Below are 48397 nucleotides of genomic sequence, written 5' to 3'. Positions count from 1 at the left end.
GTCTTGGCACCCCAACCGTTGCGTTGATTGGTAACGCTGTTTGTCTTGGGTGCACCGGGTGGATAGCCAAGATGGTGGTTCATCTCGGCAGCCAGTGCCCGTTGGATCAAGGCTTTCTTCAGGGCTGCCGTAGCGGTATTGATGGTCTGAGCCGTCATGGGCTCGTTGCCGAATTGTTCCAGCAGTTCGGCGGAAATCGAGGGCAAGGCTATGGGCTGGGTTTTCTGTTTGCGAGGCATACATTCTCCTTGGGAGCATGATATGCCCTGAACACGAAATTACTGACAGGCCCACGATTTCGCAGGTAAACACATGCTTCAGGCTATCTCATACCACTCAAGACGAGATCGATAGCAATGTTCGTTTCTAAAAGCTGAAAAAACAGGAAAATAAAAATAACTTTTTCTAATCAAATAGATATGGATAAATAAGTTGGTAATTTCATTACGGGATTTTGTACTACGTAACCTACAAAAAGTTACTACACAGCCTTCTGTATAAATTCGCTAGCTGTGTGGACAACTCTGGTTTCAAAGTAAAGGGGAAAAAACAGCCACAAACCATGCACAACCCCTGTTTAGCTCTGTCCACAAGGCTGAAAATCTGTAATCTGCTGTTTTTATTACGGAATTCGAGTTTTCCACAGAAATGTGTAACCCTTATCTATCTACTACCAAACATTACTTACTAAATTCATTGATATAAGTGTCACTTCAAAATCCGCTTCCGTACCATTTCTCAAAACAGCTCCGCACCAAAATCGCTATTCCCTCTACAAATGGGAATCTACACACCAAATTTACGGTACTTAAGCAGCTCTCACAGACACCAATCACCGACCCATTCTGGTAGCTAAAGTAAAAATGCTTTCTCTATTGGCCAAACCGTACAAACACCAACCTTTAAACTGAAAGTGAAGTTCTATATCACTCAAAAAGGTGCCAAAGTAGCTCACACAAATGAGATAACCGCCTCTACAACGTAAAGTTGAAATGCGCTGATAAGCCCAAAGTACAAGGAAAATCAGTGTAATGAAGCTGAAAAACCGTGCCTCACGGCTAGCCGTTGAGCACTAAAGACCGCGCTAAGAGGCAACTACATGGATAATGCTGGCTTTTGCAACACACAAATTGGCCGTTTTGGTAGCTAAATACGTGTGTTTTGCTATGTTGCAAACCAAAAATCAGTAAAGAAATTTTCAATTTTGTGTAGTGCAATATTTAGATGAAAGCTTATGACAGAGAGCAGCACCGCCACTGTAGACAACAAGACTGAAGCAGCCCTGCTGACTGATTACCTGGAAGCACAACGCGCAAGCTTGGTCACCACAGATGGCAGTTATGCGGTATCGGTACACGGTGAAATTATCGTCGGTCAACGTGTAGTGCCTTATCACCTGGTGCCAGATGAAGGTTTCCTTGGGAAAACCAGTAAATGGCGCAAACTGGATATTGGTGAACGTTTTGCGCTGTTACAGGAACGTTGGAACGATGTAGCCAGAGCTAAGCTGGAAGCCCAGCTGCAGAAATGTGCTGAAACCGTTGTTGCTACCGCACATGAATACGAACTGGACCCAAATAGCGCGCTGCACGCTCTGATAGCCAAATATGAATTGGCACGTGTTCGTTGTACGCTGGCTCTTGACCGAATCAATGCGGCCAAAGGCAATCGAGCCGAAACACAGCGCGCGGAAAAGACTCGTGATGCGGTAAATCTGTCGCTTTATCCAGAATCATTTACTGTGGCCCAAGGTATGAAACGGCATTTCATTGCTGTTTTAGGGCCTACAAATTCCGGTAAAACACATGCGGCAATGGAGCACTTAACCGTAGCAAAATCAGGGACTTACCTTGCACCATTACGCTTATTGGCGTTAGAAAACTATACGCGCCTGCAAAATTCAGGCGTAGCAGTAAGCCTGATTACCGGCGAACAACGTAAGTTGCACCCTGAAGCGACACACGTGGCCAGTACAGTGGAAATGCTTAATCCAAACCGCGTGATAGACGTCGCGGTAATCGATGAAATCCAATTGTTGGATGATCCAGACCGTGGTGCTGCATGGACAGCTGCGGTATGCGGTGTTCCTGCGAATACCGTGTATTTGCTGGGTGCATTAGAAGCAAAAGAAGCCATCCAGTCATTGGTAAAACGGGTTGGTGGAACGTTGGAAATTCGCGAATTGCAGCGAAAATCACCGTTGGAAATGGATAAACAACCCCTTGGCTCATTGAAAAACCTGAAACCAGGTGATGTACTGATCGCGTTTTCACGCAGGGAAGTGCTGAACTGGCGTGATCAGGTAATTGCAGCAGGCTTCAGTGTGTCTGCAATCTATGGCAGCCTTTCACCAGAGGTTCGCCAAGCCCAGGCTGAGCGGTTTATCAACGGTGAAACACAAATCGTGGTGGGAACCGATGCAATTGGCATGGGTCTGAATACACCTGCCCGTCGAGTGATCTTCACAACGTCGAATAAATGGGATGGTTATGCCGAAGGTATGATCGCTGCACCACTGGCCAAACAGATTGCAGGCCGTGCTGGGCGTTTTGGTGAACATGCAGCTGGCTTTGTCGCTGGGCTGGATAGCTACACACATAAGACCATCTCGGCTTTATTACGGCAGAAGCCAGAGCCATTGCCTGATAGCGGTTTTTTTGTAGCGCCTAATTTGGATTATTTGCAGCAAATTGCCAAAGCAACCGGTGAAAGCCGCTTGCATGCGCTATTGGAGCTGTTTACCAAACACATCAACGTGCATGATGAATTTTTCCTGCCGTCTAATTTGTCGGACCAAATGGAAAAAGCACGTTGGCTTGATACGTTGCCATTAACTCTGGCTGATCGTTTTACGTTGAGCCTTTGCCCTGTTTCGACCAAAATTCCATTGCTGGAACAAGCACTGCAGGGTTGGGCGAAATGTCGTGCCAACAAACGGGTAGCCAATGTGTTGCAATTGGATGGTTACGCTGGCCGTAATGAGCTGCAGTTTTACGAAGACAGCTGCAAACGCTACGCTGCATACGCATGGTTGGCCTATCGCATGCCTGATACTTTCCCCGATGGCGATATGGCGCAGATGATGATGCAATCGACATCGGAAAAGATCGACAAACTATTGCAGGTACAGAATACCCGTCAACGCCTGGGTAAACGCCCGGAACAGGCAAGACGTGGTGGAGGTGGAAAATTTGGCCACCGCAGTTAGTATCTGTTTTGAAATGGTTTTTATGATTTTTCCTCTTTCCCCATTAGCCAGACCCGCATGAAGACACCGAAGAGATTAGAACCCCTTATTGAAGATGGCTTGGTGGACGAAGTGCTGCGTCAGTTAATGAGCGGTAAGGAAGCCAAGGTATATGTGGTGCGTTGTGGCGACGAAGTACGCTGCGCCAAGGTATACAAGGAAGCTAATCAACGTAGCTTCAAGCAAGCAGCTGCCTACACAGAAGGCCGTAAGGTGAAAAACAGCCGTCAGGCGCGTGCTATGGCCAAGGGCAGCAAATATGGCCGTGAAGTGCAGGAAGAAGCTTGGCAAACTGCTGAAGTTGATGCGCTTTACCGGTTGGCCCATGCTGGTGTACGTGTTCCAGAGCCCTATATTTGCTTTGAAGGTGTATTGCTGATGGAGCTGTTGACGGATGCCAACGGTAATGCTGCACCTCGTTTGAATGATGTGGAAATGAGCGAAGCATTGGCGCTTGATTACCACCAGCGGTTGCTACAGCAAGTGATACTGATGCTGTGTGCGGGTGTTGTGCATGGTGATTTGTCCGAATACAACATCCTTGTAGATGCAGATGGCCCGGTAATTATCGATTTGCCACAAGCAGTAGATGCAGCAGGAAACAACAACGCAGGTCAGATGTTGCAACGCGATGTGGATAACTTGCGTACTTATTTCAGCCAATTTGCACCTTCACTGGCAAAAACCGAGTTCGGTAAGGAAATCTGGGCGCTTTATCAGGCGGGTACATTGACGCCGGATTCAGTGCTAACTGGACGGGTGAAGCGTGATACGCGCCCAGCCGATGTACCTGCAGTGCTGCGAGAGGTGGAAACCGTGCGTAAAGAGGAAGAAGATCGCCGTCGCTACCTTGCCGAGTCCCGCGACAACTAAAGCCTTTGCGGGGCAACTGTGAGGCAAAGAGCACTATGTTTACTGACGCCACAGGTATGCAGATTTCTGTAACCGAGGTTGTATTCAGTATGATTCGTGCGCAAGGTCCCGGTGGACAGAATGTGAATAAAGTATCCAACGCGGTACCTCTGCGTTTTGATATTCGTGCTTCTTCCCTGCCGGACTTTGCTAAAACTGCGCTGTTAACGCTAAACGAACGACGCGTTTCAAAAGCAGGGATCATTGTTATCAAGGCCCAGGGGCATCGAAGCTTGGAACTTAACAAAGCCGCAGCGTTAGCAAGATTGAACGTATTGCTGCATGACGTTACACAGCTTGATAAACCGCGTAAGGCGAGTAAGCCTAGTTATGGTTCGAAGCAACGCAGGCTTGCCGGGAAAGCCTTACGTGGGCAGACCAAAGCCTTACGGAGCAAAGTGCAAGATTAGCGTACGCCTCTAGGCAGGTATTATCGTCCTGGCGTGATCAACGATAGTCCCCAGATATTTTTCGAATGGCTGGTGTGTAGGTAACCAGGCTTCAAAATCCGTTACCGACATCGGTGCTGCAAGCAGATAACCCTGAATTTCATCGCAACCTGCTTCACACAGCATTTCCCATTCAGCGGCAGTTTCTACGCCTTCTGCGACAGTGTGCAGACTCAACGTTTGCGCCAAAGTAATAATCGACTGCAATAGCATTTTCCCTCGTTTGCTATGGCCGGCATTTGCGACAAAAGAACGATCGATCTTGAGCTCGCTGACCGGCATATCCTGTAGATAAGCCAGGGTGCAATTACCCGTGCCAAAATCATCCAGCGAAAGCTTAAAGCCCAATATATTCAACGCCCGCATACTGCTGACAGCCAATTTCGGGTTTTGCATGACCTCGCTTTCGGTAATTTCCAATGTCAGCAGTTTTGGGTCGGCGCGGCTGTTGATCAGAAATTCGGCCATATAGACAGGCAGGTTTGGATCGGCTAGGTCGGCGGCGGATAAATTCAACGAAAGGTAGAGGTCTAATCCCTGTTCCTGCCATTGTTTAGCCAGTTGCAGTGCCTCCGCCAACATCCAGCGGGTTAATTCCACAATCAAGCCGGTTTTTTCAGCAAAAGGCAGGAATTGGTTAGGGGAGATCAACCCATGTTCTGGGTGTTGCCAACGCAGCAGTACTTCTGCACCACTAATCTTGCCGGTTTGGCTAAAAGCCTTGGGCTGCAGAAAGATCGTTAGCTGTCGTTCCGCAATGGCGGTACGGATAGCTGAAAACAAGCTAAGTTGGAAAAGCTGATCACGCTCAAGTCCGGGATGATAAATTCGTGCACATTGCTTCCCCTGTTTCGCCGCTTCCAGCGCTATTTCTGCTTGCCGCATCAAGACTTCCAGATCGGTGTTCTCCCGCGAATTATGAGCCCCGGCGCACCGTAAACGTATGTCTAATGGTTGGCCTGCAACGCTGAAGGATTTACGGCTTAGGCTGCTGGCTAGTATTGCGAGATTATTCTCGCTAGGTTGCTCGTTCAGCAAAGCGGCAAATTGCCGGTTGCCTACACGTGCGAGCAACACCGCCTTACCCAATTGTTGTTTCAGGCGTTGCCCTGCTTCATACAGTACCTGGTCTCCACTCTCATAGCCCAGCGTACCGTTGATGGTGGAAAAATCAGCGATTTCAAACATCATCAAAGCATGCTGCTGCTGAGGGTGCCGAGCCAAGATCTGATTGCCACGCAGCAAGAAGCAGGCGCGATTGGGTAAGTGAGTTGCTTTGTCGATCAGGGCTTGTTGTTCGCGTTTTTTTCTCAGTTTAGCGGTGCGACTGGCCACTGCCAGCGCAAAAATACAGGCTTGCGCCAGCAGAGCTGTTTGCCGGCTAAGAGGGGAGCGTAACCAGTCGGGGAAAAATCCAGCCGCTTGCAAATGGCTTATCAATTGATCCAGCCAAATTGGACTGCCGGTCATGCGAGGCACCGACAACAGTAACAGGCTGACCCAGGTCAGAATGACAGGTGACCAGCCGGCAAGATAAAGCCATCCGGTACGCCCATCTCGCCGAGCCAGACAAACCAAACCGGGTAGGAAAGTTACCAACAGAGTTAGTAGCGCCACGAGGTTGAAGTAATTGATAACCAGCGGAAACAGCGCTGGTACAAAACCAAGTAGGGTCAAGCCCAGTATCAGGAGACTTAATGATAATTGGCAGCGATACAGCCGGGGGCTGATCTGAGCCAGATTGCAAAACTGGATTGAAAAGCGAAGCCCAAAAAAGAGGGTAAATCCGTAGCTGGCCAATAACAGATTTTGGCTGAACAGGGGATAGCGCAATGCCAATTCAGTGGGGCTGATGGCATGGCCGGTGAGCATGGCCCAGAAAACGGCAACTGCGAGTGTGAAGCCGCTGTACCAGCCAATCATGTTATCTCGCATGGCGCGGGCGAATAAGGCGCTCACAATCCCCATGGAAAGCAGCAAGAAAAGCAAGCTGGTGCGGAATTGGGTTTCGACAGTCTCTTCGGCAAGAAAGGTGGTTGGGTCGGCTAGCTGTACCTGGATTTCACTGCGGACGGGAAGGTGCGCATAAAGTTGCACCAATGCTTCGCCCTGAGCATTCAGAGCTAGCCCTGCACTGCGAGAACTGCGCCAAACCACTGAAGCTGCCGCTTGGCCGGCATGTGGGGAGAGGCTGGTAATGGTGGACTGCACTATGCCTTTTAACGTGAGCCACCGCGGGCTGTAATGCTCGTTAAGCTTAACGTGTATCTCACAGTGCTGTTTTTTGGTGAGATCCCCTTCTAGCATGTAGAATCGACCGCCATCTTCCAGGCTTTTCCAAGCCGGTTGATCAGGCAGACAGCGATAGCGCATAGCGCTATCGGCTGAATTAGCAAACAGTGCCAACACAGTAAGCAGCAGTAGGCCTAGGCTGCGAAGCGAAAAAACAGGGCGCATGACGTGAATCCACTCAGAGATAGCTTTGTGTTGCACCGCTAACCCCGGGTTTACTAGGAACCTGTTGAGAATCTGAAGCGGAAACGCCATATATGTCTTCCAGGTATCCCAGAAAGACTTCAGGTGTTGTGCGCTAAGCAATGTGTATCACGAGGTTTGTGAAATGGATAAAACCTCGTTTGGTCCGATTTGTTTATTGTTGTGGGGCCAAACTATGAATATGAACGGTTCAATAGTTTTACTACGCGTTCTTCATTAGGGCACCTGTACCACAGTGCATCCCGATTTCTGTACTGTGCTTTAATTTTTAAGTCCTTTGCTTTGAGCAGGCGTTTGGATCACATTGAACCTTGCTCCGCCATGGCGGCCAATAGCTCGGCCTGATGCTCGGCTACCAGTGCATTGGTCAACTCGAACAAATCACCATCCATGGCGTAATCGAGTTTGTATAGAGTGAGATTGATACGATGGTCGGTGATACGGCCCTGTGGAAAGTTGTAGGTACGAATCCGTTCGCTACGATCACCAGAGCCTACTAGTGATTTGCGTATAGCAGCTTCTTTGGCGTGGGCTTCGCGTTCTTGTTTGTCTTTGATGCGGGCAGCCAGAACTTGCATGGCACGGGCTTTGTTCTGGTGCTGGGAACGGCCATCCTGGCATTCCACGACCAATCCGGTGGGGAAGTGAGTAATACGGATTGCTGAATCGGTCTTGTTGATATGTTGGCCGCCGGCACCGCTGGCGCGGAAGGTATCAATACGGATATCGCTGGCATTGATATTGACTTCCTCCAGTTCATCCGCTTCTGGCATGACGGCAACAGTACACGCCGAGGTATGGATACGTCCCTGTGTTTCTGTTGTGGGTACGCGTTGAACGCGATGGCCACCGCTCTCAAATTTGAGTTTCGAATACGCCCCTTGGCCTTGAATACGCGCAATGACTTCCTTGAAGCCGCCCAAATCGCTCTCGGAGGCGGAAACAATCTCCACCTGCCAGCGGTTGCGCTCGGCGAAGCGGCTATACATGCGAAATAAATCGGCTGCGAACAGCGCTGATTCGTCACCGCCGGTGCCCGCGCGGATTTCCAGGTAGATGTTGCGCTCGTCGTTGGGATCGCGAGGCAGTAATGCCATCTGTAGTTCGATTCCCAGAGCTTCGATACGGGCAGCACCATCTACCAATTCGGCTTCGGCGAGCTCTTTCATATCGGGGTCCGCAAGCATTTCGCGTGCAGTAGCCAAGTCAGCTTCGGTTTGGCAGTAGCGCTGGTAAAGTTCGACTACCGGGGTTAACTCGGCATGCTCGCGACTCAACTTACGAAAGCTGTCCATATCGCGGGTGGCTTCCTCGCTGGCGAGCAGGTGGCCGACTTCTTCGAGCCGGTCGGCTAGTTGGGCGAGTTTGTTTGCGATGCTGGGTTTCATGGTGTTTGCTGCTGGTAGATGTTCGGATTGTGCCGCGATGTTGTTTGTATGTTAGCGGCTAGGGGCGTAATGCCGTGTGGGGTGGACAATATCGAGGTCTAGCTAGGTGGGTATTGGCCTCGAACTTACCCTAAATCAAGCCATGGTATGGTTGGTATCGCTATTCCTCGTCGTGCAGATGGTATAGCTGACGGACAGCATTTATCAGGTCGCCATGTTGCCCTGCATCAGCTTGGTTCAGCGCAGCCAGCGGGGCATGCAAAAATTTTTTACTCAGACTCAGGGAAAGCGATTCGAGTACGGCAGCGGGGTTTTCACCCTTGGCAAGCAACTTGCTGGCGCGTACCAACTCATGGCGACGTAGTCGCTCTGCCTGGTCTTTTAGTGCTCGTATGGTTGGCACCAAGGCGCGGTTATCCAACCACTGCATGAATTCTTCGGTATGCCGTTCGATAATTACATCTGCTTCAACCACGGCTTGTTGCCGTTCCTCGCGGCCCTGGCGTATTACTTCAGCTAAGTCATCGACGGTATAAAGGTAGACATCGGGTAATGCGCCAACCTCGTTTTCCACATCGCGCGGTACCGCCAAGTCAACCATGAATATAGGCCGATGTTTGCGTACCTTGATCGCGCGCTCAATAGCACCCAGACCCAGTATGGGCAATTGGCTGGCAGTGCTGGTGATAACGATATCGTATTGAGGCAGCCTATTTGGTAACTCAATCAGGGTGAAGGCGTCGCCGCCTATTCTGCTGGCTAATGTTTGACCTCGTTCGAGTGTACGGTTCGCTACCGTCATACGCCTTGGTTTGCGTGCCGCGAAGTGTGTCGCGCAAAGTTCGATCATTTCACCCGCACCAATAAACAGGACATGCAAGTCGGCGATATCGGGAAATAGCCGTTCGGCCAATTTTACTGCTGCTGCAGCCATGGAGATTGAATTGGCACCAATGGCTGTGTCGGTACGGACTTCCTTTGCAACTGAGAAAGCTTTTTGGAATAAGCCATTCAACGAAGAGCCAAGTCCACCCGCTTCCTGTGCCTCACGTACGGCATCTTTGAGTTGCCCAAGGATTTGGGTTTCTCCCAGCACCATTGAATCTAATCCCGCTGCAACACGGAATACATGCCGGACGGCATCACGATCGGGCAGGCGATATAAGTACGGCGTTATTTCCTCGGACTTAAGCTGGCGGGATTTCGCTAACCAACTTAACAAGGATGTTTCATCTTTTACGGTGGCATACAGTTCGGTGCGATTACAGGTGGAAATGATCGCTGCTTCACCGATACCGTGAATCGCCACTAATTCGGCTACTGCTGGTCCAAGCTCATGCTGTGCAAAAGCGAGCTTTTCCCGCACAGAAATCGGTGCAGTCTCATAGTTGAGGCCGAGGGTAAACAGCGACATGCGGGGAAACGAGCCGAAGAAGGGACCTGAATTTTACCTCAGTGCATGCCTTCTCAGCCAGAAAGGCTTGTTCGACAAACACTTGGTTTTAAAAGCAAAAGCCCAACCTAGTTGGGCTTTTGCTTGTGGGGATACCACTTACTTTGCATTTATCTTGAACAAGCGTGTCAAAGGAATAGTGCTATTTGGGCCAAACCAGCGCTCAAATATCTTACTTGCTTCGCCCGTTTGCTCCATGCCTACGATGATTTTGTTAACTTCGTCGACAAGGCGCTTTTCGCCTTTACGCATGCCAATGCCGTATACCTCAAGTGACACAGATGCATTGGGAATTTCGAAATCGTTCTTATTGGGCATCTTGTTATAGAGGCCAGCCAGGATAGGTTCATCGGTGCTGAAAGCATCGATTTCGCCTTTTCCAAGCGCTACAAAGCCTTGATCGGGCCCAGGGAACAGTACCACTTTCGCGTGTGGCATTTCACGGCGTAACTGTTTTTCTGAAGTGGAACCACTAATCGTACCGATTGTTGCATTGGTTAGATCTTCAATGGCCTTGATTTTCCCTTTATGGACGATAAATTTCTGGCCTGTGACAAAGTAGCCATAGCTGAAATCGATCAGCTTTTCGCGTTCGGCGTTTTTGGTCAGCGTGGCGATAACCACATCGACATCTTTTGCCTGCAGTTTGGGGATGCGGTCTGCAGTACTAATGTCTTTAATCAGCACCTTTACACCCATCTGCTTAGCAATGGCGACGGCGAAGTCCACGTCGTAGCCAGTGTAGGTCTGCTTTTTTGTATCCAACTGAGCGAAAGGTGGATCAGAGGTCACACCGACCACAAGGGTACCCCGTTTCTTGATTTCATCAAGATCATCAGCCAGGGCTGTTCCGAGCAAAGATATTCCTAGAATAGCGGACAGCAGAAACTTTAGTTTCACGGTGATTCTCCAGAGGTAGAGATGGGCTGAAAACGCAAGAAGCATTATAGCCCTATGCTATCGGCATCGTTCGTAGGGCCATGATGCTAAAAAAAGCCCCTGACTTGCAAGGGCTTTGAAATTTCTCTAATTACCGTTTGGTTTGCGAGCTAAAGCTCGAAAGCCAATATCACGGCGAAATTGCATGCCGTTGAATTGAATCTGGCTGATGACATCATAGGCAAGCTTCTGAGCCTGTTTGACACTGTCACCCAGCGCAGTGACGCACAGTACCCTACCGCCACTGGTAGTGATGGCTCCGCCCTGTTGGGCGGTGCCCGCATGGAAAACAAAGACATCCTCGGCCTGCTGTGCTGGCAGCCCATGAATCACATCTCCTACCTGCGGAGACTCGGGGTAACCGCCCGCAGCAAGTACAACGCCTAGCGCCACGCGGCGGTCCCACTCTGCCTCGGCTACATCCAGCGTGCCATTCACTGCATGCTCTAAAAGACCAACCAAATCCGACTTTAGCCGCGCCATGATGGGTTGGGTTTCCGGGTCGCCCATGCGGCAATTAAACTCGACCACATTGACCGCACCATCGTCCGAGACCATAAGGCCCGCATAGAGAAAGCCGGTGTACGGGAGACCATCTTTGGCCATCGCGGAGATAGTGGGGGCGATAACTTCGCGCATAGCGCGAGCATGCACTGCCGGGGTTACCACCGGTGCTGGTGAATAAGCGCCCATCCCGCCTGTGTTTGGACCGTCGTCATTGTCCAAGAGTCGTTTGTGATCCTGACTGCTGGCCAATGCCAGTATATTCTTGCCATCGACCATGACGATAAAACTGGCTTCTTCGCCTTTGAGAAAATCCTCAATAACGACGCGTGCACCAGCATCCCCCATTTTGTTATCAAGCAGCATGCTGTCGATTGCGGCATGAGCTTCCTCTAGAGACATGGCTACGATCACCCCCTTGCCTGCCGCCAAGCCATCCGCTTTGATTACGATCGGTGCGCCACGGTTTTCCACATAGGCGTGGGCTTGGGCAGCATTAGAAAAGGTTTGGTACTGCGCGGTTGGAATACCATGCCGCGCCATGAACGCCTTGGCGAAATACTTCGATGACTCAAGTTGTGCGGCACCTTTGGTCGGGCCAAATATTTTCAAGCCAGCATTGCGGAAGGCGTCGACAATACCGGCCGCAAGTGGGCCTTCTGGGCCGACGACGGTTAGAGCGACGTTTTCTCGTTTCGCGAATTCAACCAACTTAGCAATATCAGTGATGGGTACATTCGTTAGACCTACTTCGCGGGCCGTACCGGGATTACCGGGTGCCACAAAGACTTTGCCAACACGCGGCGATTGGGCAATTTTCCAGGCCAGTGCGTGTTCGCGGCCACCGGAGCCGATAAGGAGAATGTTCATTGCTTTACCTCGATTGGGGCAGAAGATGCGGGGTAAAGCATGTGTACGCCTCGCATTTTATACCTCCATGTTTCATGTGAAACCAAGTGTGCCGTTAAGAGACGTTGTGCTTACAACCAATGTGAAACCAAAAGGTGTGCTAGTGATAACCGTATGAGAACAAAAGCATAGCGCTAGCTTACCGAGTATGTTGGAAACGGTATGGGAATTTCGCATTCCGTTGTACCGTTACCAAGCATCGATTGGTTTTAGTGCCGGAAATGGCGCACGCCGGTAACTACCATGGCAATGCCATGTTCGTCTGCTGCGGCAATGACTTCTTCGTCACGCATAGAGCCGCCCGGCTGGACGATAGCTGAAACACCGTTTTCGGCGATCACATCTACCCCATCGCGGAACGGGAAAAAAGCGTCGGAAGCGCAAACGGACCCCTTCAGCTCCAGTCCACCATGCTTGGCTTTGATGGCGGCGATTTTAGTTGAATCGACCCGGCTCATCTGGCCAGCACCTACGCCGAGTGTTTGACCATTAGCACAAAAGACGATGGCGTTCGACTTAACGAACTGGGCTACACGCCATGCGAACAGCAGGTCTTTCAGTTGTTGCACCGTGGGCGCTTTCTTGGTCACAACCTTGAAATCGGCTTTGGTGATGCGATGGATATCGGGTGTCTGTACCAAAAGACCGCCCCCTACGCGTTTGAGGTCGAAGTGGTTACCGCCAGCTTGTAGCGGCACTTCCAGTACCCGCACATTTTTCTTGGCGGCAATGATGCTCTTGGCTTCTGAACTAAAGCTTGGTGCAATCAGTACCTCCAGAAACTGGCCGGTAACGGCTTCAACAGTAGCGGCATCGACTTCACGGTTGAAGGCGATGATGCCGCCAAAGGCTGAGGTGGTATCCGTGGCGAATGCCAGTTTGTAGGCAATCAGGGTATCGGTCGCAATTGCTACGCCACAGGGGTTGGCGTGTTTGACGATGACGCAGGCTGGCTCATCGAATGCTTTGACGGCTTCCCAGGCAGCATCTGAATCCGCAATGTTGTTGTAACTGAGCTCTTTACCTTGCAGTTGGCGATAGTTGGCCAAGCTGCCGGAGGCCGGGTCGAGGTCACGATAGAAGGTGGCGCTCTGATGTGGATTTTCGCCGTAACGCATATCCTGCACTTTTTCGAACTGCAGGTTCAGGCGTTGCGGGTAGGCCAGTTTTTCACCGTCATCGGTAAGGCCGGTCAGAAAATTACTGATGGCACCATCGTAGGCTGAGGTATGGCTGAAGGCTTTCTTTGCCAGATTTCGGCGGGTGATGGGGCCAAGACTGCCGCTATTGGCTTGCATCTCATTGATGAGCGCACTGTAGTCGGCGGCATCGGTAACGATAGCGACAAAGGCGTGGTTCTTGGCGCTGGAGCGCACCATGGCTGGGCCTCCGATATCGATATTTTCAATAGCATCGGCAAAGCTGCAGTTAGGTTTGGCAATGGTGGCTTCAAACGGATATAGATTCACGCAGACCAAGTCGATATTGCCAATACCATGTTCTTGCATGGTGGCTACGTGTTCGGGCAGGTCGCGCCGACCCAGAATACCGGCATGAATCTTAGGGTGTAGTGTTTTTACCCGGCCATCCAACATTTCAGGGAAGCCGGTGTAGTCAGCGACTTCGATGACCTTCAAACCGGCATCGGCCAGTAGCTTGGCTGTACCGCCGGTGGAAAGTATCTCCACGCCAAAGCCAGCCAGAGCCTGGGCGAATTCAAGTACGCCGGTTTTGTCGGAAACGCTGATAAGGGCGCGCTGGATTTTGACCATGGTGGTTGCTCATATTGCTAAGTAGTTGATAAACAAAATTTGCTACCAGTAGCCTAGGCTGCTGGTTTGAATAAAACGGCGCTTTTACCATCCTGAGAGTAGCGTGCGGCTGGCTGGGGCAAGGCTGGTGGTGTGGCAGGGGCATTCAAGCATCTTAAATCCCTGTTTAGATCAGATCGTGGTCCTGCATCTTCTTGCGCAGGGTATTGCGGTTTATGCCAAGTAGTTCGGCCGCACGGGTCTGGTTGCCTTGTGCTTTGTTCAGCACCACTTCCAGCATCGGTTTTTCTACTTTGGCTAAGACCATGTCGTAGATCGCTTGCGGTGCTTCACCATCGAGATCGCGGAAGTACTGCTCCAGCGCATCACGCACGGCAAAGCAAATCTGATCGTTACTCGACATATTCTTGTTTTCCTCTTGGTACATGAACTCAGGCGGTCGTCAGTTCAGGTGTATCTTGATACACCAGTCGCTCGCTTACTTGCGCCAATTGCTTGAAGTAGTTATCCACAGCGGCGAGCTGTGCAGCGGTGCTATCGAGTTGGTACATGGCTTGGCGGAACATATTCGAACCAACAAGGCCGTTGGTGTACCAGGCGATATGCTTGCGGGCTATGCGGCAGCCCGAGTACTCGCCATGAAAAGTGTAGTGATCCTGCAAGTGTTCCATCAGGATCGAATGGATTTCCGCTACCCGCGGCTCAGGGAGTTTTTCACCGGTTTGCAGGAAGTGATCAATCTCGCGGAAGATCCACGGCCTACCTTGGGCTGCGCGGCCGACCATGATTGCATCGGCCCCTGTTGCATCCAGAACCTGCTTGGCTTTCTCGGGGGTGGTGATGTCGCCATTGGCCACCACCGGGATCTTCACGTTCCGTTTTACCTCGGCGATCAGCTCGTAACGTGCTGCGCCTTTATACATGTCTTCGCGCGTACGCCCATGCAGGGCCAGGGCGACAATACCACTGCGTTCCGCAAGCTTGGCAATGCGAAGGATATTTTCCTCACCATTTCTAAAGCCCAAGCGGGTTTTGAGAGTTACCGGGACCTCAACAGCTTGGACAACTGCGTCCAGAATGCGTGCCACCCGATCTTCGTCTTGCAGCAGTGCAGAACCCGCCAATACGTTACATACCTTCTTCGCGGGGCAGCCCATATTGATATCGATGATCTGAGCTCCGGCCGCCACATTATGGCGAGCGGCTTCGGCCATTTGCTGGGGGGCACTGCCGGCAATTTGGACAGCAACGGGGGCCAGCTCACCCTCAAAATTGGCGCGCCGCCGGGTTTTATCACTGCCATAGAGCATGGCATTGGATGTGATCATCTCGCTAACCGCGTGCCCCGCGCCCAGCCGCTTGCAAAGCATGCGAAAAGGCCTGTCGGTGACACCCGCCATGGGTGCTGCGATGAGGCGATTTTTGAGTTGATAGGGGCCGATATGCATAGGGTTTCAGTTCGCGTAGCGACCAAGTCTTAGAATCTGTTAAAAGTCTGCAGCGAACGCCTAATGCTGAGGCGCAGTAAAACATTGAAACGGTTCTTCAGAACTGGCAGTGTCATGCGACGTGTCTCCAGAGCGGGCTGATTGCCCTGATAGAGAGGGCGTACGAGCCGAAGAAAGCAAAGCCGCTGGAGATCGAAAAGATATCGGTGTCCAGCGGCAATTAGGCAGCATTCTACCTGCCGGGGCGGCTTCCGCGAAACCATTTCGCTTAATTTTTGTGCAGGTGGTGATAGCGTAGAAGCAATCATTGTTGCTAAAAGTAGCTAAATGTCGTGATTGACGCGATTTAATGCTGAATTTTGGGGTTTGGTTATTACTTGGCATGCAGTGCCAGCGCTAAAATTTTACCTGCTTGTATTTGCGTCGGCTGGGGTCATCCATTCGGCTCTGTCGCCCATGCCAGCCTATATCTATAGACATTAAAAACTAGAGGAATCATGCGCTACTGCCCTACTTTGCTTTCCCTTGGCTTAATCTCCGTGGCGACCGCTGTACCGTTGCCGCCAGACACACCCGTCAAACCGGTACAGGAAGACTACTTCGGCACGACGGTTAGCGACCCATACCGTTGGCTGGAAGACATGCAAAGCAGCGAATGGAAGCGTTGGTTAAAACAACAAGCCGACTATGCCGAAGGCGTGCTGGCGCAGATTCCGGGCCGAGCCAAATTACAGACCCGCTTGCAGCAGCTGACGGACGCAAGTGCTACTGTGGCGGGTGTAGAGCAAGCGGCAGGACGTAGCTTTTACTTGAAGAGCGAACCCGGTAGAAACGGCCGTCGTTTGTATATGCGCAATGCTCAGGGCGTGGAAAGCCTCTTGCTTGACCCTGATAGTCTGGTCAGCAGTGGCGCGCATTACGCTATCGATTGGTACTCGCCCGCGCCGGATGGGCGGTTGATTGCGGTTGGGGTTTCGCAAGGCGGATCGGAAGACAGCGAGCTGCGCTTGCTTGATTTGCAGACCGGGCAATGGTTGGAGGAAAGAATTGACCGTGCCGGGTTGAATAATCAGCTGGGCTGGTTGCCTGATGGCAAGACATTTTTCTATAACCGCTTGCCGCAAGCGGATACTCAGGGCCAGCGTGAGCGTTACAACAAAAGCGCAGTCTATTTACATCATGTTGGTGAACCGGTTGAGCGTGATGTAGCGGTATTGGGCTGGCAGATCGCCCCTCAACATCATTTTGAGATCGCCGACATCCCCTATGTTTCGGTGGCGAAAGGTGCCAGCTATGCATTGGCCACAGTTCTGCATGGCGATGCGACTGCAAAATCCTATTACATTGCCCCACTCGATAAGATAAGTGGCCCAGATACGACTTGGCGGCGCATTATCAGCCCAGCTGACCAGGTGACGGATGTGGTGCAGCATGGAGAGAAGCTGTACCTGCTTTCCACATTGAATGCACCGCGTGGAAAAGTGCTGGAGTTGGACCCCAATCGCACCGCGGTGGCTAAAGCCAAGGTGTTACTGCCACAAGCTGGCGGGGTGATCCGGCATGTTCAACCAGCCGCGGATGGCTTGTATGTCAAACGTAGCGATGGTGGTATCGACCAGCTGCTTAAGGTGGCTTACGTTGGCAAAGCCAAGGTATTGAAATTACCTGTCAAAGGTACATTGCGTGAATTGAGTGCAGATACTGAATCACGCGGTGCGTTGTTCAAGTTGGAAGACCTGACAACAGCTCCTCAGTATTATTCCTTTGATGGCAAGGTCCTGACAGGTAAGACGCTGATGTCACCATCGACAGTGAGTTTTACCGATGCTGTATCGGAGCGGGTAATGGTCAAGAGCCACGATGGTGTGCAGGTACCGATGACTATTCTTATGCCGCGCGGCATGAAGCGTAACGGCAGCAACCCAGCCATTGTGTGGGGCTATGGCGCCTACGGTATGACGATGGAAGCGCGCTTCAACCCACAGAACAAAGCCTGGTTGGAGCAAGGTGGCCTAATGGCTACTTGCCATGTGCGTGGTGGTGGGGAATATGGTGAGACTTGGCATAGAGCGGGTTATATCCAGACTAAGGCTAATACGGCACTTGATCTGGTTGCGTGCGCGGACTACCTCGTTAAGCAAGGCTATACCTCTCCCGCCAAGTTGGCCGGTCAGGGCCGAAGTGCAGGCGGCATCACGATTGGTGGGGCTATCACAGCACGCCCCGATTTGTTTACGGCAGCCAATAGCGCGGTAGGTATCAGCGACATGCTGCGTATGGAATTGACCCCAAATGGCCCACCTAATGTCGCTGAGTTTGGTACGGTAACCCGCAAGACAGATTTCCGTGTGATGTTGAATAACAGCCCCTACCACCGGATCAAGGATGGTGTGGCGTACCCTGCCGTGATTGTGACAACCGGGGCCAATGACCCGCGTGTCGATGCGTGGATGCCTGCCAAGCTGACGGCCCGCTTGCAAGCCGCTAGCAGCAGCGACAAGCCGGTGATTCTACGTGTGGATTACGATGGCGGGCACGGTATGGGTTCGACTAAGGCGCAACAAGTGGCTGAGACAGCGGATGTTTGGGGTTTCTTCCTATGGCGCATGGGTGTGCCAGGCTTCCAGCCGGTTAATTAGGGGCAGCATCAAACAAAACGCCACTAGCTAGTGGCGTTTTGTATTGCTTTCCGAGCACCCAATTGTGCCCACATGCTGAGCAAAATAGCCTGTGCAGTCGCTAGATCAACCAGAAAAGCGTAAAAAGTCCACCGAAAAATGCCCATTTCAATGCGTAGTACTGAAAATGACTGCGTGCTTTAACGCGCTTACCCCATAGCCGGACCTGCTGAACATAGGCAAAAGCCTTGTTGATACCGCCAGTACGGTCCCCTTCCTGGTTGGGTGCTGCCGCTGCAGCAATCAGGTTGCGGCTGATGAAGCGGTTTGCCCAACGTGCGGGCGCAAAGCGAAGGGGACGTTCGATATCGCAGAACAGGATGATGCGATTTTGATCGGTCCGGTTTTCGGCGAAATGCAGGTAGGTTTCATCGAACATCACGGCTTCACCATCCCGCCAGCTATAGGGTTGGCCATCGACATCGATAAAGCAACGGTCATCGTTCGGTGTGGTCAAGCCAAGGTGATAACGCAAGGAACCCGCAAAAGGGTCGCGATGGCGCACCAAAGTGGCACCCGGTGGCAGTGCCGCGAACATGGCTGCCTTTACACTGGGGATGTCCTTTAGCAATGCGGTGGTGACTGGGCAAAGCGTGGCGGCAGAGGGGTGTGCTTCGTCGTACCACTTCAGGTAAAAGCGTTTCCAACCTGTCTTGAAGAACGAATTGAAACCGGCATCGTTATAGGTATCGGACGCTTTGATATCGCCGGAGCCGTAAAGCTTTTCACCTTCCACGCGAATAGCCTGCCAGTTGTCTTGCAGCGCCTTGAGTTCAGTGAACTGCTCGACAGGGATATAAGGCGTGCTTGGCACCCGCGAGAACAGATACATGAAACAGTTGATCGGCGCCATAAACGTTGAATGGTCGCTGAGCTGACGCCAAAATCCCAGCCGCACTTTACCGCGCAGGTGGATGTGGATGGTTGCGCCAACAAAAGCCAGGAAGATGGCGATTTTGAGCAAAAGCATGGGGATTCCTTGCTTGGCAGGGATACTTATCGCGCACTGACTCTGTGTAACTGAAGGGGCTGGGTATGTTGCTGCTAGGCAGCGGGTTTCAGCGATGAAGCGATGCGCGAGTGGGTATACATACCAATTTATTTCAACGAGTCACTGCGTAGGGATAACAGCGCCTAGTTACAGAGGTAGAGGTAATTGTATTGCGGGTGCGTAATGATGGATTGCATTGCAGCTAACTGCAATTATTTAGTACCGATAGGCGGTGAAGTTTTAGTTTGAGTTGCCCCGCTGCAACTGCTGGCATTGGCTACGTGCTGGTTTAAAGCCGGCCATCAACGCTGCCAACAAGGCTTGTGCGGCATTGCTGTTGTCGCGGCCAAAATTGCATACATAAACATCCAATGTAACGGCAGTTCGTTCGGGCCAAGTGTGGATAGCCAGGTGACTTTCTGCCAGCAACACAACACCGGTTATGCCGCCTGGGCCATCTGGAAGAGGGGGAAAGCAGTGCCAACGTTCACCCACGGCCTGTAGGCCTGCTTTGGCAACCTCATGTCGGCACAGGTCAGCCAATGCGGACTCATCGACCAGCAGGGTATGGTTGGCACAGTCGTATAGATCTGCGGTGAGATGCAAACCATTCATGCTTTTCTCCCTGGTTTGTCCAACAACCAGCGTGCGGCGTGGACGCCCCAGTAGTTCGCTTCCTCGGCCAATGAAAAACCGGAAAGGTCGCTATGCGCCAGTATCACCCGTTTGCTGGGCTTGCGTAGTACCGGCAACGCATTCCCACTCATTAACGCAGGTGTCGGGCGGACCATCGCATGCCCCCAACGCCAAACGTCGAGTTGCAGGCACTCGCTGGCAATTTCAGGGTGAACGCGACCCAGGTCGGCCAGAATCTGTCGCCCCCAGAATTCACGTGGTTGTTGCTGTAAAGCCGAGCGGGCAGTCGCTGGGCGGTATTCCGATAGCGGCCGATAATAGCTGATGACGGTGGCGTGTGTGTCCAGGCTGATATCTTGATGGCGGGCATGTACGTAGCCAAGTCCCTGGGCTTGGTAAAACACGTTGTCCCAACTCAACGGTGCATGCTGTCCACTTGGTTCGCTAGGTTGTTGCGGCAGCGTGAGGTTGGCCACGATCCATGGGGCATAGCTGATCTGGCTGATTGCGCTGCGCCAATCAGTAGGTAGCCCTGGCCAGATGTGCGGTAAGAAGCCCAATTGCCCTGCCCAGACCAATCTATCGGCCAGATAACGCACGCTGCGTTGTTCTCGCGGAAGATAGGTATCCACAGCCAACCCATTTGCCAGCTCCTCGATGTGCCAGACCAAAGCGCGGGTCTGTAAGCGGGAACCCAGCTGTTGCGCCATTCTCTGGGTTATCCATGCATTACCTTCCGGCCAGGTCAGCACTTCATCGGGCTCGGCATTGGCGGCTTCTCCGTGCCGACCGGCGAAATAGTGCAAACCTGCCCAAGCAGAAGTCTGCGTATAGTCGGTGCCGAAGTCATCGCGGCAACCATAGTTCACCCACCAATGCAGACTTGGGGCGGTATAGCCGTTGGCTAACAACCAGTCACGCATGCTGATGCGGGCTTCGTCAGCGGGGATGGTGCTGCCACGTGCGCTTGGTATGGTGAAGCGACGGGCGCCATTTATGCCCCGTTCGGCTTTCAAGCCGGATACTTGTGCGATGAAGCGTTGCTGTTGGGTTTGCTCGGCGGTGGAAACACCAAATTGGGGTAGCAGACCCTCCTGCCAGCGACCATTGATATACAGTCGCTCCTGTGGGCTGTTGCACAGGTAGCGTTCTTCGTATTTGGGCTTCGGTGCTGCTGGGTCGCCACGCAGTGCACCCAACTCGGCGAGTAGTAAACGTACTTCGGTAGCATCCTCGCCAGGAATAGGCAGGTAGTGTGCTCCCCATGGGTAGGCCGACACCCGGTTTCGGCCGGAGCGGGCATTGCCGCCGGCCTCATCTTCCAGCTCCAATATGGTGAAGTTTTCTTCGCCGTGCCGCTGCAACCACCAGCCGCAACTAAGACCCGCCATACCCGCGCCGACAACTAGCGCACCGACACGGCGGGTTTCAGTGGCGGTGGGTAGTGGCTTTCGGTCTCGCAGATGATGGCCAAGTTTCAAGTTGGGGCCGAGTAACTGGCCCGGAGGCATGGGGTCGGCTGACTGATGCTTGCAAGCCAAGAGCCCCAGGCTGCCTGCTGCGGCGAGGAAAGTACGCCGTTTCAACGTTGTACCCGCTTCCATTCCTGCTCGAACGTCCGTACCAACACTTGGTTGTTCAGGCGATTGATATCAGTTGGTACTCTCGCCATATCGGCGGGGAAATCGAATAGATGGCTTACTGTGGTGGGGGTCAGAAAACGTAAGCCCGTAGGCAGCGTGGTGGGCGGTGTATAAGGTTCGCGACCAACTAGCACATAGCCCCATTCGCCAAAGCTGGGTACCAACGTGTGATAGGGCTGGGTGTGTAGGCCCACACTCTCCACGGTATTCACCACCGTCCAGTAAGACTGGCGTGCGTAAAGTGGTGATGTGGTCTGGATGACAGCACGGCCGCGCACATTGAGGCTGCGTTCCAGCAATCGGTAGAAGCTATTGGTATAGAGCTTGCCTACGGCGTAATTACTGGGGTCTGGAAAATCGACCACCACGAAGTCGAAGCGCTCTTCAGTCTCCTGCAACCATTTGAAGGCATCGGTAGTGACAATGCGTAGGCGTGAGGCATTGAGCGCGTCCCCATTCAGCTTGCGCAAGGCGGGGTGGGTTTGGAACAGCAGCGGCATGGCTGGATCGAGTTCAACCAAAGTGACTTGCTGGACGTACGGATACTTAAGAATTTCGCGTACCGCCATACCATCTCCGCCCCCCAGCACCAGCACACGGCGCGCCCATGGCATCGCTGCAAGGCCAGGGTGGACCAATGCTTCGTGGTAACGATATTCGTCGCGTGAGGAAAACTGCAGATTGTTGTTCAGAAACAGCCGCCAGTCGTCTTTCCAGCGGGTGAGTACGATACGTTGGTAGGGAGTGCTTTCCGTCAGCACGATATGGTCTTCGTACAAGGCATTTTCTGCCACGCTGCTCAGCCGTTCTGCGCCGGCAAAACCACCAGCAAGAAGTAACAACACGATGCCGCCTTGCGCCCAAAGCAACTTGCGTTGATTGAGTTCAGTACGGAACAACCACAACGTCCACAATGCCACGGCAGCATTTAAAAGACCAAACAGCAAGGCGGTACGAACCATGCCCAATTTAGGTGCAAGCCATAGTGGAAATAACAGTGACACTGCGAGCGCGCCGAGGTAATCCACACTGAGCACCTGACTTACCAATTCCTTGAATTGCAGCTTGGGTTCTAAAAGCCGCATGACGAGTGGGATTTCCAAGCCCACCATGGTACCAATCACAAATACCAGTAGATACAACACCAGCAGGAACGGACCGCTGATCCAGGCGAATGCCCAGAACAACATGGCAGCCGAGAAACCGCCAATCAGGCCGACGCCCAGTTCCACCCGGATAAAGGTGGCAGCCAGGTTATTGTGCACATGGCGCGATAGCCATGAACCCACCCCCATGGCAAACAGATAAACACCAATCACTGTGGAAAACTGGGTGACCGAATCGCCAATCAGGTAGCTCGAGAGGGCTGCCGCAACCAACTCGTAAGCCAAGCCGCAGGCAGCAACGACGAAAACCGAAAACAAAAGAATATGGGGCATGTCACCAGTACAAGCAGGAAAGCGCCGCAGGCCTGCCTGCAGTCGGGTATTCGCCGAGGGATTGATAGGCTGTAAATGCGCCTAATGAATTGCGGAGGCGACGATAATGGCAATGCCAAGGCACATGGCTGCGACGACTGTGGCGAGTGCTTGGTTGCGTTCCTCGATAATACTTTTCCAAAGATCATGGGGTGTCAGCTTGTCGATGATGATGAAGCTCACCCAGAAAACGATTACCCCGAGCAGGGAATAAATCAACGAGGCCAAGAGAAAGTCGAGCTTGAGCAATTCCATATTTTTCAGACTCCGCGTTGGATTAGGCTACTTGTGATAGGTACGGCCGCCTACACCGCCGGTGGCACTGCTACGGCCTTCCCGCTCACCACCATCGGCAAACATGGAATAACCACGATATTGGCCCCAGCTGAACAGCAGTGAGGCAAGTAAGCAGCTGACGATATAGGTCTTGAACATCATTCACCTTTAGGGTGGTCGCTGTCAGCCCAGCGTTCAGTTTCGAAGCTATTGGACCGCAGCCAGCAGAAAAGTGGGATGATCAGAATGACGACAAGCAGTATCCAGAAATTGGACCAGACGGGTACATCCTGTATCAACGCTACGCGATTAACCAGGGGCTGCGGCTGCGGGTCGGCTTCTATCTCCATTTCCAGCAGGTACTCACCACCCGGTACGTCGTTCAGCATCGCTTCGTCGCCATTATTTCCCTCGTACCAGCTGCCATCGCTGTCTACCCCATGGTAATAGCTGACCTCCCTACCAAGCCGGATGGTTTCGCCCGTTTTGGTATTGGTAAGCGCAAGGTCGGCATAGAACCAACGATTATCCAGGTTGCTGGATTGGTGGATGACGAGGTTACGGTCTCCTGGCGGTATCTGAAAGGGCTTACTGGTGTAGGTTGCCTTATTGGTGTCAAAGGTCTCGGCATTGATGGTGAATTCGTCCTGCCAGATGACCTTGTGTTTTGACGCCATCGTAAAACCCATCTGCAATAAGATGGCGATAAGCAGGAATGCTGCCATCGCCATGTAGTACAGACGGCTTTCACCATAAGGCGACGGCTGGTTGGGCGCTATACCTTCAGGTTCAGGCAAGGGTTTGGGCGGATTGAATGCTAGGGCAACCTTTTCTGCCGTGATGTATTCGGCCAAAGTCCAGGTTTGTTCGGTTTTGCTTTGCTCGCGCGATAGCAAGTAAGGTGGTGCAATGTAATCATCGAACTTGATGTGCTGGCCTATCTTCACCTGCCAGTTGAATTCGCCAACCACCTGTTTCACTTGTGCTTCACTGTGCTCGAAATGACGGTAAGTACGTTTCATATACGTTACCCGGGTGCTGCTGCTCTCCATTTCGGGCTGGCGTACGGTGGGCCGGGCGAAATTCCAGTGGCCGCTGCTACAGGTAAGCCACGCGTAGCCGGCGTCATCGCTATGCAGCAGGTATTCATCCCATGAATAGTCGATGTCCTCGACTTTTGTGCTGCGGCGTAGAAAACCCAATATCGCATAGGTTTTACCCTGTAGCTTCCCTGTTGCACCGATGGGTATCAGTGGGGCTTCAAGTGCTGCACGGGCCTTACTAAGAATTTTCAGTTCAGGGCTGTCTGGGTCGATGACTGCACCGCAGTGATGGCAACCCACAGCATGTATTTCGCCATTGCGTGCCGTAAGTGGCGCGCCGCAGCTGGTGCACTTGAAGTTGCGAGCGGCAACCCGCTTTGGTTTAACAAGTTCATTGGGCGCTGCTTTGTCGAGCAGATCAGCCAGCTCCAGCGCTTCCCCAATGTAGGCTCTGGGGGGTGTCTCGCTGTAATCAAGGCTGGCAAAGCCCTTTTCCGAACGCAGATCGACTGAAGGTGTGGCATTGCCTGGCGTGGGTTTAAATGGCAACTCGCCTTCAGCTGCCACGCATTCGGCGTTTTCAATATTGGTGACGGTATACGCTTGGCCGTCTAGCTTTGCCTGCATGCCAACTTGGAAGTCGTCGACAGAAGGCAGCGTGGTCTTTAGCGCACGCTCGAAAGTCACATAGCAAAGCCCGGAGCCTTCAGACAGCCATCCGAGCCGGCCATCGTCGAACCGGGCATACCACTCATTCCAGAAGCCTTCGGCATAGCGAAGCTGCAAGCGGCCAATTAACTCGAACCCGGCATTGCCATAGCGACCCCGCCAACGCATCTTGAACGGGCTGCGGTCCTCGGCCAGCACGGCCATCTTGCCCAGGTTATCCAGGTCCACATCACGCCGTACCAATGTACTACGGCAATGGCCACATACCGCCATCACAGAAGCAGCGGAATGGAATTCAACCTGGGCACCACAAGAAGGGCAAGGAGCGGCGTACATGACGATAGAATATCAATAATTCATGGCAGACTATCACAAGCAGTTGGAGAGGCAAGCCAACTCATATGCAACGTATCGTGCAGCATTCCACGCAGGCGGTATCGGGCTTTTCGATGCCCTTCAGAGAAAAATCCTGAGGAAGTATAGAGAGCGATGGCTGCAACGTTGGCGGCAAAGCACTCCAATTCGATACGGTTCACTATGGGGTGCACTCGTACCCAATCCATAGCGGCTTGTAATAGGCGGCGACCTACCCCTTGCCCACGCAGACTGGCTGCAATATGCAGATCAAGTGTGACGATATGTTGGTTAGCCTCTAGCTGGCCGCCACGAAGCTTACAGCTACCCACAATGTGTTCACCGGCATAGGCCAACATCCAATAGCTATTGTTTTCTGTTGCACTGGCGGTTAATTGTTTGGCCAGTGCCGTCTGGCCAGGGCATTCGGACTCGGTTAGCGGAATCCAGGCATTGGGTTCGGTGAAAACGGAAAAGAAAAACGCCGATAAGTTATCGGCGTCTTCCGGTGTGGCAGGGCGAAATTGGATTTCACCCATGGTTCAACCGAGTTTGCGTTTCAAGATTTCGTTGACCTGAGCAGGGTTGGCCTTGCCTTTGCTGGCTTTCATGCACTGGCCGACGAGTGCATTGAAGGCTTTCTCCTTGCCCGACTTGTACTCATCCACCATGGCTTGGTTGTCTGCCAGTACGCCATCGATGATGGCTTCGACCGCGCCAGCATCGCTTTCCTGCTTGAGGCCATCGCGCTCGATAATCGTATCGGCGGCATTGCCCGATTCCCACATCTTCTTCAGCACATCCTTGGCGGTCTTGTTGTTGATGGTGCTGTCCATCACCCGCTTGATGAGCTGGGCCAGGGCCTCGGCCGAAACCGGGGTCTCGCTGATGCCCTTTTCTTCACGGTTGAGTGTGGCGGCGACTTCACCGGTAATCCAGTTGCTTGCCAGCTTGGCATCGGCACCAGCCGCAACAGTGGCTTCGAAGTAGGCGGCCAGGTCTTTGCCGGCAGTCAGCGTTACCGAGTCGTATACCGATAAACCGTATTGCGACTGAAAACGTGCTTGCATCGCTTCCGGCAGTTCCGGCAGCTCGGACTTGACGCGCTCAATCCAATCTTCGCCAATGACGAGTGGTGGCAGATCAGGGTCGGGGAAGTAGCGGTAGTCATGTGCGTCTTCCTTGCTACGCATCATGCGGGTTTCGCCAGTCTCTGGATCGAACAATACGGTGGCCTGTTGAATCTTCTCGCCGTCTTCAATCTGCTCAATCTGCCACTGGGTTTCGTACTTGATCGCCTGCTCTATGAACTTGAAGCTGTTCAGGTTCTTGATTTCGCGCCGGGTACCGAATTCCTTCTGGCCCTTCGGTCGAACCGAAACGTTGACGTCGCAGCGGAAGGAACCCTCCTGCATATTGCCATCGCAGATACCGATCCAAGTGACGATGCTGTGCAAAGCCTTGGCATAGGCCACGGCTTCTGCAGCAGAACGCATTTCGGGCTCGGACACGATCTCCAGCAGCGGCGTCCCAGCTCTGTTCAGGTCGATGCCGCTCATGCCGTGGAAGTCTTCGTGTACCGACTTGCCGGCATCTTCCTCCAGGTGAGCGCGCGTGAGGTTGATACGTTTTTCCTCGTCGCCCACACGTATGGTGATGGCACCGCCTTCAACCACTGGCAGCTCGAATTGGCTGATCTGGTAGCCCTTGGGTAAATCCGGGTAGAAGTAATTCTTACGGGCAAATATCGACTTGCGGTTGATCTTGCTGCCGATGGCCAGCCCGAACTGGATGGCTTTTTCCACCGCAGCCTTGTTCATTACCGGCAGCGCACCAGGTAGCGCGATATCGACTACCGCTGTCTGGGTATTGGGTTCTGCGCCAAACGCTGTGCTGGCGGACGAGAAGATTTTCGATTGGGTTGAGAGCTGGGTGTGCACTTCCAGCCCGATGACAACTTCCCATTGCATTGTGTCTATCCTTTTTAAAAGCGGTTGAGCCGTGGTGTTTCAACCGCTTTTACAATGTCGGTGCTTTTGTATGCCAGTCGGTAACCTGCTGGAACTGGTGGGCTGCGTTCAGTAGCTTCGCCTCGGCAAAGTAATTGCCAATCAGCTGCAAACCAACCGGCCGGCCATTGCTGCCAAAACCGATGGGGTGCGCCAATGCGGGCAAGCCCGCTAGGTTGACGCCCAAGGTGTAGATATCGGCCAGATAGTTGGCGACCGGGTCGTTGCTCTTCTCTCCGATATTCCAGGCAACGGTGGGGGCGGCTGGCGCGGCAATCACGTCGCACTGGTCAAAGCCCTTGAGGAAATCCTCGGTCAACAGGCGGCGTACCTTCTGTGCCTTCAGGTAATAGGCATCGTAATAACCATGGCTTAGCACATAGGTACCAGTCAGTATGCGGCGTTTGGTTTCCCAGCCGAATCCTTCTGCGCGTGAACGCTCGTACATATCGTTCAGGTCGCTGTATTCGGCAGCGCGGAGGCCATAGCGTACGCCATCGAATCGGCTCAGGTTGCTTGAGGCTTCGGCTGGGGCGATGACGTAATAGGAAGGAATAGCCAACTCGGTTCGCGGCAGGCTGATCTCGACGACTTCCGCACCAAGCTTTTTGTACTCAGCAAGTGCAGCCTCAATGCTGGCAGCAACATCACCGGCCAAGCCCGCGCCAAAATATTCTTTGGGCAGGCCGATGCGCAGTCCTTTTAGCGGCTGGTTCAAGTCGCGTGTGTAATCTTCCTTTGCCAGTTCCAGACTGGTTGAGTCGCGTACATCGTGGCCAGCCATGACGTTGAGCAATAACGCGCAGTCTTCAGCAGTTTGGGCGATGGGGCCGCCCTGGTCCAGACTGGAGGCATAGGCCACCATGCCGTAACGGCTCACCACGCCATAGGTGGGCTTGAGGCCTGTTACGCCACAGAAGGCCGCCGGTTGGCGAATGGAACCACCGGTATCGGTTGCGGTAGCGGCGGGAGCAAGACGTGCAGCCACGGCAGCGGCAGAGCCACCCGAGCTTCCACCGGGTACCGCGTTCAGGTCCCAAGGGTTTTTCACCGGGCCAAAGGCTGAGTTCTCGTTACTCGAACCCATGGCGAATTCGTCCATATTGGCGCGGCCCAGTGTAACAAGGCCCGCAGCCTTGCATTGCGTCACCACGTGAGCGTCGTAAGGCGCCACAAAGTTTTCCAACATCTTCGAACCGCAGGTCGTTTTCCAGCCTTCAGCACAGAAAATGTCTTTATGTGCGATGGGGACGCCAGTCAACGGGCCAGCCTGGCCTTTGGCGCGTGCATCATCGGCCACTTTGGCCATTGCCAGCGTCTTGCTGCGGTCGATGGTGAGAAAGGCATTCAATGCGCCATTGGCGGCTGCAATCTTGCCCAGGTAATCGGTAGCCAGCTCCGTGGCAGAGGTCTTGCCTGTAGCGAGCAAGTCGGCAGCTTGTTTCAGGGTATGAGTCATGGCTTTTCTACGTATTCCATCCCACGTTCGACCAGGTCGATCAGGATGTGGATAACCTTGATATGGATTTCCTGGATGCGGTCGGCATAGCCAAAATGCGGCACGGTAATTTCCACGTCGCCTTGGCCTTTCAGCTGGCCACCATCTTTGCCCAGCAACAGAATGACCTGCATGCCACGGGCACGCGCAGCTTCTACGCCGCGCAGAATGTTCTTTGAATTGCCACTGGTGCTGATGCCGACAAATACGTCGCCTGCCTGTCCTATGCCCTCGATAAAACGGGAGAAGACAAACTCGAAGCCGTAGTCGTTGCCGACGCAACTCAGATGGGAGGGGTCGGATACGGCAATGGCGCCCATGGCAGGACGGTTATCGCGGTAGCGGCCGGTGAGCTCTTCAGCAAAATGCATGGCGTCGCAGTGCGAACCGCCGTTACCAGCCGAGATGACCTTGTGACCGGCTTTGAACGCTGCGACCAGTGTATCGGCCGCTTTTTCCACCGATGCGATGAATTCGCTGTCGTTCAGCACGCGCTCAAGCAGCGCGTGGCTCTCGCGCAGAGTGGTTTGGATATGCGCAGCGCGGCTCATTCGATCACCTTCGGGACCAGATAGAGGCCGTTTTCCACTGCTGGCGCGATGGCTTGAAACTTGTCGCGCAAGTTTGGTTCTGTCGCTACATCGTTACGTAGACGCAACGCTACATCACGGGCGTGGCTCATTGGCTCGACGCCTGTGGTATCAATTGCTTGCAGTTGTTCGATCAGGCCCAAGATGCCGTTAAGCTGGCGGCCCACTTCGGTGACTTCCTCGTCGGATACCCGCAAGCGGGCCAGACGGGCAATGCGGCGCACATCGGCGTCGGTGAGGGACATGGGATAACCCTTCCAAAACTTAATTCTAACGAGCTAGCCTGAGCAGGCCGCTTTCAAGGTCGGTGTGCTTGGAAGCGGTATACCGGCCGGACTGATGGAGACAGATTTAATACGCGGAGTCTTATTCCGTTTCAGTGCTTTAGGGTAACATACCGGGTTTATTGCGCCCAAGCCTTGGGGAAACGCGCGACTGGCTTGCCAGGAACGCAAGGCGTTGACTCCCAAGGTAAAACTAGAAAACCAATGCATGATGGCGCATCTCCGAATAACTGGCGGCCGTAGGGGTACGCACCACACCCCTGATTACGCGGCTGCGTCAATCAAGATACAGGACAAGGTTTACCAATGATCGGATCTCTGAGCGGCTATTTCTCCAACGACCTGGCTATCGACCTGGGCACAGCCAACACGCTGATTTTTGTCTCAGGCAAAGGCATTGTGCTTGATGAGCCCTCTGTGGTTGCCATTCAGCAGGAAGGCGGCCCCTCTGCCAAAAAGACAATTCTTGCCGTAGGCGCAGAAGCGAAAAAGATGCTTGGCCGTACACCGGGCAGCATTACCGCCATCCGCCCGATGAAGGACGGTGTGATTGCCGATTTCACGATTACTGAGCAGATGCTCAAGCAGTTCATCAAGAAGGTAAATCCTTCCCGTTTGTTCTCCCCTTCCCCACGTATCGTCATCTGTGTGCCTTGCGGCTCAACCCAGGTGGAACGACGTGCTATCAAGGAGTCGGCCTTGGGTGCGGGGGCGCGTAAGGTTGAACTGATCGAAGAGCCGATGGCTGCGGCGATTGGTGCTGGTTTGCCGGTTGAGGAAGCCACTGGCTCCATGGTGGTTGACATCGGCGGCGGTACGACGGAAGTCGGTGTGATTTCCCTTGGCGGCATCGTCTATGCCAACAGTGTGCGTGTGGGCGGCGACAAGTTCGACGAAGCCATCATCAATTACATCCGCCGTAACTACGGCATGCTGATTGGTGAGACAACTGCCGAGGAAATCAAGAAGCGCATCGGTTCTGCCTTTCCGGGCGCTGAAGTGCGCGAGATGGAAGTGAAGGGGCGTAATCTGGCCGAAGGTATCCCACGCTCGTTCACGATTTCTTCGAACGAGATCCTTGAGGCGTTGACAGAGCCGTTGAATCAGATTGTCTCGGCGGTAAAACAGGCGCTGGAGCAAACCCCGCCTGAGTTGGGTGCGGATATTGCCGACAAAGGCATGGTGTTGACAGGCGGTGGCGCACTGTTGCGTGATCTGGATCGCCTCTTGATGGAAGAGACCGGTCTGCCGGTGATCGTCGCTGATGACCCACTTACCTGTGTGGTGCGTGGTTCGGGCAGAGCACTGGAGAAGATGGATAAAGTCGGCTCTATCTTCACAAACGATTGATTCTCACTGTGTGAGACTTGGGGGGTGAGGCTTGAAGCGTTGTAAAGCTTCACCCTCACCCCCTTGTGCCTTGCGCCGCATACAGCTGCCGCCATGCAATCTACGATCCAACCTGCCTTCTTCAAGCAAGGCCCCAAGCCATTCAGTCGCCTATTAATTTACGCCAGTCTGTCGCTGGTGTTGTTGGTGGTGGATGTCCGATGGCAAATTCTTCAACCCGCCCGCGAAATAGTCTCGGTGGCGCTCTATCCGCTGCAATGGCTGGCGACTGCGCCTGTATCGGTTGCGCATCAGGTCAGTAATTACTTTGTCACCCAGACGGCACTGCAGCAGGAGAATAGGCGTCTGCAGGATGAGCGTTTGTTGGCGAACGCCCAGTTGCTTCGCATGCAGGCGTTGCAGCAGGAGAACATTCAGCTACGCCAGTTATTGGTTACCCGCGACATGCAAGGTGGGCGCGGTGTATTGGCCGAGGTGCTCTACAACGATCGAGACCCGTACACCGCCAAGCTGGTAGTGGACCGTGGCGAGCAGGACCACGTCAAGGCAGGCCAGGTGGTAATCGACCCGCTGGGGGTGGTGGGGCAGATCACACGCGTACAACCGCTAACCGCAGAAATCACACTGATTACCCATAAGAACCAGCCTGTGCCTGTGCAGGTGGTGCGCAACGGCTTACGGGCGGTGGTATATGGCTCGGGGCCGGAAAGCCCGTTGGAGGTGCGCTTTATGCCGGTGAATGGCGATATCCGGAATGATGACTTGCTGGTCACCTCGGGTATTGATGGTACTTATCCGGCTGGTTTGCCAGTTGCAAAGGTGACGCGTGTTGATCGCAATGCGGGTTCTGCCTTTGCCCGTATCAGTTGCGAGCCCGCTGCCGATGTCGACAAGCACCGTTTCATGCTGATTCTGAATGAAAAACGGTCTATACCCGCCAAGCCGACGCCACCTGCTGCTCCAGCCAAAAAGAAGGGAGCAGATTAATGCCTGTTTCGCGTCAATTGCTCAAGCCGGTATCGCTGGGCTTTATCTTGTTCACTATTGTCGTAGCGCTGACCACAGCGTTGATTCCCTGGGGGCCGACAGTCAGGGCTATTCTGCCTGATGGCGTGGCGCTGGTGCTGTTCTACTGGTGTATGTATCAGTCGCGCCGGGTCGGTATGGGGTGGGCGTTCTGGTTGGGTATCGTGTTGGATATTGCCGATGGGAATGTCTTTGGCCAGCACGGCATTGCTTACTGCCTGACCGCATGGTTTGTATTGGCGCGGCACCGCCAGCTGGGGATGTTCCCACTTTGGCAGCAGGCCCTGTATATCGGGCCGCTGTTGTTTGCCAGTCAGCTGATTATGCTGGTGGTGCGTATGGCGACGGGCAGCGCCTTTCCTGGCTGGTTCATCTTCATCGGCGCGTTGACTGGCGCAGTGTTCTGGCCGTTGCTGAGCCAGTTGCTGCAAATGCAGCAGCGCACCGAGAAGCGGGCTGAAATTCAGTCATGAGCCGTCGTACTTTTCTGCGTGACCACCATGGTGAGCGCTATAGCTTCCAGCTGCGTCTTCTTGTGGCGATCACCATTGTCCTGGTCGGTTTCGGTGTTCTGCTGAGCCGCTTTGTTTTCCTGCAAGTACTGCAATACGACAAGTACCATACCCTCGCGGAGTCAAACCGTATCTCGCTGGTGCCAATTCCACCGTCGCGTGGCATCATTTCCGACCGTAATGGGGTCGTGCTTGCACACAATTTCTCCGCCTATACGTTGGAAATCACGCCTTCCAAATTGGACGGCACATTGAATGACACCGTCGAGGGATTGGCGGCATTGGTGGATATCACAGCCAAAGACCGGCGTCGTTTCAAGAAATTGTTGGATGAGAGCAAGGATTTCGAGTCGCTGCCAATCAAGACCCGGCTTAGTGATGAAGAAGTGGCGCGCTTTGCCGCCAATGCTTATCGCTTCCCCGGGGTAGAAATCAAGGCGCGGTTGTTCCGTCACTACCCAATGGGGGAGTCCGCTTCCCACTTGATTGGTTATATCGGTCGGATCAACGACCAGGACCTCAAGACGTTGGCTGAGGAGGAGCGGCTGGGTGAGTACAAGGGTACCGACCATATGGGTAAGTTCGGCCTTGAGCAGAGCTATGAGTCGGAACTGCATGGCAAGACGGGTTATGAGCAGGTGGAAGTGGATTCGGGCAGCCGGGCGATTCGGAGTTTGCACCGCAGTTCACCGATTGCCGGAGACAACCTCACGCTGACTATCGATATCCAACTGCAGCAAGTAATCGAACAGGCATTTGGCGAACACAAAGGTGCGTTGGTCGCCATCGACCCTACCAATGGTGGCATTCTGGCGATGGTGTCACGCCCTGGTTTCGACCCCAATCTATTCGTCGATGGAATCGACCCGGTATCGTGGCGCGAATTGAATGAGTCTGCTGCCCGGCCATTGAACAACCGAGCAATTCAAGGGACCTACCCGCCGGGTTCGACGTTCAAGCCATTCATGGCGCTGGCTGCCCTGGAAACAGGCAAGCGACGGCCGTCCGATGCGTTTCTTGACCCCGGTTTTTTCACCTTGGGTAATCACCGTTGGCGTGATGACAAGGTAGGCGGCCACGGGTATGTGGATTTGGTGAAGTCGATTGTTGTTAGTTGTGACACTTATTACTACCGCTTGGCAAACGATATGGGCATCGACCTTATCTCTGGCTTCATGGGTCCGTTGGGGCTGGGGCACAAGACTGGGGTTGATTTGCCTAATGAGAAGGACGGTATTCTGCCCTCGCAAGCATGGAAGCGGCGTTACTTCAAACGCAAGGATCAACAGCGGTGGTTGGCTGGCGATACAATATCCATCGGTATTGGCCAGGGCTACAACAGCTTCACCATCATGCAGTTGGCGCAGGCGACGTCCACGCTGGTAAATGATGGCGTGCAATTCCGCCCTCACCTGGTGCGTTTCATTGAAAACAGTGTCACCAGCGAGCGGCGTGAGGTTGAGCCACAACCGCGTCAGCGTCTGCCCTACAAGAGTGAGAACATTGAAGTGATCAAGCGCGCTATGGTGGAAACCAACCGGGCGGGTACAGGTGCCCCCGCTTTTAGCGGGGCGCCATATACATCGGGTGGTAAGACGGGTACGGCACAGGTTTATAACCTCAAGGGCGGGAAATATAACTCACATAGCATTCGAGCTGATTTGCGCGACCATGCACTATTTATTGCCTTCGCCCCGGCTGATAAGCCAAAAATCGCCCTAGCGATGATTGTGGAAAATGGCGGTTTCGGTGGCAAGGCTGCGGCACCGATTGCGCGGACAGCATTCGACTACTACCTACAGGGTAAGCGCCCGGTACAAGCTGTAACAAAACTTGAGTCAAGCCCGGCCGAAGAAGCTGAACCTGTGGATGGCGAGGACGCCAACCTCAACGAAGCGGGGCATCACCATGTGGATTAAACGCTTGGCTCAACGCATTGCACAGCCGATCGATCCTTGGTTGTTGCTATTCTCGCTGTTATTAATTTGCGTCAGCTTGGCGACCATCTATTCAGCTTCGAATGAAAGTGTCGCCAAAGTTACCAGCAAGCTGGTCTCGGTCGGAGTTGCGCTTGTTGCCATGTGGTTGGTGGCCAACCTTAAGCCGCAAAAACTGATGGCGCTTGCGCCACCCATCTATTTGGTGGGTTTGGTGCTTTTGGTTGGCGTGGCTTTATTTGGTGATATCACCAACGGGGCGCGGCGTTGGCTCGATATAGGCGTAGCGCGTATTCAGCCATCCGAGCTAATGAAGCTGGCGGTACCGATGATGTTGGCCTGGTATTTCGAACGGCACGAGGCAAATCTGCGCTTCAAGCATTTCGGCGTAGCGGCACTATTAATTGCGCTGCCCATGGCGCTGGTGCTGAAGCAGCCTGATCTTGGCACCGCATTATTGATTGCCGCGGCTGGCTTTTATGCCTTGTTCTTTGCCGGTTTACCCTGGCGGGTCATGGCCGGTATGTTGGTTGTTTTTCTATGCAGCCTGCCGGTGGTTTGGTCGCATATGCATGAGTATCAGCGCCAACGGGTGATGACCTTGATCGACCCGATGACCGATCCGCTTGGGAAGGGGTACCACACAATCCAGGGCATGATTGCGATTGGTTCGGGAGGGGTAATGGGCAAAGGGTGGCTCAGTGGCACACAGACTCATCTGGACTTCATTCCCGAACGAACCACGGACTTTATCTTTGCTGTCTACAGCGAGGAATTCGGCATGCTGGGTAATTGCATCCTGCTGATTTTGTTCCTGTGCGTTATCGGCCGGGGTTTGATCATTGCCAACAATGCATCCAGCGTATTCGGGCGCTTGCTGGCAGGTGCGCTGACGCTGTCCTTTTTCACCTACGCCATGGTGAACATGGGCATGGTGTCGGGCATCCTGCCCGTGGTGGGGGTACCCCTGCCGTTGGTCAGTTATGGGGGTACTGCCATGCTGTCCATCTTGATTGGTTTCGGTATGCTGATGGCCATTCAGCGTGACCGAAAGTTGATGAAGAATTGAGTACTTACCGTTATTTATTGTTATTGCTGCTGGTCTTGCTGGCAGGTTGCGCCAGCCGGCTACCGCCCGGCAGTGTGCCGACGGGTACGGGTTCCAGGCCTGCAAATACCCATAATCTGCCACCGGCCAAACCTGAACAGATTCCCAAAGAATATGGCGGGTATTACAAGGATGACGGCCCGATATTGGCTGTGCCTTACGATCTGGACCTGCTGGCCGAGCCGACTGTCCAGGCTGAGCCACTACACCGCTATGCAAATCGTCCCTATAAAGTGCTGGGCAGGACCTATACGCCGCTGCTCAGCTTTGGCGACTTTAGCCAGGAGGGAGGGGCATCGTGGTATGGCAAGAAATTCCATGGGAAGCGTACTTCAAGCGGTGAGGCTTACGATATGTTTCAGCTCACCGCAGCCCATCCCGTTCTACCTATCCCCAGCTATGCCCGCGTGACGAATCTGGTTAATGGGAAATCGGTTGTCGTGCGTATCAACGATCGCGGCCCATTTCACAAGGGTCGGGTGATTGATCTTTCTTATGCAGCTGCGTACCGGATTGGCTACCACAACATGGGTAATGCCAAGGTTCGTGTGCAAAGCCTGCAGCCGGGCGAACCGAGCGAAGTCCCTGCGCCGGAACAGGTCATGGCACGCGCTGTTGAGGCTGAGCCGGGTAAGCCGAGCCCAGTGTTTCCCAGTACCGTGGACATGCTAGCCATTCAACTACCTGGCTCGGCTGCAATGGAACAAAGCGGAAACCAGCGCTGGGTTCAGCTTGGCGCGTTTGCCAGCCAGACGGCGGCAGAGAGTTTTCGCAGCAAGGTGGGAGATACGCTGAGTTGGCTGGAAAAGGAATTGATGCTGGAGCAGGGGAATGGGGTATGGCGCGTGAGGGTGGGGCCGTATCCTGACAAAGCCGAAGCCCAGGCAATGGTGGACCGCATTGCCCAACAAGCGGATTTCCGTCCTGTAGTAGTTCGTTAGCCTGAAAGGCTGAGTATCTACGGGTTTCGCAGCACCTAGCTGCCCATGGGCACCACGCTTATGTCTGGCACAGGGAACACGGCCTTTAATTTTTCGCCCAGCGTATGGGCATCCGCTTCGGTAGCCAGTTGCTCTATGCTGACGCGGTAGCGATTTCCCGCTATGGGCCGAATCTTGGCGGCATAACCCCCTGCTTGCAACGTGTCATACCATTGCAGCGCCTCGTCCTGATTAGCGACGTTGGCGATGATCAACCGCCACTTCCCTTCGGTGCTGGTCAGGCCCTGGCCATTTTGTGGCTCTGTCTGTGGCTGCCATTCGTTTTGCAGTTTGATGGCATCTACTTTCGCAATGGGTAAAGAGGGTTTGTTTTTCGGCGCAATAAAGAAATCAAGGGGCTGATCCAGCGTCTGGACAGCTGTTTCGCCCTCCCGCTGCACAGTGGTGCTACCCTCGATTAGGCAGACAACGTCTTTTTCAGCATCTGCCTTGCCCCAGATGTCTGTGCCGCGAATACCCGCCGTGATGGTGGCGATACGCACATCGACTTCCCGTTTGCGTGCCTTGCCCAATAGACCGGTAGTAAAGCGGAACGCGCCCTTTATTACATTCAGTATCCCCGTGAATGGTGTACTGCGACCATCTGAGACATTCAAGTTATCCAAGCGGAACACAGCATCTTCGCCAAGTTTCACCTGACTGCCTTCAGGCAGTTTGATGAGAACGCGGGCACCGTGGCCGGTATGTAGTACGTCGCTGCTTTGCAGCACCATCCCTGGCGCCAATGGTTTCTTTATGCCCTCTCGCTCAAGCCATGCTGGCATATTGACGGCGCTGATCGTGGTTGGTGCGGCGAGGATAGAAAGGCTGAGCAGGCTAGCAAGGACGGCACTCAACGATCGATGGCGCATGGATTGTTCCTGAAACGGTGCGAGCAAGAACGCTCGGTTATAATCGACGCTTTATTTTTCGGCCGCCACGGACACCGCCGGCGGCAAGTGCTTCAGGATAGCTCACATGCAAGAACACTACCGCCCGTCCGAGGTTGAAGCGACTGCTCAGCAACACTGGCAAGCCAGCGATGCCTACCGAGTTGTCGAAGACCAGAACAAGCCGAAATTCTACGCCTGCTCCATGTTGCCCTACCCTTCGGGCAAATTGCACATGGGCCATGTGCGTAACTACACCATCAACGACATGCTGGCCCGCCATCTGCGCATGAAGGGCTTCAATGTACTGATGCCGATGGGCTGGGACGCCTTCGGCCTGCCAGCTGAAAACGCCGCCATTGCGTCGGGCAAGCCGCCGGCTGAATGGACTTATGCCAACATCGCAGACATGAAGTCGCAGATGCAACCGTTGGGCTTGGCTTTCGATTGGTCGCGTGAAGTGGCGACTTGCGACCCGGCCTATTACAAGTGGAACCAGTGGTTGTTTCTGAAGATGCTGGAGAAGGGTATCGCCTTCAAGAAGACCCAGGTGGTGAATTGGGACCCGGTTGACCAGACCGTATTGGCGAATGAGCAAGTCGTGGATGGCCGTGGCTGGCGTTCTGGTGCGATTGTAGAAAAGCGTGAGATTCCAGGTTACTACTTTGGCATCACCCAGTACGCCGAGGAGTTATTGGCTGATATCGATAAGCTTAATGGGTGGCCTGATCAAGTACGCGCCATGCAGCGTAACTGGATTGGCAAGTCTGAGGGCGTCCGTTTCGCTTTTAGCCATGACATCAAGGATGTTAATGGTGCGTTGATTAGTGGTGGTCAAATGTGGGTCTTCACCACCCGTGCCGATACCATCATGGGCGTCACCTTTTGTGCTGTGGCCGCAGAGCATCCGTTGGCGACTCGTGCGGCAGAGTTGAAACCAGAATTGGTCGACTTCATCGAAGAGTGCAAGAAGGGTGGCATTTCGGAAGCTGAAATTGCTACCCAGGAAAAGAAAGGCAAGCCAACTGGTCTGTTCGTCACGCATCCATTGACCGGGGCGCAAGTCGAGGTCTGGATCGGCAACTATGTGTTGATGAGCTATGGTGACGGCGCTGTAATGGGTGTGCCGGCGCATGATGAGCGTGATTTTGCGTTTGCCAACCAGTACGGTATTGCCATCAAGCAAGTGGTTGCGGTGGACGGTGAAAGCTTTGACAGCAAGACTTGGGCTGAGTGGTATGGCGAAAAGAATCGCGGTGTCGCCATCAACTCCGGTAAGTACGATGGCCTGAGTTATAAAGCTGCGGTCGAGGCCGTGGCGACTGATCTTGTAGCCAAGCAGATTGGTGAGAAGAAAACTACTTGGCGGCTGCGTGACTGGGGTATCTCGCGCCAGCGTTACTGGGGCACCCCTATCCCGATCATTCATTGCGAGAGCTGCGGTGATGTACCAGTGCCCTATGCCGACCTGCCGGTGGTGTTGCCCACCGATTGCGTGCCGGATGGTTCAGGTAACCCGCTCAAGCATCGAGCCGACTTCCTTAACGTGGACTGTCCAAAGTGCGGCAAGCCCGCGCAGCGCGAAACCGACACCATGGATACCTTTGTCGATTCGAGTTGGTATTTCATGCGCTATACCTGCCCCGATGCCGAGACGATGGTCGATACGCGCCATGACTACTGGATGGCGGGTGGTATGGACCAGTACATTGGCGGTATCGAGCACGCAGTACTGCACCTCTTGTATGCCCGGTTCTGGACCAAGACCATGCGTGACCTTGGCCTTGTCCATATTGATGAGCCATTCAAGGCGTTGTTCACCCAGGGTATGTTGTTGAACGAATCGTTCTTCCGTGAAGACGCGTCGGGTAAAAAGACCTGGTATTACCCAAACGAAATTGATGTCCAGCATGACGATAAGGGCCGTCCTATTGCCGCCAGCCTCAAGGCTGACGGCCAGCCGGTTGTCATGGGTGGCATCGAAAAGATGTCAAAGTCTAAGAACAACGTGGTGGAGCCCAAAGACATCATCAGCCGCTTTGGCGCCGATACGGCTCGGCTGTTTACCATGTTCGCAGGGCCGCCTGAGCAAAGCGCTGCCTGGAGTGATACCGGCGTAGAAGGGGCTTACCGCTATCTGCGCAGGCTGTGGGCATTTGGTCAGAAGCAGGCTGAGGCTATCCGTACTGCTGGCCCGCTTGGTGCGCTGGATAAGGATGCAAAAGCATTGCGGTTTGAGATTCACACCACGCTCAAGCAGATCAATACCGATTACGAACGGTTGCAGTACAACACCGTGGTATCGGGTTGTATGAAACTCTTGAATGCGCTGGAAGGTTTTAAGGGCGATGCACCGGCTGTATTGCGCGAGGGCTTAGGTATTCTGCTGCGAGCGCTCTACCCTGTCAGCCCGCATATCGCCCATGTGTTGTGGACCGAATGTGGCTACACCGGTGAGATCATTGACAATGCTTGGCCCGAGCCCGCAGAGGATGCACTAAAGCAGGACGAAATCACCTTGGTGGTGCAGGTAAACGGTAAGCTGCGCGGTGAAATTGCTGTGCCGGCTGGTGCCGACCGCGTTGCTATCGAGGCCTTTGCGCTTGCCAATGTTAATGTGCAGAAGTTTCTCGAAGGTCAGACCCCGAAGAAAGTGATCGTGGTGCCGGGCCGGCTGGTGAACTTGGTGGTGTGATTGTTTATACCCGTGGTAAAGGGCCGGTTATTGGCTCTTTGCCCGCTGCTTGGTATTTGTCTTGGCCACTCAACTTATTGTGAAATGGTTGTGATGTTGCCAAACCTTGTGCGATAGGTCGCATAAGTTAGAAATGCGTGCTTATACTCGTACCGGCTTGGTGACCACCCCTTGCCATGCTGAATCCTTGAACTGACTGCCCATGCGCCCCCGCCTTCTTATCCTGAGCCTTGTGTGTTTCTTATCCGCCTGCGGTTTTCGCTTACGGGGTTTGGATGAGAGCATGTCATTGCCTTTCGCTACTCTCTATCTACAAGCCCCGGTAACCGGTTTGGGCGAGGTGCTGCATCGGCAATTGTCATTACGGCCCGATATGCAGCTTGTTTCGCCTGTAAGCGCCGAGGCGGTGCTGGCGGTGCTGGATGAATCGATGCAGAAGCAGATACTGACGGTGAACAAATCGGGCCGCGTAGTGGAATACCAACTGGTCTACCGCGCGCGCTTTAAGCTTGAACAGGGCGGTACCAACTGGATTGCCCCAACGGAGCTGATATTGCGGCGTGATTACTCATTCGACGAAAGTAATCTCCTGGGCAAGGCGGCTGAGGAAAGAGCCCTGCTGCACGATATGCATGTTGATGCTGCGCAGCAGATTATTCGCCGGCTGGCGGCGTTAAAACCGCAACTGGCGCCTATGACTTCGGTGCCGGGTAAATAAAAGTGCAGCTACGCCCTAGCGAACTCAGTGCGCACCTGGCCAAAGGCCGCCTACTGCCCGTGTATGTGGTGCATGGCGAAGAAGCCTTGGTGGCATTGGAGGCCGCCCAGGCGATTCGTGACGCGGCACGGCAGCAAGGTTTTAGTGAACGCCAGGTACTGACGGTGGAGCCGGGTTTCAAATGGATGGAATTGGCTGCTTCGGGCCAGGCAATTTCACTGTTTTCGGAACAAAAGTTGGTTGAGCTTCGGATACCAAATGGCAAGCCGGGCGTAGAAGGTGGCGAAGCGCTGCAGTTCTACGCTGCCAGTGCGCCAGTCGATAATGTCCTGCTGGTGCAATTACCGAAGCTGGATAAACCACAGCTATCAAGCAAGTGGTTCTTGGCGTTGGAAGAGGCCGGTGCGGCTGTGGGATGCGCTGCGGTTAGCCGTAATGAGTTGCCTGTGTGGATAGCCGAGCGGCTTGGTCGCCAACAACAGCGTTTAAGTGCCGAGGCGATGGATTATCTGGTTGCGCGAGTGGAGGGTAATCTTCTGGCAGCCAAACAGGAAATCGACAAGCTGGCTTTGTTACATGGGTCGGGCGAATTGAATCTAGGTGATATGCAAGCTGCAGTCGCCAATGTGGCCCGCTACGATGTATGGGGGCTTGGTGAAGCCCTGGTTGCGGGGGATGCGGCCAGGTTGTCACGAATGCTGGATGGTTTGAAGGGGGAAGGTGAGGCGCCCACTTTGGTCTTATGGGCTATGGCTGACGAAGTACGGGCATTGCTCAAGGTTGGACTGGGGCGTTCGCATGGGGGGAATTTGCAGCAGTTGTATCGGGAGAATCGCGTTTGGGGCGAAAAGCAAAAACGCTACCCGGCAGCGCTTGATAGGCTCAAGGCCAGCCAACTTAAAGCGGCCTTGGCGCATGCTGCGGATATCGACCGAATTGTAAAAGGAGTGGGCAGTGGTGAGGCATGGGAGGAGTTGCTGAAACTGGGCATGCGGTTGATGCCCAAGTGATATCGGTGCACTGAATATATGTACCTCAGCACATGCTTTGGGGCGTGTGCTGCGGTACACAATTTCGGGTAGGCCAATATGAAAGAGCATATCCTCATCAACGTTACCCCCCAGGAAACACGGGTAGCGGTGACCGAAGAAGGCGTAGTACAGGAGATCCACATCGAACGTACCGCCCAGCGCGGTATCGTGGGGAATGTCTACTTGGGCACGGTGAAGCGCGTATTGCCTGGTATGCAGTCAGCGTTTATTGAAATTGGCCTTGAGCGGGCGGCTTTTCTACATATTGCCGATGTGATTGAACAGCGGCAGCACCCAACCGAGCCACAGCGAATCGAACGGCTGATGTACGAAGGCCAAAGTGTGATGGTGCAGGTGATCAAGGACCCGATCGGCACCAAGGGCGCTCGCCTTTCTACCCAGATCAGCATTGCGGGCCGTTTTCTGGTTTTCCTGCCCCAGGAACATCACATTGGTGTCAGCCAGCGTATTGAGCATGGTGAAGGGCGTGAACACCTGCGCGAACGGTTGCTGAAAATGTTGCCGTCAGGTGACCAGCATGGTGGTTATATCATTCGAACTTCCGCAGAACATGCCAGTGAAGACGAGCTGCATGCCGACGTTGAGTACCTGAGCCTGATCTGGGCTGACCTCAAGCAAAAGTCCAAGACTATGCCACCCAAGTCAGTGCTGTATCAGGACTTGAATTTAGCAATGCGTGTGCTGCGCGACATTGTGCGCGATGAGACTCAGAAGGTGGTAGTCGATTCACGTGAAACGTTTGTGAAGATGAGCGAGTTTGCCGATGCGTTTGTTACCAACGTTGCACCGCGGCTAGAGCACTATCTTGGCGAACGCCCGGTATTCGAAATGCACGGTGTGGAAGCCGAAATAGAGCGTGCCTTGGCTCGCCGGGTAAATTTGAAGTTTGGTGGTTATCTGATCATCGACCAAACCGAAGCGATGACCACTATCGATGTAAATACCGGCGGTTTTGTCGGTACCCGCTCGTTTGATGACACCATCTTCAAAACCAATCTGGAAGCTACGCAGGTTATTGCCCGCCAGCTTCGGCTACGTAACCTTGGTGGCATCATTATTGTCGATTTCATCGACATGGATAATCACGAGCATCGTGACCAAGTACTACATGAGCTGCATAAGGCATTAGGTAAAGACCGGACCAAGGTCACGGTATCTGGCTTTACCAGCTTGGGTTTGGTGGAAATTACGCGTAAGCGTACGCGCGAAAGTTTGGCGCATATCTTGTGCGAACCCTGCCCTGTGTGCCAGGGGCGTGGTGAAATCAAGACTGCGCAGACGGCTTGTTACGACATTCTGCGTGAGATTCTGCGTGAGGCACGCCAGTTCAACGCCAAGGAATATCGCATTCTGGCCAGCCAAACCGTAATCGATATGTTTCTCGATGAAGAAAGCGCTAATCTCGCCATGTTGGCTGACTTCATTGGCAAGCCGATTTCCTTGCAGGTGGAGAGCGCTTATTTTCAGGAACAGTACGATGTGATTCTGGTGTAGGTTGCCGTTGCTTGAAACATAACGCGACCTATCCATCCCAGCGGGACTGTGGCGTAGTTAGCTAAGCCAACAAGACTGCGTTATAGGTTTTTGTCTTGCTAAGTTCTGAAGCGGCGGCGCGATGTATTGTAGGCATCGCGCAGTTTCAGATATTTCACACTGGCGGGTTCAAGGCTTTTGACTCTATCCAGATAAAGCTGCGCGGTTTCCATATATTCCTGGTGCCAGCCATTACGGCTCACATAAGCGAGCATGGCATTTACGGCATTCAGCATCACCTGCACATTTGCCGGCATTTCTTCGACAGCCTCGATAAACTTTTGCACTGCTCCCTGAATATCGCCCGATTGAGCCATACGCACTGCATCGTTATTGATGCCGACAATCGCGCGTGCAGTTTCTTCAATCATGGTCTGGCCTAAATCAGCCCGATCGACTGCCGCGTAGAGCGTCGATACCTTTTCGAGTATTGCGGCATCTTCATGGTGGTTGCGTAGTACTTTTTGGACGATTTCACCGCCGGCTGCGTCTTCGTCCAACCGGTAACAAGCCTCTGCCAGTTCAAGGGCAAAATGGTCAGGTAGGTCATTGGCTACATCGGCAAACTGTTGTTTGGCCTTGTTCAAAAGCTGCTGGGCGCGGTTTTCATTTCCTTGTTTGAGTGCAATCTGGGTTTCCATGACTGTCGCCAGCATGTCGGCTTTGGGGTCGTAGCGGAATTCTCGCCGCACATCGGCCGCCACTTTGGCTGCCTCCCCCACTTCGTTATTACCGATATGTGCCTTGGCTAAGGCTGAATAGTCGGCGGCATCACGCCAAAACGAGAATTTGGCCACATTGATGGTTTTCTGAAATGACTGGACTGCCGTCGCATAGTCACCATTGCGCATAGCGACTTCACCGAGCTTCTTCTGGCGGCTGACATTGGCTGCCGATAGATCTACCGCCCGTTGCAACATGCCTTGTGCCTCTATAGGCTCGTGCTCGGCTTGGTGAATTTTGGCCAGCCAGTCATAGGCTTCCATAATTCGGTTGTTCTCCGCGAGCAGTGCCTCAAACAATTGCTTGGCCGTTGCGTAATCTTTCAAGTGGAATAGTGCCTTGGCCATGCCCATCTTGGCCCAGGGTATTTCCCGTGCATCGATTACGTTTTGGTAGGTTTCGCGTGCCAAAGCGAAATCGCCGATGGTTAGTGCGATGCGGCCTTTGAGCTTCAGGAAGTCGAGCAGGAATGGGTCTTTATTGGCGATACGCTCATTGCAGTCGGCCAGGGCTTTGAAGTAATCCTCATTCATGATGGCGGTATCAAGGTCTTCGAAGGCAGACTTCTTGTTGTAGGCACGATCAAGCCGTTGCTTCAATTCTTCGCCCGTGAAGGGCTTGAGTAAGTAACCATCGGGGGCAAGCTCCGCCGCAGAAATCACCAAACGTGAGCGACGTTCGCCGGTGACGATCATGAACACTGCAGAAGGCCTGAGCAGATTGCGCAGCTTCAATTCTTCAAGCAGATGTAGTCCGTCGTAGCCATTGCCAAGGTCGAAGTCACACAAGATCACATCATGGTTACCACGTTTGATGATGCCGATGGCCTCCATGGCGCGGTGGGCGTATTCAATCTTGGTGACACCGAAGGTCGACAAGGTGGCGTTCATGGCCGAGCGCATTTCCTGCACCGCGTCGATCACCAAAAAGCGCTTGTTGCCGTAGTCGATGTCGATGGGTCTGTTGGCGTAGGCCTGCTCGATAGCCTCTGCCGTATCTTCGTCGTCGCCACTGGCACGAGCGGCGCGAGCTGAAAATAAGGGGGAATTGGCCTGGTCCATGAGTCCACTCTCCTCAACAACACAACAACATATATATATGTGGGCCTGCGGTATTGCGGCAGAGCCTAGGTTCTGTCGACCTTAGGTTTACGATCGTGTTGGGCCGGATTTGTGGGCAAGGTTGGGCACAACGACGTCACATAATAGGTTATGTATGCGAGGCGGTAATGACCGAATGCCCTCACAACTTTGCTCAGTTCAGTGGTTGGAACGGTAGGCGGACAGAGCTGGACTTGTTCATCTTTGTACCAATCTAAATGGGATCAGCACGTTTCTCCAACTGCAAACGCATCACACCTATCAGTTAACTAGTGTAAGCCGGGCATATTCCAATGCAAGCCACTTCAGGCCTACGGCACCGAAGTTCACCTGGACATTGGCGTTCTTGCCGGTGCCGTCATAGTTCACCACAACCCCTTCACCAAATTTGGCGTGTTCAACAGTGCAACCTACTCGTAGGCCGTGTTCTGGCGTGTTCTTTTCTAGTTTGCGTGCAGGCATGGCTGAGGGGGCGTAGCCACGGTTGAGCCACTTGAGCAGTGCCTCGGGAATCTCGCTTAGAAAGCGCGAGGCAATCGAGAATCGCGTCTGGCCATGCAACATACGGCTTTGCGCCAAACTCATATAGAGCTTGCGCCGGGCACGGGTGATGGCAACGTAGGCGAGCCGGCGTTCTTCCTCCAGGCCTTCAGGGTTGGCAATACTATTATCGTGTGGGAATAAGCCTTCTTCGATGCCTGTCAGGAAGACGGCATGGAATTCCAGGCCTTTGGACGCATGCACGCTCATCAGTTGCAATGCATCCTGGCCGGGTGCAGCTTCATGGTCACCCGCTTCTAGTGAAGCGTGCGCCAGGAAGGCATTCACGTTGTTTTCATTTTCCTGCACGAAGACAGCGGCGGCCGAGATCAACTGATCCAGGTTTTCCAGCCTGTCCTGGCCTTCCTTGTCATTACGGTAGTGCTCGATCAGGCCGCTTTGTTCGATAGCCAGTTGCGTCAATTCAGGTAGGCTCAAGCCTTCTTGCTGGGCGCGCATGCCTTCGATGAGTTGCACGAACTTTGCAACAGCCGCAGCGCTACGCCCTGCCCCACCGGAGCAAGCAGCTTGCCAGATGCTGGTGCCGGTCCCTCGTGCTGTTTCACCCAGCACTTCCAGGGTACGGTTGCCAATGCCGCGTACGGGAAAGTTGATAACCCTTAAGAGTGCGTTGTCGTCGTCTGGGTTGGCGATAAGGCGCAAATAAGCGAGGGCGTGCTTGATTTCTTGTCGTTCAAAAAAGCGCAGGCCGCCATAAACCCGATATGGCAGGCCAGCTTGGAACAACGCGTGTTCCAGTACCCGTGATTGGGCATTTGAACGGTAAAGTACTGCCATATCATTCAGCGGCGTGCCATCACGCTGCAACTGGCGTACTTCCTCTACGACGAACTGAGCCTCTTCGAAATCGGTAGCAGCCTCGAACACCCGGATCAAGTCACCTGCTGATTCAGAAGTCCACAGGTTCTTGCCTAGCCGTCCACGGTTGTAGGCAATCAGCGCATTGGCTGCTTCAAGAATATTGCCGTGCGAGCGGTAGTTCTGTTCCAGCTTGATCACCGTTTTTACTGAAAAATCGCGCTGGAAGTCGGCCATATTGCCGACGTTGGCGCCACGAAAGGCATAAATCGATTGATCATCATCGCCTACGGCGAAGACAGCTGCTGGTTCACCGGTTGTATCATGCGCGGTTGCCGTACCAAGCGAGTCGCGCTTGCCGGCCAATAGCTTCAGCCAGCGGTATTGCAGGCGGTTTGTATCTTGGAATTCATCGACGAGGATGTAACGGAAGCGGGCGTTATAGTGGCTACGCAACGCAGTGTTATCGCGCAATAGCTCATAACAACGCAGAAGTAGTTCGGCAAAGTCGACTACGCCTTCCCGGCGGCATTGGCGTTCGTATTCCTCATACAGCTGCTTCATCTGCTGAGAATGGGCATCCCAGGCTTCTACCTCGCCAGGGCGACGGCCCTCTTCTTTATTGGCATTGATGTAGTACATCAACTCTCGGGGTGGGTATTTCTCGTCATCGATATTCAGCGCCTTCAGCAGTCGCTTGATGGCTGAGAGTTGATCTGCCATATCCATGATCTGGAAGGCTTCGGGCAAGCCAGCATCGCGCCAATGCATCCGCAACATGCGGTTACACAAACCGTGGAAAGTGCCAATCCACAAAGAACGCGCATTGATGGGGAGTTGGGCCGATACCCGCGTTAACATCTCTTTGGCGGCTTTGTTGGTGAAGGTCACTGCCAAGATGCCATGTTGGCTGATTTGCCCCGTGGATAGCAGCCAGACAATGCGGGTAGTCAACACGCGCGTCTTGCCCGAGCCTGCACCTGCCAATATCAGGGCAGGTACGGCAGGCAGGGTAACTGCTGCGAGTTGTTCTGGGTTCAGACCATTAAGCAAAGAGGACGACATGATGATTTTCCAGCGAAGGGACAGGTAGTTTACCGGAGCTACAGTCCCTTTCCTCTATGGCGATAACGGTATGTCGTCGACTTAGATAGCTACCCTGCGCAATTTATCAACCCAGGCTTTGAAGTGAGCACATTCAGCCTCAATTCTGTTTATACCGATGGACTTTGCGATTAAAGGCCCGTGACGGGTTTTCTTGTATTTGGGCTGTAAAGTATTTTCAAGGCGTTTGGATGGTTTGGTTTCAAAACTGTTGTTGATGTGCTCTGGTGTCGAAAAAGCGTTTCGTATGTTCTGAAGTGGTTTGAGGCAAAGATGCCAGTCTGGTTCAATCTGAACCAAGGCGTCCAGATGTAGAAAACAGTAGTCCTTCAAACTCGTAGGGTTGGATATGCGGAATAAAGCGTTCTGGGTGGCAACCTATGGCATTAACGATAGCGGCGTGTAGTGAGTTTTCAATTGCAGCAGCACGACTATAGATATCTGGCTCTTTCAAACTCTGACTGTAGCCAGGAAAGTCTGTATCTAGACCATACAAATCCAGAAATGTTGTTAATACCTGATGTTACGCAGTAGCTGCGAGAAGCAGCTGTAACTGATCATAAGCCGCGCGGGAGGCGTTGATCAGTAACTTGCGGCAAAGTGCGAATGGGTTCTTCTGCGTCTTGATGCTCAGGCATTCAAGT

General features: G+C 53.5%; 39 protein-coding genes and 1 pseudogene. 14 read left to right on the top strand and 26 right to left on the bottom strand.

The genetic code is table 11. From position 1 onward, the window contains the following. Nucleotides 1-239, bottom strand: a pseudogene (locus CSQ89_RS04735) (IS256 family transposase); the annotation flags it as partial. Between the two features lie 995 nt (nt 240-1234). Here CSQ89_RS04735 and CSQ89_RS04730 point away from each other — a divergent pair. From CSQ89_RS04730 to arfB, 3 genes are read left to right on the top strand one after another with little or no spacing between them, the layout of a single operon-like run. Continuing rightward, the gene (locus CSQ89_RS04730; RefSeq protein ID WP_099405036.1) at nt 1235-3208 is read left to right on the top strand and encodes a helicase-related protein; all 1974 of its coding nucleotides are present in this window, start codon (nt 1235-1237) and stop codon (nt 3206-3208) included. 57 nt (nt 3209-3265) lie between these two features. Then, nucleotides 3266-4120, top strand: coding sequence for a PA4780 family RIO1-like protein kinase (locus CSQ89_RS04725; RefSeq protein ID WP_099405035.1), 855 nt, complete (start codon nt 3266-3268; stop codon nt 4118-4120). 35 nt (nt 4121-4155) lie between these two features. Beyond that, nucleotides 4156-4569, top strand: a complete 414-nt coding sequence (arfB, locus tag CSQ89_RS04720; protein ID WP_233202963.1) for an alternative ribosome rescue aminoacyl-tRNA hydrolase ArfB — start codon at nt 4156-4158, stop codon at nt 4567-4569. 9 nt (nt 4570-4578) lie between these two features. Here arfB and CSQ89_RS04715 read toward each other — a convergent pair whose 3' ends face one another. The 8 genes from CSQ89_RS04715 to dusB all read right to left on the bottom strand — a co-directional run bounded on the left by CSQ89_RS04715 (nt 4579) and on the right by dusB (nt 15517). Continuing rightward, on the bottom strand, nt 4579-7065 hold the full coding sequence (locus tag CSQ89_RS04715; protein WP_158228905.1) for a putative bifunctional diguanylate cyclase/phosphodiesterase: 2487 nt from the start codon (nt 7063-7065) through the stop codon (nt 4579-4581). A 338-nt stretch (nt 7066-7403) separates the two neighbouring features. Continuing rightward, nucleotides 7404-8492 carry a peptide chain release factor 1 gene (prfA, locus tag CSQ89_RS04710; RefSeq protein ID WP_099405033.1) on the bottom strand — a complete coding sequence of 363 codons (1089 nt, stop codon included), beginning with the start codon at nt 8490-8492 and terminating at the stop codon, nt 7404-7406. 160 nt (nt 8493-8652) lie between these two features. After that, nucleotides 8653-9906, bottom strand: a complete 1254-nt coding sequence (hemA, locus tag CSQ89_RS04705; RefSeq protein ID WP_099405032.1) for a glutamyl-tRNA reductase — start codon at nt 9904-9906, stop codon at nt 8653-8655. A gap of 138 nt (nt 9907-10044) precedes the next feature. Next, nucleotides 10045-10890: a transporter substrate-binding domain-containing protein gene (locus CSQ89_RS04700; RefSeq protein ID WP_099405031.1), complete on the bottom strand. Its 846-nt coding sequence runs from the start codon at nt 10888-10890 to the stop codon at nt 10045-10047. Between the two features lie 81 nt (nt 10891-10971). Beyond that, complete coding sequence (purD, locus tag CSQ89_RS04695; protein WP_099405030.1) at nt 10972-12258, bottom strand: phosphoribosylamine--glycine ligase; 1287 nt, start codon at nt 12256-12258, stop codon at nt 10972-10974. A 248-nt stretch (nt 12259-12506) separates the two neighbouring features. Continuing rightward, nucleotides 12507-14069, bottom strand: coding sequence for a bifunctional phosphoribosylaminoimidazolecarboxamide formyltransferase/IMP cyclohydrolase (gene purH / locus CSQ89_RS04690; protein WP_099405029.1), 1563 nt, complete (start codon nt 14067-14069; stop codon nt 12507-12509). Nucleotides 14070-14235: 166 nt separating this feature from the next. Beyond that, nucleotides 14236-14472, bottom strand: a complete 237-nt coding sequence (locus CSQ89_RS04685) for a helix-turn-helix domain-containing protein (RefSeq protein ID WP_099405028.1) — start codon at nt 14470-14472, stop codon at nt 14236-14238. A gap of 28 nt (nt 14473-14500) precedes the next feature. Next, nucleotides 14501-15517 (bottom strand): tRNA dihydrouridine synthase DusB, encoded by a 1017-nt coding sequence (gene dusB / locus CSQ89_RS04680; RefSeq protein WP_099405027.1) that lies wholly within the window; start codon nt 15515-15517, stop codon nt 14501-14503. Between the two features lie 539 nt (nt 15518-16056). On the opposite strand from dusB, the gene CSQ89_RS04675 reads away from it, so the two are divergent. Beyond that, nucleotides 16057-18156, top strand: a complete 2100-nt coding sequence (locus tag CSQ89_RS04675; RefSeq protein ID WP_186293317.1) for a prolyl oligopeptidase family serine peptidase — start codon at nt 16057-16059, stop codon at nt 18154-18156. Between the two features lie 100 nt (nt 18157-18256). Here the strand turns inward: CSQ89_RS04675 and lpxO are convergent, their stop codons facing one another. The 12 genes from lpxO to gatC all read right to left on the bottom strand — a co-directional run bounded on the left by lpxO (nt 18257) and on the right by gatC (nt 29627). Further along, nucleotides 18257-19165: a lipid A hydroxylase LpxO gene (gene lpxO, locus CSQ89_RS04670; RefSeq protein ID WP_099405025.1), complete on the bottom strand. Its 909-nt coding sequence runs from the start codon at nt 19163-19165 to the stop codon at nt 18257-18259. 261 nt (nt 19166-19426) lie between these two features. After that, on the bottom strand, nt 19427-19801 hold the full coding sequence (gene speD, locus CSQ89_RS04665) for an adenosylmethionine decarboxylase (protein ID WP_099405024.1): 375 nt from the start codon (nt 19799-19801) through the stop codon (nt 19427-19429). Next, nucleotides 19798-21426 carry an NAD(P)/FAD-dependent oxidoreductase gene (locus tag CSQ89_RS04660; RefSeq protein ID WP_099405023.1) on the bottom strand — a complete coding sequence of 543 codons (1629 nt, stop codon included), beginning with the start codon at nt 21424-21426 and terminating at the stop codon, nt 19798-19800. Before CSQ89_RS04660 ends, speD begins: the two co-directional genes overlap by 4 nt. After that, on the bottom strand, nt 21405-22904 hold the full coding sequence (locus tag CSQ89_RS04655; RefSeq protein WP_099405022.1) for a polyamine aminopropyltransferase: 1500 nt from the start codon (nt 22902-22904) through the stop codon (nt 21405-21407). The genes CSQ89_RS04660 and CSQ89_RS04655 overlap by 22 nt, the downstream gene beginning before the upstream one ends. An 81-nt stretch (nt 22905-22985) precedes the next feature. Next, nucleotides 22986-23198, bottom strand: a complete 213-nt coding sequence (locus CSQ89_RS04650) for a DUF350 domain-containing protein (RefSeq protein ID WP_099405021.1) — start codon at nt 23196-23198, stop codon at nt 22986-22988. A 27-nt stretch (nt 23199-23225) separates the two neighbouring features. After that, complete coding sequence (locus CSQ89_RS22385) at nt 23226-23381, bottom strand: hypothetical protein (protein WP_158228904.1); 156 nt, start codon at nt 23379-23381, stop codon at nt 23226-23228. Beyond that, nucleotides 23378-25267 (bottom strand): DUF4178 domain-containing protein, encoded by a 1890-nt coding sequence (locus CSQ89_RS04645; RefSeq protein WP_099405020.1) that lies wholly within the window; start codon nt 25265-25267, stop codon nt 23378-23380. Before CSQ89_RS04645 ends, CSQ89_RS22385 begins: the two co-directional genes overlap by 4 nt. Before the next feature lie 20 nt (nt 25268-25287). Beyond that, nucleotides 25288-25824, bottom strand: a complete 537-nt coding sequence (locus tag CSQ89_RS04640; RefSeq protein ID WP_099405019.1) for a GNAT family N-acetyltransferase — start codon at nt 25822-25824, stop codon at nt 25288-25290. Between the two features lie 3 nt (nt 25825-25827). Beyond that, nucleotides 25828-27255, bottom strand: coding sequence for an Asp-tRNA(Asn)/Glu-tRNA(Gln) amidotransferase subunit GatB (gene gatB / locus CSQ89_RS04635; protein WP_099405018.1), 1428 nt, complete (start codon nt 27253-27255; stop codon nt 25828-25830). 49 nt (nt 27256-27304) lie between these two features. After that, the gene (gene gatA, locus CSQ89_RS04630; RefSeq protein WP_099405017.1) at nt 27305-28753 is read right to left on the bottom strand and encodes an Asp-tRNA(Asn)/Glu-tRNA(Gln) amidotransferase subunit GatA; all 1449 of its coding nucleotides are present in this window, start codon (nt 28751-28753) and stop codon (nt 27305-27307) included. Beyond that, nucleotides 28750-29343 (bottom strand): D-sedoheptulose 7-phosphate isomerase, encoded by a 594-nt coding sequence (gene lpcA, locus CSQ89_RS04625; protein WP_099405016.1) that lies wholly within the window; start codon nt 29341-29343, stop codon nt 28750-28752. The genes gatA and lpcA overlap by 4 nt, the downstream gene beginning before the upstream one ends. Continuing rightward, nucleotides 29340-29627 (bottom strand): Asp-tRNA(Asn)/Glu-tRNA(Gln) amidotransferase subunit GatC, encoded by a 288-nt coding sequence (gene gatC / locus CSQ89_RS04620; RefSeq protein WP_099405015.1) that lies wholly within the window; start codon nt 29625-29627, stop codon nt 29340-29342. The genes lpcA and gatC overlap by 4 nt, the downstream gene beginning before the upstream one ends. 345 nt (nt 29628-29972) lie before the next feature. On the opposite strand from gatC, the gene CSQ89_RS04615 reads away from it, so the two are divergent. The 6 genes from CSQ89_RS04615 (at nt 29973) to CSQ89_RS04590 (ending at nt 36540) form a co-directional block, all read left to right on the top strand. Beyond that, the gene (locus CSQ89_RS04615; protein WP_099405014.1) at nt 29973-31016 is read left to right on the top strand and encodes a rod shape-determining protein; all 1044 of its coding nucleotides are present in this window, start codon (nt 29973-29975) and stop codon (nt 31014-31016) included. A 93-nt stretch (nt 31017-31109) separates the two neighbouring features. Beyond that, entirely contained in the window at nt 31110-32003 is an 894-nt protein-coding gene (gene mreC, locus CSQ89_RS04610) for a rod shape-determining protein MreC (RefSeq protein ID WP_099405013.1), read from the top strand. Continuing rightward, nucleotides 32003-32515 (top strand): rod shape-determining protein MreD, encoded by a 513-nt coding sequence (gene mreD, locus CSQ89_RS04605; RefSeq protein ID WP_099405012.1) that lies wholly within the window; start codon nt 32003-32005, stop codon nt 32513-32515. The genes mreC and mreD overlap by 1 nt, the downstream gene beginning before the upstream one ends. Continuing rightward, nucleotides 32512-34473, top strand: a complete 1962-nt coding sequence (gene mrdA / locus CSQ89_RS04600; RefSeq protein ID WP_099405011.1) for a penicillin-binding protein 2 — start codon at nt 32512-32514, stop codon at nt 34471-34473. The genes mreD and mrdA overlap by 4 nt, the downstream gene beginning before the upstream one ends. Further along, entirely contained in the window at nt 34463-35560 is a 1098-nt protein-coding gene (gene rodA / locus CSQ89_RS04595) for a rod shape-determining protein RodA (RefSeq protein WP_099405010.1), read from the top strand. Before mrdA ends, rodA begins: the two co-directional genes overlap by 11 nt. Continuing rightward, a complete protein-coding gene (locus CSQ89_RS04590) occupies nt 35557-36540 on the top strand; it encodes a septal ring lytic transglycosylase RlpA family protein (RefSeq protein ID WP_099405009.1) in 984 nt (327 codons plus the stop codon). Before rodA ends, CSQ89_RS04590 begins: the two co-directional genes overlap by 4 nt. A 35-nt stretch (nt 36541-36575) precedes the next feature. Here CSQ89_RS04590 and CSQ89_RS04585 read toward each other — a convergent pair whose 3' ends face one another. Continuing rightward, a complete protein-coding gene (locus CSQ89_RS04585) occupies nt 36576-37451 on the bottom strand; it encodes a FecR domain-containing protein (protein ID WP_099405008.1) in 876 nt (291 codons plus the stop codon). Nucleotides 37452-37557: 106 nt separating this feature from the next. Here CSQ89_RS04585 and leuS point away from each other — a divergent pair, with 106 nt between their 5' ends. The 4 genes from leuS (at nt 37558) to rng (ending at nt 43428) form a co-directional block, all read left to right on the top strand. Further along, nucleotides 37558-40164 (top strand): leucine--tRNA ligase, encoded by a 2607-nt coding sequence (leuS, locus tag CSQ89_RS04580; RefSeq protein ID WP_099405007.1) that lies wholly within the window; start codon nt 37558-37560, stop codon nt 40162-40164. 283 nt (nt 40165-40447) lie between these two features. After that, nucleotides 40448-40882, top strand: coding sequence for an LPS-assembly lipoprotein LptE (locus tag CSQ89_RS04575; protein WP_158228903.1), 435 nt, complete (start codon nt 40448-40450; stop codon nt 40880-40882). Between the two features lie 2 nt (nt 40883-40884). Further along, the gene (holA, locus tag CSQ89_RS04570) at nt 40885-41892 is read left to right on the top strand and encodes a DNA polymerase III subunit delta (protein ID WP_099405005.1); all 1008 of its coding nucleotides are present in this window, start codon (nt 40885-40887) and stop codon (nt 41890-41892) included. 78 nt (nt 41893-41970) lie between these two features. Further along, nucleotides 41971-43428, top strand: coding sequence for a ribonuclease G (rng, locus tag CSQ89_RS04565; protein WP_099405004.1), 1458 nt, complete (start codon nt 41971-41973; stop codon nt 43426-43428). Between the two features lie 98 nt (nt 43429-43526). On the opposite strand, the gene CSQ89_RS04560 is transcribed toward rng, so the two are convergent. From CSQ89_RS04560 to CSQ89_RS23765, 4 genes are all read right to left on the bottom strand, one after another. Further along, the gene (locus tag CSQ89_RS04560; RefSeq protein ID WP_099405003.1) at nt 43527-45251 is read right to left on the bottom strand and encodes a tetratricopeptide repeat-containing response regulator; all 1725 of its coding nucleotides are present in this window, start codon (nt 45249-45251) and stop codon (nt 43527-43529) included. 300 nt (nt 45252-45551) lie between these two features. Continuing rightward, nucleotides 45552-47714 (bottom strand): UvrD-helicase domain-containing protein, encoded by a 2163-nt coding sequence (locus tag CSQ89_RS04555; RefSeq protein WP_186293316.1) that lies wholly within the window; start codon nt 47712-47714, stop codon nt 45552-45554. A gap of 81 nt (nt 47715-47795) precedes the next feature. Continuing rightward, nucleotides 47796-48053, bottom strand: a complete 258-nt coding sequence (locus tag CSQ89_RS23770) for a DUF4276 family protein (protein ID WP_158228902.1) — start codon at nt 48051-48053, stop codon at nt 47796-47798. Next, nucleotides 48040-48249, bottom strand: a complete 210-nt coding sequence (locus CSQ89_RS23765; protein WP_099405000.1) for a hypothetical protein — start codon at nt 48247-48249, stop codon at nt 48040-48042. Before CSQ89_RS23765 ends, CSQ89_RS23770 begins: the two co-directional genes overlap by 14 nt. Nucleotides 48250-48397: the final 148 nt, after the last annotated feature.

This window comes from Chitinimonas sp. BJB300 (genome assembly GCF_002735695.1).
In the GTDB taxonomy this organism is placed as follows: Bacteria; Pseudomonadota; Gammaproteobacteria; order Burkholderiales; family Chitinimonadaceae; genus Chitinimonas.
The sequence above is the reverse complement of the archived record's forward strand: the minus strand, read 5'-3'. Positions and strand labels throughout refer to the sequence as shown.

Coding starts and splice junctions, on each gene's coding strand:
- CSQ89_RS04730 (WP_099405036.1), top strand. CDS start 1,235: ATGACAGAGAGCAGCACCGCCACTGTAGACAACAAGACTGAAGCAGCC.
- CSQ89_RS04725 (WP_099405035.1), top strand. CDS start 3,266: ATGAAGACACCGAAGAGATTAGAACCCCTTATTGAAGATGGCTTGGTG.
- arfB (WP_233202963.1), top strand. CDS start 4,156: ATGTTTACTGACGCCACAGGTATGCAGATTTCTGTAACCGAGGTTGTA.
- CSQ89_RS04715 (WP_158228905.1), bottom strand. CDS start 7,065: ATGCGCCCTGTTTTTTCGCTTCGCAGCCTAGGCCTACTGCTGCTTACT.
- prfA (WP_099405033.1), bottom strand. CDS start 8,492: ATGAAACCCAGCATCGCAAACAAACTCGCCCAACTAGCCGACCGGCTC.
- hemA (WP_099405032.1), bottom strand. CDS start 9,906: ATGTCGCTGTTTACCCTCGGCCTCAACTATGAGACTGCACCGATTTCT.
- CSQ89_RS04700 (WP_099405031.1), bottom strand. CDS start 10,890: ATGCTTCTTGCGTTTTCAGCCCATCTCTACCTCTGGAGAATCACCGTG.
- purD (WP_099405030.1), bottom strand. CDS start 12,258: ATGAACATTCTCCTTATCGGCTCCGGTGGCCGCGAACACGCACTGGCC.
- purH (WP_099405029.1), bottom strand. CDS start 14,069: ATGGTCAAAATCCAGCGCGCCCTTATCAGCGTTTCCGACAAAACCGGC.
- CSQ89_RS04685 (WP_099405028.1), bottom strand. CDS start 14,472: ATGTCGAGTAACGATCAGATTTGCTTTGCCGTGCGTGATGCGCTGGAG.
- dusB (WP_099405027.1), bottom strand. CDS start 15,517: ATGCATATCGGCCCCTATCAACTCAAAAATCGCCTCATCGCAGCACCC.
- lpxO (WP_099405025.1), bottom strand. CDS start 19,165: ATGCTTTTGCTCAAAATCGCCATCTTCCTGGCTTTTGTTGGCGCAACC.
- speD (WP_099405024.1), bottom strand. CDS start 19,801: ATGAATGGTTTGCATCTCACCGCAGATCTATACGACTGTGCCAACCAT.
- CSQ89_RS04660 (WP_099405023.1), bottom strand. CDS start 21,426: ATGGAAGCGGGTACAACGTTGAAACGGCGTACTTTCCTCGCCGCAGCA.
- CSQ89_RS04655 (WP_099405022.1), bottom strand. CDS start 22,904: ATGCCCCATATTCTTTTGTTTTCGGTTTTCGTCGTTGCTGCCTGCGGC.
- CSQ89_RS04650 (WP_099405021.1), bottom strand. CDS start 23,198: ATGGAATTGCTCAAGCTCGACTTTCTCTTGGCCTCGTTGATTTATTCC.
- CSQ89_RS22385 (WP_158228904.1), bottom strand. CDS start 23,381: ATGATGTTCAAGACCTATATCGTCAGCTGCTTACTTGCCTCACTGCTG.
- CSQ89_RS04645 (WP_099405020.1), bottom strand. CDS start 25,267: ATGTACGCCGCTCCTTGCCCTTCTTGTGGTGCCCAGGTTGAATTCCAT.
- CSQ89_RS04640 (WP_099405019.1), bottom strand. CDS start 25,824: ATGGGTGAAATCCAATTTCGCCCTGCCACACCGGAAGACGCCGATAAC.
- gatB (WP_099405018.1), bottom strand. CDS start 27,255: ATGCAATGGGAAGTTGTCATCGGGCTGGAAGTGCACACCCAGCTCTCA.
- gatA (WP_099405017.1), bottom strand. CDS start 28,753: ATGACTCATACCCTGAAACAAGCTGCCGACTTGCTCGCTACAGGCAAG.
- lpcA (WP_099405016.1), bottom strand. CDS start 29,343: ATGAGCCGCGCTGCGCATATCCAAACCACTCTGCGCGAGAGCCACGCG.
- gatC (WP_099405015.1), bottom strand. CDS start 29,627: ATGTCCCTCACCGACGCCGATGTGCGCCGCATTGCCCGTCTGGCCCGC.
- CSQ89_RS04615 (WP_099405014.1), top strand. CDS start 29,973: ATGATCGGATCTCTGAGCGGCTATTTCTCCAACGACCTGGCTATCGAC.
- mreC (WP_099405013.1), top strand. CDS start 31,110: ATGCAATCTACGATCCAACCTGCCTTCTTCAAGCAAGGCCCCAAGCCA.
- mreD (WP_099405012.1), top strand. CDS start 32,003: ATGCCTGTTTCGCGTCAATTGCTCAAGCCGGTATCGCTGGGCTTTATC.
- mrdA (WP_099405011.1), top strand. CDS start 32,512: ATGAGCCGTCGTACTTTTCTGCGTGACCACCATGGTGAGCGCTATAGC.
- rodA (WP_099405010.1), top strand. CDS start 34,463: ATGTGGATTAAACGCTTGGCTCAACGCATTGCACAGCCGATCGATCCT.
- CSQ89_RS04585 (WP_099405008.1), bottom strand. CDS start 37,451: ATGCGCCATCGATCGTTGAGTGCCGTCCTTGCTAGCCTGCTCAGCCTT.
- leuS (WP_099405007.1), top strand. CDS start 37,558: ATGCAAGAACACTACCGCCCGTCCGAGGTTGAAGCGACTGCTCAGCAA.
- CSQ89_RS04575 (WP_158228903.1), top strand. CDS start 40,448: ATGTCATTGCCTTTCGCTACTCTCTATCTACAAGCCCCGGTAACCGGT.
- rng (WP_099405004.1), top strand. CDS start 41,971: ATGAAAGAGCATATCCTCATCAACGTTACCCCCCAGGAAACACGGGTA.
- CSQ89_RS04560 (WP_099405003.1), bottom strand. CDS start 45,251: ATGGACCAGGCCAATTCCCCCTTATTTTCAGCTCGCGCCGCTCGTGCC.
- CSQ89_RS04555 (WP_186293316.1), bottom strand. CDS start 47,714: ATGTCGTCCTCTTTGCTTAATGGTCTGAACCCAGAACAACTCGCAGCA.